The sequence below is a fragment of the Bradyrhizobium ivorense genome (genome assembly GCF_900696085.1).
In the GTDB taxonomy this organism is placed as follows: Bacteria; Pseudomonadota; Alphaproteobacteria; order Rhizobiales; family Xanthobacteraceae; genus Bradyrhizobium; species Bradyrhizobium ivorense.
The window spans coordinates 401,435-455,367 of the sequence record NZ_CAADFC020000009.1; the positions used below are offsets into that span (position 1 = coordinate 401,435).

Sequence of the window (53,933 nt, forward strand, 5' to 3'; positions counted from 1 at the left end):
CCTATGCCGACGGGCTCGGCGGCGTGAAGACCGATCCGAAGCGGGTCGATTTCGATCCGTTCCCCTGGCAGTCCTTTGCGGTGTGGATGCTGACGCAGATGAAGCGCTGGGGCCAGATCAAGGGCGACGTCGACTACAAGGCCGTCGCCGAGCAGGTGTATCTCGCCACCGACACCAGGAAGGTGATGGCCGAGATGGGGCTTACGCCGCCGGCTGCGAGCTACAAGTCGTTCGCGGTGATGGGCAAGACGTTCGATCCGGAGAAGCCCGACGATTATCTCGCCGGCTTCAAGATCAGGAAGTCGTCGTGAGGGAATTCTCGCCGTCGTCCCGGCGAAGGCCGGGACCCATAACCACGGCTGTCGGCAATTGCGCATGGCGTCTCCCCGCGTGCCCGATTGCGTGGGCGCGGCGTATGGGTCCCGGCTTTCGCCGGGACGACGCGGGGAGGGAGCTCGCGCGATGACCCTCCGCCTGCGCGCCGCGATCGTCTCGCTCGTGCTGCTCACTGCCTTCCTCGGCGTCTGGCATCTCGCAACCCGCAGCACCGGCGCGGCCGCCACCATGAGTCCCGAGTATGCCAAGCTCATGGGGTTGACTGCGACGCAGGGCAAGTCGGCGATGCCGGGGCCTTTGGATGTCGGCGCCAAACTGTGGGAGCATCTGCAGCGGCCGTTCTACGACAACGGGCCGAACGACAAGGGGCTCGGCATTCAGCTCGCTTATTCGGTCGGCCGCGTCGGGCTCGGCTACCTGATCGCGGTGATCGTCGCGATCCCGCTCGGCTTTCTGATCGGGATGTCGCCGCTGATCAGCAGGGCGCTCGATCCGTTCATCCAGGTGCTGAAGCCGATCTCGCCGCTGGCCTGGATGCCGCTTGCGCTCTACACCATCAAGGATTCCTCCATCTCGGCAATCTTCGTCATCTTCATCTGCTCGGTGTGGCCGATGCTGCTCAACACCGCGTTCGGCGTCGCCAGCGTGCGCAAGGAGTGGATCAACGTGGCGCGCACGCTCGAGGTCGGCACCGTCAGGCGCGCCTTCACCGTGATCCTGCCGGCCGCGGCGCCGACCATCCTCACCGGCATGCGGATCTCGATCGGGATCGCCTGGCTCGTGATCGTTGCCGCCGAGATGCTGGTCGGCGGCACCGGCATCGGCTACTTCGTCTGGAACGAGTGGAACAATCTCTCGATCACCAATGTGATCATCGCGATCCTCCTGATCGGTATCGTCGGCATGCTGCTCGACCAGGTGCTGGCGCGTTTCACGCGCATGGTGACGTTTCCGGAATGATGATGTTGTTCACAAATATCGCCGTATCTTCACCTCGCCCCGCTTGCGGGGAGAGGTCGATCGCGAAGCGATCGGGTGAGGGGGGTTCTCCGCGAGTTCGTCTCTCACCGTCCAAGCGGAGAAAGCCCCTCACCCCAACCCTCTCCGCGCGAAGAGCGAGGCGAGGGAGCGCAGCTCGTTCGCGGAGCTATCGCGGATGACCGACAAGTTCATCTCGATCGAAGGCATCGCGCGGCGCTATCCGGCGGCGAGCGGCGGCACCACCACGGTGTTCGAGAACCTGTGGCTCGCGATGGCGCGCGGCGAGTTCGGCTGCATCATCGGTCATTCCGGCTGCGGCAAGACCACGGTACTCAACATCCTCGCCGGCCTCGACGAGCCGAGCGAGGGTACGGTGATCGTCGACGGCGAGGCCATCGAGGGCACCAGCCTCGACCGCGCCGTGATCTTCCAGAGCCATGCACTGCTGCCGTGGCGCACCGTGCTCGGCAATGTCGCCTATGCCGTGAGCTCGAAATGGCGGCGCTGGGATCGTGCGCGGGTGAGGGCGCATGCGCAGAAGTTCATCGATCTGGTCGGCCTCACCGGCGCCGAACACAAGCATCCGTCGGAACTGTCGGGTGGCATGAAGCAGCGGGTCGGCATCGCACGCGCGCTGTCGATCACGCCGAAGATCATGCTGATGGACGAGCCGTTCTCGGCGCTGGATGCGCTCACCCGCGGCACCTTGCAGGACGAGGTCCGGCGCATTTGCCTGGAGACCGGGCAGACCACCTTCATGATCACCCATGACGTGGATGAGGCGATCTTCCTCGCCGACAGGATCTTTCTGATGACCAACGGCCCCGGCGCGGTGCTGGCCGAGATCGTCGAAAATCCGCTGCCCAAGGACCGCGGCCGCATCGATCTGCACCGCCACCCCTATTACTATGCGCTGCGCAACCATATCGTCGACTTCCTGGTCAGCCGGAGCAAGAGCTTTGCCACTGAGGTGATCCATCACGATCCGCGCCGCGTGCCGACGGTGCGGCCCGGCGTCGGCGAGCCCACCATCGTGGCGCCGCCGCGCGTCGTCGAACCCAATCCCGCGCAGAGCGCTGCGCGCTGAAGCCAAAGGAGGAACCCCATGAAACGCGAAGACCTCACCGAAAAGCTGCTCGACATCAAGCGCGAGAAGGGTTGGAGCTGGAAATACATCTGCGAAAAGATCGGCGGCTATTCGGAGGTGCTGATCACCGGCGCGATCCTCGGCCAGATGAAATTGACAAAACCGCAAGCGGCCAATGCCGGCGAGCTGTTCGGACTGTCGAAGGCGGAAATCGCGATGCTCAACGAGGTGCCGATGCGCGGCACCGGCACGCCGATGCCGCCGACCGATCCCCTGATCTACCGCTTCTACGAAATGGTGATGGTCAACGGCCCGGCCTGGAAGGCGCTGATCGAAGAGGAATTCGGCGACGGCATCATGTCGGCGATCGACTTCGACATGGGAATCGAGCGCGTCGCCAACCCGAAGGGCGATCGCGTCAAGATCACGATGTCGGGCAAGTTCCTGCCGTACAAATATTACGGCGCCAGCGGCAACGTGCCGGAATACGGGTTCAAGGAAGGCTGAGAACGCGAATGGCCAATAGTGAGGTAGCGAATAGCTTCTTTCCATTCGCTATTCGCCACTCCCTATTCGCTTTCGCGGTCCAGAGCGCGCGCCACACCCTCGCTTCCGCTCGGCCGCGCCGATTGCCGGCGCGGCCTTCCACGGCTGATGGCGCAGCGATCGGCGTTCGGATCACGCGGCCGGAAAGACCTTGTCCTGGGACACGAGATTGCCCGAGGAAATGACGAGGTGGGTCCAGGGGTAATTCAGGTAAGCACCTGAGTAATGTTTATCGCCGGCAAATTCGACGTCGCCGCGGTAGGTGCCCGCCGGGATGACTGTCCCGGTGTTCTGGTCGACCACCGACAACTCGTACATGAGGTCCCAGAGCATCCAGACGCGGGTTCCCGCCGCGGGAGGATCGACGGAGTATTCGGTGGTCGTCGATGTTTGACTGCTCACCGTGACCGACTTGCCAAAGGTGGCGCTCAATCCGGCACTGATGCCGTCCGCCTTGATCCCGACCTGCGCGGTAATCGACTGCGAATCGGTCGTCGAGATGCCGTTGGTATATTGCCAGCTCTGTCTCAGATGGCTGCCCGGGGACAGGTGCGTGAAGGTGCCCGGCACCAGTCTCCAGTAGTGGCTCAGGACGAGCCGCCGCGGCGACCTCGGCGCCTGGCCTGACCACCAATTGTTGAGGCGGGGGTTGCCCGATCCCCTCGGAACGTCCGAAACCCAATTCTGGTAGTTGGCATTGTCCGCATCTGCGTAGATGTTCAGGCTGACGTTATCGATGCGCGCGGCCTCTGTCGGCGCGGTCTGCGCCGGCGGTGCCCATGACAAACTGTCGATCGTCGGAAACGGCGGAAGCGTATCAGGCATTTTTTATCTCCCATGCATCGGGCGCAATTGATCGAACGGCGATCGTTCGACCGTACCCGGGACGGGCTTCTAGCTTGGGAATCGCTTAAGGTTGTGTGAATCCGTTCACACGCCCTAAGGGAGAATGTGCGTTTCTGCCTGGATTGCGCCGATTGAGCATTCCGGATGCGCGGATTGGGAAGTGAGGGCGAATGGCGAATGGCGAGTAGCGAATGGCGAATGGATTCATTCTATTGGCACCTCGCCATTCGCCCCTCCCTATTCGCCCTTGGCGGCAGCGAACGCTTCGCGCACCTCCTTCACCGGCGCCATGTCGCGGACGAAGCTGAACGCGCCGTTGTCCTTCATCTCGCGGGCGCAGCGCAAAAACGCCGCAAGCGCGTGGCGCTGCATCGCGCCCCCGACGCTGATGCGTTTGACGCCGGCGGCCGCGAGCTGTTCGAGTGTCAGCGTCGGATCGGCGAAGCCCATCACGAGGTTGAACGGCTTGTTCACCGACGCCACCACGGTGCGGATGGTCTCGAGGTCGTAGAGGCCGGGCGAATACAACACGTCGGCGCCGGCGGCCTCGAAGGCCTGCAGCCGCCGGATGGTGTCGTCGAGGTCCTTGCGTCCCCACAGAAAATTCTCCGCCCGCGCCGTCAGCGTGAACGGGAAGGGCAGGGCCCGCGCCGCCTCGACCGCCGCCTGCACCCGCTCCACCGCAAGCGAGAAATCGTAGATTGGTCGCTGCGGATCGCCGGTCGAGTCCTCGATCGAGCCGCCGACTGCGCCGGCCTCCGCAGCGAAGCGGATCGCCTCGGCCGCGAGCTTGGGCATGTCGGCGCCGCAGTTTTCGAGGTCGGCATTGACAGGCAGATCGGTGGCCTCGGCGATCTGCCGGCAGTTCTCGATGATGGCCGAGAGGCTGATGCGGGACTGGCCGAGCGTGTTCGCAACACCGAGACTCGTGGTCGCCAGCGCTTCAAAGCCCATCGCCGCGAGGATTTTTGCCGTGCCGGCGTCCCACGGATTCGGGATGATGAAGGCGCCGCTGCGCTGATGCAGGTCGCGAAACCGTGCCGCCTTGTCCGCCTGGGTGCGCATGTCAGCTCCTGTTGTCTTGAACATCGCGAACTGGTCTCGCGATCGACTGGCCGCAAGCTAGGGCTGTTTCGCCCATCAGCCAAATTTGTTATTTCTCTGGATCACATCAGTTTTCTGCATGAGGTTGTCGATGGACAGCGACGCGCTCAACACCTTCCTGGTCGTGCACCGCCGCGGCGGCATCTCGAACGCGGCAAAGGCACTGCATCGCTCGCAGCCGGCGATCTCGCGGCGCATCGCGCTGCTGGAGCAGGAGCTCGGCGTGCCGCTGTTCGAGCGGATCGCCGGCAAGACGAGGCTCAGCGACGCGGGGCGGGTGATGGTGCCCTATGCCGAGCGCGCGGTGGCGGCAGCGCAGGATGCCGAGAACGCGGTGCGGGCGCTGTCGCGCGACAAATCCGGCCCGGTCGCGCTTGCGGTGACCGGCACGCTGGCCGGCGAGCGGCTCTCCAGGGTCTTGAAGCGCTTTGCGAAGCGGCATCCCGAGGTCGATCTGACGCTGCGCACCGCGACCAGCGCCGAGGTCAGCGACCTGGTCCGGCGCGGCGAGGCCACGATCGGCCTGCGTTACGACCGCGATCGGTCGCGCGACCTTGATTGCGGGCAGCTGTTTTCCGAACCGCTGCAGGTTGTGTGCGCGCGGCAGCATCGGCTGGCCGGGCGGCGGGTCGCGCGACTGGCCGATCTCCGGGACGAGCGCTGGATCGCCTTTCCGGTGGTGCCGGGCCGCCGCGAGATCACGGCCGCGCACGTCTTCGCGCTGTTCCTGACCCACGGCCTCGGCGAGGTCGACTGGACCCCGGTCGACAGCCTCACGGCGCAAAAGCGCCTGGTCGAGGCCGGGCTCGGCATCGCGCTGCTGTCGCAAAGCAACGCCGCCGAGGAAATGGGCGCGTCACGGATCGCAACCATTCGCGTCGGCAACCTGACCGCGAGCCACGACGTCGTGACGGTAACGCGACGCGGCGGCTTCTTGAGCGCGGCATCGCGGCTGCTGCTGGAGATGATCCGCACCGCATATGGCGGGCCGAAATCACGGGCGCGTTGACGAGATCAAGGAAGGCTCGAGGCGTTTATCGAGCAGCGGGCGCCGCGGTATCAGCCAAGGCTGGATGGCAAACAGAGCTTGCTATCAGTTCCGTCATCCCCGCGCAAACACTCCGCGTTTGTCGCTGGAGGTGCGAGCTCTTGCGAGCCTCGAAGGATCGACGGCCACTAGCCGGGCCGATTCATCCTTCGAGGCTCGCCGAAGAGGCTCGCACCTCAGGATGACGGGGATAGTGTTTATTGCAGCTTATCGGGGCGGCTGCAGAATGCTCGGAGCTGAACCGCGCTCGCGCCGCCGGTTTCCCCAATGCGCGGCATACAAACGCAGCGCGCCGGAACGGTGTCCGGCGCGCCCGGTCGAATTCGATACAGCTGTTGCGCGGAGTTACACGTCCGCCTTCACGCTCCTGCCTTCACGCCCCGGCCTTCACCTGAGCCGCGGCCACCGCCAGCAGCTCGTCCATCTTGGCGCGGATGTCGCGCTCGGTGACGGCCTCGCCCTTGGCGGTGAGATCGGTCAGCACCTTCTTCAGCACGTCGCCGTCGCCGGCCTCCTCGAAATCGGCGGCCACCACTTCCTTGGCGTAGGCGTTGGCGGCGTCGCCGGAGATGCCGAGCTTTTCGGCGGCCCAAAGGCCGAGCAGCTTGTTGCGGCGGGCTTCGGCCTTGAACTTCTGTTCCTCATCGAGGGCGAACTTCTTCTCGAAACCTTCCTCGCGTTTATTGAATTCGCTCATAGTCGAAGTTCCCCTGGTGACATTGTGGGTCGCGGCGTCCGTTGCGGCGGCCCCGATCCCTGCCTAGATAAGCAGGAGGAAATGACAGGACAACGAGCCGTTAAGCCGCAGCCAAAACAGGCGGATTCGGCCCTTGACGATAGAGCGGTATAAGTGGGTTCGAGCGGCCGGTACTGATTGTGCTGGATGGGCCAATCGGATAGGTTGCCGTCAGGCGTGGTTCTTGTTCTGTTTCCAGTTGGAATGCCCAGGTTCCAGGCCTCCGCGGCAGCTCCGTCGTGGGTCGTAACCCCAAGCCATCGGAGCACCCAAATCAATGGATTTCAACAAAACACGGTACATCCCAATGAGCCGTCGACGCCGTATTTATGAAGGCAAGGCCAAGGTGCTTTATGAAGGCCCGGAGCCGGGAACCCTGATCCAGCACTTCAAGGACGACGCGACCGCGTTCAATGCCAAGAAACACCAGGTGATCGAGGGCAAGGGTGTCCTCAACAACCGGATTTCGGAGTACCTGTTTCAGCACCTCAACGACATCGGGGTGCCGACCCACTTCATCCGCCGCCTCAACATGCGCGAGCAGCTGATTCGCGAGGTCGAGATCGTGCCGCTCGAGGTGGTGGTGCGCAACGTCGCCGCCGGCTCGCTGTCGCAGCGGCTCGGGATCGAGGAGGGCACCCAGCTGCCGCGCTCGATCATCGAATTTTATTACAAGAACGACCAGCTCAACGACCCGATGGTGTCGGAAGAGCACATCACCGCCTTCGGCTGGGCCACGCCGCAGGAGATCGACGACATCATGGCGCTCGCCATCCGCGTCAACGACTTCCTCACCGGCCTCTTCCTCGGCATCGGCATCCGTTTGGTCGACTTCAAGATGGAGTGCGGCCGGCTGTTCGAGAACGAGATGATGCGGATCATCGTCGCCGACGAGATCTCGCCGGATAGCTGCCGCCTGTGGGACATCAAGTCGAACGAGAAGCTCGACAAGGACCGCTTCCGCCGCGATCTCGGCGGCCTGCTGGAGGCCTATACCGAGGTCGCAAAGCGGCTCGGCATTTTGATGGAAAACGAGCGGCCGGCCGGCACCGGCCCGGTGCTGGTGAAAAGCTAAGGGGCGAGGCGTGAAGGCACGTGTGACTGTGACGTTGAAGACCGGCATCCTCGATCCGCAGGGCAAGGCGATTGAGGGTGCGCTGAAATCGCTCGGCGTCGATGGCGTCGCCAGCGTCCGCCAGGGCAAGGTGTTCGACATCGAGCTCGCCGCCACCGACAAGGCCAAGGCGGAAGCCGCGCTGAAGGCCGCGGCCGACAAGCTGCTCGCCAACACCGTGATCGAGAACTATCGGGTCGAACTGCTCTAGGCCGCATCGCATGAAATCAGCCGTCCTCGTCTTCCCCGGCATCAACCGCGAGCGCGACATGGCGCGCGCGCTCAAGCTGGCGTCAGGTAACGACGCCGCGATGGTCTGGCACGCCGACACCGCGCTGCCGGCGGGCACCGACCTTGTGGTGGTGCCCGGCGGCTTTTCCTACGGCGACTATCTGCGCTGTGGCGCGATCGCGGCACGCGCCCCCGTGATGGACGCAGTGCGCGACTTCGCCGCCAAGGGCGGGCTCGTGCTCGGCGTCTGCAACGGCTTTCAGATCCTCTGCGAGTCCGGGCTGCTGCCGGGCGTGCTGATGCGCAACGCGCAGCTGAAGTTCGTCTGCCGCGACGTGCACATGAAGATCGAGCGCTCCGACACGCCGTTCACCCGCGGCTACAATGCCGGCCAGGTGATCCGCGTGCCGGTCGCCCATGGCGAGGGCAATTACGAGGCGGACGAGGAGACGCTGAAGCGGCTCGAAGGCGAGGGGCGGGTGCTGTACCGCTACTGCTCGCCGGAAGGCGTGGTCGACGAAGCCTCCAACTTCAACGGTGCCGCGAATTCGATCGCCGGCATCGTCAACGAGCGCGGCAACGTGCTCGGCATGATGCCGCATCCCGAAAACCACGTCGAAGAGATCATGGGCTGCACCGACGGCCGCGGCCTGTTCGCGGGGCTGGCCCAGCATCTCGAAAAGGCGGCGTGAGCATCATGCTGGGGCGGTGTGTTGCCGCGGTTGCGGCGCTCTTGCTTGCGACCGCTGCGCAGGCCCAGGATTTCCCGAAACGTCCCATCACCATGATCGTGCCGTTCGCGGCGGGCGGCACCTCCGACGTGATCGCGCGCGCGGTGGCCGACCAGATGGGTGTCGCGCTCGGCCAGAGCATCATCATCGAGAATGTCGCCGGCGCCGGCGGCTCGACCGCGCTGACGCGGGCGGCGCGTGCCGAGCCGGACGGTTATACGATCGCGATCGGTAATGCCGGCACCAATGCCGCGACCTACACGATCTATCCGAAGCTGGCGTTCACGCCGGACTCCTTCGCGCCGATCGCGGTGGTCGCAAAGACCTTCGGCATCGTGGCGCTGCGCAAGGATTTTCCTGCCAAGGACCTGAAAGAGTTCATCGACTACGCCAAGAAGAATCCGGGCAAGATCAATCTCGGCCATGCCGGCGTCGGCTCCTCGAATTACCTGATCTGCAAGAGTTTCGTTCATGCCGCCGGCGTCGACGTGACGCTGGTCGGCTATCGCGGCGCGGCTCCGGCGCTGACCGACGCGATCGGCGGCCAGATCGACGGCGTCTGCGATGCCGCGGCCTCGGTGTCGCAGGCGATCGACGACAAACTGGTGAAAGCGGTGGTGGTCGGCTCGACGGTGCGGCTCGCGTCGCTGCCGGAGCTGCCGACCTCGGCCGAGGCCGGACTGCCCGAGTTCGAGGCGCAGGGCTGGAACGGATTGTTCGCCCCGAAGGGCACGCCGGGCGAGATCATCGCCAAGCTGAATGCGGCGGCGCGCAGCGCGGTCGCGAGCGAGGCGGTGAAGAAGCGGTTCGCCGATCTCTCCACGGTCGCACCCGACGCCAATGAGCTCGCGCCCGAGGTGCTGCAGCAACTCGTGACCCGCGACGTCGCGAAATACCGCACGCTGCTGGCGGACGACAAGAAGTAGGCTGCGAGCCGCGCGTCAAAGCATCATTTCGGTGCGGCACATCTCCGGCGGACAGTCGACCAGTTCCTTCATGGTCGCGAGGAATTCGACCGTATGCGGGAGCGTGGCGTGCAAGTCGAACGCCGCTTCATCCGCCCATATCGAATGGATGAAGAACGTCGCTCGATCGCGGGTGCCGCGGAAGACGTGAAACGCCTTGCAGCCGGCCTCGGCGCGCGATGGGACCGCGACCTTGCGGAGTGCCGCCTCGACGGTCGCTTCGTTGCCGGGAGCGGCGTGAAACTGCGCGAAAAAGGACAGTTGCATCCGGCACCTCGCAGATTCCGCCGGCGCGAGAGCACCATCACGCGGCGGACGCGTCAACCGCCGTCACGCTCGGCTTCACCGGTTTGATCGAGCCGGTGATCGGCGTCCTCGGGCAACGTGGCAACGGCAATTCGTTCGGCGTCGATACGCGCGGAGCATGAACCTGTCGGGCCGCGTCCGAAACTAAAGCGGTATGACGGCTGCCGTCTTTACAAGGCCTACACGTTAAACCGCCTGATGCGTCAACCCGGGATTGTTTTGGCATGCCGGACACGCTATCACGGGCGCGATTTTGAGGTCTCCGGCCGTTTTGGGGAAACTCGACATGCCCTTTGCCTTGGTCGTCTTGCTGCTCGACATCACGCTGATCTGGCACGCCGCGCGCACCGGGCGTCTGCAGCCCTGGGCGTTCATCATCCTGATGGTGCCGCTGATCGGCGGGCTCGCCTACATCGTGGTCGAACTGATTCCGGAATGGTGGGGCGGGCCCGGGGCCGCGCAAGCCCGCAAGCGGGTCGCCAATCGGCTCGATCCCGAGAAGCGCTATCGCGAACTGTCCGACAAGCTGGCGACGTCAGACACGATCGCCAATCGCGCCGCGCTCGCCCAGGAGTGCCACAATGTCGGGCGCTACGAGGAGGCGGAGGGTCACTACGACCACATCATGCAGCTGCCGCAGGGCGACGATCCGGCCTATGCGCTCGCCAAGGCGCAGGCCCAGTTCGCCCGCAAGCAGCCCGCCGATGCGCTGGCGACGCTCGATGCGCTGCGCGAGCGCTGGCCCGATTTCGAATCCGCCGACGGGCACCTGCTCTATGCCCGCGCGCTCGCCGAAATCGGCCGGGTCGACGAGGCGCTGCAGGAATATCAGGACGTCACGCAATATTTCCCCGGCGCCGAAGCGCGGGTGCGCTACGGCCTGCTGCTGCAGTTGGTCGGCCGCACCGCCGAGGCGCGCATGGTGTTCAACGAGCTGTTGATCCAGATGCGCCGTGCGCCAAAATATCTGCGCGACGCCCAGGCCGAGTGGCTGTCGATCGCGGAGAAGCAGCTGTCGGCGTGAGCTGCTGTCAGCTTATCCGGCCGTCATTGCGAGGAGCGAAGCGACGACCTGTCCGCCGAAGCCTCGGCGAAGGCGGAAGCAATCCATCGCTCCGCATAAGCGGACCCATGGATTGCTTCGCTTCGCTCGCAATGACGCGGATAGTGCTGCTTTGCCGACGTAAGGAAGGCACCAGTGGAAGGGTTCCCTCCCCCCCTCGCGGGGGAGGGTTAGGGAGAGGGGTGCCACACGACGTGCTCTGTCGACGAACGCCGATCACGCGATGTCGAAGTTGCGACAGCAATCTCTTCATCAATCATCTCGCCCGTGGCTTACCCCTCTCCCCAACCCTCCCCCCGCAAGGGGGGAGGGAGCCTGAGCCGTGTGCTCACCTCACTTGCGCAGCCGCCGCAGCCCGCGCTTGAACGTCTCGCCCGGCACCGTCATCGCGGCGACGCCGGCCATCACCAGCACGAGGCCGAGCGCGAGATTCGACGGTACGGTTTCCCCGAGCAGCACGACCGAGAGCGCCACGCCGATCGGAATCCGCAGATAGCCTTGCGCGTTGGTGGTGAGAGTGCCGAGCCGGGTCAGGCACATGTAGAACAGCATCAGGCCGAACGCGCTGGAAAAGATCCCCATGATGATGGTGGCGGCCAGCGCCTGCGGCGTCGGGTGCAGCGTCCACGGCTGGTCGACGATCAGCGCGAGCGGCAACAGCACGGTGCCGCCGAACAGCAGTGAGCCGGCCGCGACCACCATCGGATCGTAGTCGGATAGCCGCAGGCCAAAGATCGTGGCGCAGGCGAACGAGACGGTGGCGAGCAGGATCGCGATCTCGGCGAAAATCTCCTTGCCGAAGCCGCCGAGCGCGTCGAGGCCGATGATCGCGACCGTCCCGGCGAGGCCGAGGACCGCGCCGATCAGCTTGAGCAGCGAGGCCGGCTCGTGCCGGGTGATCGTCCAGGTGATCAGGAAGGCAAAAATCGGCGTCGTCGAGGCCAGCACCACGGTGTTGGACGCCGGCACATAGAGCTGCGCCCAGGTGATCACCAGAAACGGGACGGTGGAGTTGATGGTCTGCTGGACCGCAAACAGCTTCCACGCTTTCAGATCGGTCGGGATGCGCATGCCGCGCAGCCGCAGCACGATCAGCAGGAAGCCGGCTGCGACCAGCGAGCGCGCCGAGATGAAGGTGATCGGCGGGATCGAGCCGAGCCCGATCTTGGTCAGCGGATAGGTCGAGCTCCAGCAGCAAGCCAGCGCCAGCAGCAGCGCATAGTCGCGCCAGCCGCGCGCGCCGGGCGCAGCGATGGACGGAGTGGACGTCGGCACGGGAGCCGTCACGCCGCCCGTACTGGCTGTTTGTTTAGGCATGATCCTTTCGGAAAACCGCTTCACACTTTTCCGGATCATGCTCTGGCTGTGCTCTTCGGCACCTTGATTGGCTCCCCCGCGCATCGGCGTGTGAGAATGAATGTAACGCGGCGGCGTGCGGGAACGCTAGGGGCGTTGCGCCGGATGCGCTCGCGCAGCGGTGCCGTGTCGCGGAATTTCCATCGTGGTGTCGCTGGCAACGCGTAGCCCGCATGAGCGCAGCGAGATGCGGGACGCAGACGCGATCACTCGATGGAGCAGCCCCGGATGTCGCTGCGCTCATCCGGGCTACGTGTGAGCGATCCGTGTCGTCATCGCTCAAGCAATGGATGGTACGCCGGCGTCCGACGTCGCTTCCCACCAGTCGCCCAGCGCATCGATCAGCGGCACCAGCCGCTCGCCGGCCGGCGTCAGCTCGTACTCGACGCGCAACGGATATCCATCGAATTCGGTGCGCGTGACGATGCCGGCGTCCTCCAGCTTGCGCAGCTCCAGTGCGAGCATCTTGTGCGAGATGGTCGGATTGTCGCGGCGCAAATCGCTGAAGCGCTTGGTGCCCTGCTTCAGATAGTAGATCAGCAGCGTCGGCCAACGGCCGCTCAGGATCTGCATGACTTCTTCGATCGGGCAGCGGGAGACGCGAGATTTCATGGATCGCTCGTGGTTACAAAAAGGTGCGTAATTTACTTCGCCGATGTGGTGACTAGGGTCCCCCTCCGCTGCGCAGCGCGATCACTGACATCACCGGAGACCACATCATGGAACCGATCCTTATCTATGGCTTCCCGCTGGGAAGCTCCATGGGGCTCGTCGCAGCCCTCGAATGGCTGCGCAAGCCATATCGCCTCTGCCGCGTCGACATGCTCGGCGAGATGCGCCTTCCGTCCTATGCGCGGATCAATCCGCGGCACGAGACGCCGGCATTCGTCACCGACAAGGGCAGGGTGCTGACCGAGAACATGGCGATCGCAGGCTGGCTCGCGGCGCGTGATGGCGAACGCCGTATCAGCTTCGATCCGCTGTCGCCGGAGGCCGATCGGATGCACCAGCTGATGGCGTTCGTGAACACCGGCTTCACCGCGGCGTTCAGCCCGCTGTGGGCGGCGCTGGAGATGCAGACGCCTGATCCGGCCATGCAGTCGGCGCTGCGGCGATGGGGGCAGGGCAACGTCGTGCAGCGGCACGACCGGCTCGAGGAACTGATCGGCGAGGGCCCGTTCCTGCTCGGCGAGCGCCCGACACTGGCGGATGCGCTGCTGATCGGCGTGGCGCGCTGGCTCGATTTTCATGCTGTGGCCGATCGCGGCCGCTGGCCGAAACTGGATGCGCTTCGCGCGCGGCTCGAGGCCGATCCGGCCGTGATCCATGCGACGGCGCTGGAGAGCGGCGAGCGCAGCGCGGGGAGCGGCGCCTGCGTAGGACACATTCCACTCGCCGAGGTCATCGAGCGCTTCGGCGCATCGCGTTGACGTCGTACCCTGCCGCTTAGCGCAGGTCGGCGCGGAGCTCGCGCACGCCGCGCCCGAGGCGTTCGCGCAACAGCGTTCGCAGCGTTGCGCCGTCGAGGTAGCCGACCTCGGCGGCGATGGCGTCGAGCGCAAGGCCGCTGCCGTGCAGCAGCGACTGTGCGCGCTCGACCCGCAGGTCCTGGAAATACGACAGCGGCGATTTGCCGAGCACTGCTTCGCAGCGGCGCTGCAAGGTGCGGGCGCTGGTCGCCAGCGCCTTGGCGGCGTCCTGCAGCGAGAACCCTTCCTTCAGATGCTCGCGCGCCCATTTCTCGAAACGCAGGATCAGCGGATCGGCCTGCGCCAGATGATTGGGAATGATGTAGGGCGCCTGCGAGGAGCGCAAATCGGCGAGCAGATAGCGCGAGACGAGGTTTGCCAGCTCCGGGCTCGCCTGGCGAATGAACCAGAGCGCGAGATCGAGATGTCCCATCGCGGCGCCGGCCGTGACGATGCGATCCGAGGTCACCAGCATGCGCGTCTCATCGAGCCGGACGTTCGGGTAGCGCTGCCGGAACAGCGGCGACAGCCACCACGTCGTCGTTGCTTGCCGTTGATCGAGCAGCCCGCTCTCGGCGAGCACGAATGTGCCGATACAGGACGCCGCGATGCCGGCGCCGGCGGCGTACCACGTCTGCAGTTGTGCGATCGCCTGATGCACATCGCGGCGTTCCAGCGCCGGTAGCAATTGCTCGGGCTGGCCGGTGCTGAGCGCCGGCACGATCACCCAATCCGGTTTCGAATCCGGCGTGATCGATTGCACCGGCATCGCAAATCCCTGGCCGGATCGGACCCGCTTGCGCACGCCGACGACCGACACGTCGAACCGCGGCGCACCGCCCAACTGCGCGGCTGCGAACTTGTTGGCGAGCGCGAGCGCGTCGAGCGTCACGACGAGCCCGGTGTCCCAAAACCCCTCAAGCGCGAGGATCGAAATGCGCATGGCGTAAATGGCCTCAAGATTGGCATTTGCGGCAATACCGATTTCGCAGCCCGCACGCTAAATCCTGCGCTGTCGGTGATCGCGGAAGCGCGAAGCCTACAATCGGAGATGTACACATAATCGATTGAAAAACAACGCGTTCGTGCAGCGATCATCGATTTTTCGGTGGCGTAAATGCTCCGAAAAATGGCGCTTACGCCGCTATTCGACTCGCACTTTCGAGCTGGATAGCACCGGCAAACATCTGACGACGAACAGGAGAACGGACATGAAAGTCATCGCTATCGGAAACATCACCAAGCCGGTCACCCCGGAGCAGCGGCAGCAGATCATGCCGAAGGAAGTCCCGGCGACGCTGCAGCTCTATCTCGACGGCAAGATCGAGCAGTTCTTCTTCCGCCAGGACAAGCCCGGCGTGATCTTTCTCATGAATGCCGAGTCGGTCGAACAGGCGCGGGCGACCGTCGAAGCCATGCCGCTCGTGACCGAAGGCTTTGCGCAATACGACGTGATCCCGGTCGGTCCGCTGGCGCCGCTGGGTCTCTTGATCCAGGGCAAGTAACCGCTGCGATCCCCGAGGCGCCAGCGGCAAGATGAAATCCATCATTTCGCCGGCGCCGAGGGGCGGTCGCCTCCGCGCAGCGCGATGCGGCAAGCGCGAGTGAAACTCGATTGAATCCGAATGAGGAGTACGAAAATGAACAACGCTCTGGCTGGCTCCATCGCTGCGCTGATCATCTGCCTGATGGGAGTGGACGGTGGCCGCGCGCAGTCCGCAACTCCGCCGACGCCGACGACGCGCATCCTGGCGGTCGGAACGCTCAATCGGGGCGTCGATCCGGCCGCGGCACGGGCGATCCTTCCGACCGAAGTGCAAGAGACCGTCAAGCTCTACCTCGATGGCAAGATCGACCAGTGGTTCTCGCTACAGGGACGTCCCGGTGTGGTGTTCATCCTGAACGTTACGGATGCCACGGCTGCCCGCGAGATGCTGGAAAAATTGCCGCTGGGCCAGGCCCATCTGATGAGTTTTGAGCTGACGCCGCTTGCTCCGCTCAATCCGCTTCGCCAACTGCTGGGCCCGAGCACCCGCTCGCCTTAGCTCCCTGAGCTTGACCCGTTTGGTCTATCCCGTGGGCCTCCTGCGGTGGCGGAGCATCGTTGTCCGGTGCTGCGGCCCATGTTACGGTTTTGTGACGTGGCCCACATGATGTTGTCGTTCGTCCTGCTAGGCTCGAGCCATGACGAAACATCTCAAGGGACTGACCATCTTCGCTGCACTGGTCGTCGCAACGCCAAGCCTGGCTGCGGAGACAAAAGGCGCGGGATCAACCTTCGTTTCGCCTGTGATGGCGAAATGGATCAGCGCCTACAAGACCAGGACCGGCAATGATGTCAGCTACCAGCCGGTCGGCTCGAGCATCGGCGTCGGCCTGATCAGGAAGGCGGCCGTCGACTTCGGGGCGAGCGACATGCCGCTTGATCCGGCCGAGCTGGACAAGCTCGGCATGATGCAATTTCCGATCGTGATCGGCGGCGTCGTGCCGGTGGTCAACATCGACGGCGTTAAGCCAGGCCAGATGCAGTTCACCGGCCAGCTGCTCGCCGACATCTATCTCGGCAAGATCAGGTCGTGGAACGACCCGGCGATCCAGGCGATCAATCCGGGCCTCAAGCTGCCGCGCGTGGCGATCACCGTCGTGCATCGTGTCGATGGATCGGGAACGACGTTCAACTGGTCGAACTATCTCGCGAAGATCAGCGCGCAGTGGAAGGCAAAGGTCGGCGAGGGCACCACGGTCGAGTGGCCGGTGGGGCTCGGCGGCAAGGGCAATGATGGCGTTGCCTCGCTGGTCAGCCTGATTCCCGGCTCGATCGGCTATCTCGAATACACCTACGCGCTGCAGCGGCTCGACAGGATCTCCTTCGGGCTGGTGCAAAACAGCGCCGGCAATTTCGTCACCCCGGACGCCGCATCCTTCCAGGCTGCCGCATCCAGCGCCGACTGGAAGGCCACGAAGGATTTCCACCTGGTGCTGACCAATGCGCCGGGGGAGGACGCCTACCCCATCACGGCCACCACATTCGTGCTGATGTACAAGCAGCCGAAATCGCCGGAACGCTCGGCCACCGCGATCGAGTTCTTCCGCTGGTCGCTGGAAAGCGGCAAGCCGCAGGCCGAATTGCTCAGCTATGTGCCGCTGCCGCCGGCGCTGATCGAGCAGATCGAGTCCTATTGGCAGCAGAATTTCGAGGCGCTCACCGCGTCGGCGCAGCCGGCAAAGCGCTGATCCAAAACGGCCCTCGGCCGGATTGGCCTCAGGCCCCGGCCTGCGCCTTGCGCTTCACCCGCTTGATGGTGCCCGAGAAGGTGAACAGCATCCGCGTCCCCGCGCGCAGCGTGCCGCGCAGGAAGATCAGCGAGCCGCCGGCGCGCGTCACCTCGCCGTCGCATTCGATCAGCTCGCCCTCGCGGGCGGCGTCGAGGAATTCGCAGGAGAAGCCCACCGTGACGCCGGGACCCTGCAGCAGCGGGCCGGCCAGCGCGAACAGGCAGTAGTCGGCGAACGTCATGAAGCAGCCGCCATGGACGTTGCCGGAGCCGTTGAGGTGCTTCTTGCCGACCCGGAATGCGCAGGCGATGCGGCCGTTCTCGTCCATCCGGTGGTAAAACGGGCCGCTATTGGTCTCGAAATTGTCGTGGCTCCAGGTTCGCCAGCCGGCGAATTCGCCCTCGGTTTCGACGTGCAGATCGGGGCGGAGGTTGAATGCGGACTTGAGTGCGGTCTCGGCTAGCTCGTTCACGAAATTGGCCTTCAATTATCGGGTTTTGATCCTTAAATCCGATCCATCCCGATTGTGCAAACGCCGTGCCGCAGCCACCGGCCGCAAAGCTTTGGACAGGCCGAAAATGCCCCCTAAAAGGCCTTTTCGCCCCCGTTCGATCTACCTATTAAAGGACCCATGACCGCGCCCAAGAATGAGCCCCAAATCACCCCCGAACTCGTCGCCGCCCACGGGCTGAAGCCGGACGAGTATGAGCGCATTTTGAAGCTGATCGGGCGGGTTCCGACCTTCACCGAGCTCGGCATCTTCTCGGCGATGTGGAATGAGCACTGCTCGTACAAGTCCTCGCGTATCCATCTGCGCGGGCTGCCGACCAAGGCGCCCTGGGTGATCCAGGGCCCGGGCGAGAATGCCGGCGTGATCGACATCGGCGACGGCCAGGCCGTGGTCTTCAAGATGGAGAGCCACAACCACCCGAGCTACATCGAGCCCTACCAGGGCGCGACCACCGGCGTCGGCGGCATTTTGCGCGACGTCTTCACGATGGGCGCGCGGCCGATTGCCTGCCTCAATGCGCTGAGCTTTGGCGCGCCGGAGCATCCAAAAACCCGGCACCTGGTGTCCGGCGTGGTGGCAGGCGTCGGCGGCTACGGCAATTCGTTCGGCGTGCCGACGGTCGGCGGCCAGGTGCGCTTCCACACCCGCTATGACGGCAACATCCTGGTCAACGCGATGGCGGTGGGGCTCGCCGACGCCGACAAGATCTTTTACGCGGCGGCGTCCGGCGTGAACATGCCGATCGTCTATCTCGGCTCGAAGACCGGCCGCGACGGCATTCATGGCGCCTCGATGGCCTCGGCCGAATTCGACGACGCCTCCGAGGAGAAGCGCCCGACCGTGCAGGTCGGCGATCCCTTCGCCGAAAAGCTGCTGCTGGAAGCTTGCCTCGAGATCATGGAGCAGGGCTGCGTGATCGCGATCCAGGACATGGGCGCTGCGGGCCTGACCTGCTCGGCGGTCGAGATGGGCGCCAAGGGCGATCTCGGCGTCGAGCTCGACCTCAACGCGGTGCCGACGCGTGAGACCGGCATGAGCGCCTACGAGATGATGCTCTCGGAGAGCCAGGAGCGCATGCTGATGGTGCTCAAGCCCGAGAAGGAACAGCAGGCCGAGGCGATCTTCCGCAAATGGGGACTCGATTTCGCCATCGTCGGCTACACCACGCCGACCAAGCGCTTCGTCGTCAAGCACGGCGGCGACGTGATGGCCGACCTGCCGATCAAGGAGCTCGGCGACGAGGCGCCGGTCTATGACCGCCCGCATGTCGCCTCCAGCGCGCAGGCTATGATCCGCGGCCAGGACGTCAAGCCGCCGCTCGCCATTTCGAACGCGCTGGTCACGCTGATTGGTACACCCGAGCTGTGCTCCAAGCGCTGGGTGTGGGAGCAGTACGACCACGTCATTCTCGGCAACACCGTGCAGCGCCCCGGCGGCGATGCCGCGGTGGTCCGCATCGAGGATGGGCCGAAGGGCTTGGCTCTCACTGTCGACGTCACGCCGCGCTATTGCGAGGCCGATCCGTTCGAGGGCGGCAAGCAGGCGGTGGCGGAAGCCTGGCGCAACATCACCGCGGTCGGCGGCCGGCCGCTCGCGATCACCGACAATCTCAATTTCGGCAACCCCGAGCGTCCCGAGATCATGGGCCAGTTCGTCGGCTGCCTGAAGGGCATCTCGGAAGCCTGCCGCACGCTGGACTTCCCGGTGGTGTCCGGCAACGTCTCGCTCTACAACGAGACCAACGGCCGCGGCATCTTGCCGACGCCCTCGATCGGCGGCGTCGGCGTGCTCGACGACTTTACGAAGTCGGCGACGCTGGCGTTCAAGGCCGCCGGTGAGGCGATCCTGCTGATCGGCGACACCCAGGGCTGGCTCGGCCAGTCGGTCTATCTGCGCGATGTCTGCGGCCGCGAGGAGGGCGCTCCGCCGCCGGTCGATCTCGCCGCCGAGAAGCGCAATGGCGACGTTGTCAGAGGCATGATCCACGCCGGCACCGCGACCGCGGTGCATGACGTCTCCGACGGCGGGCTTTTGATTGCGCTCGCCGAGATGGCGATCGCCAGCGGCATCGGCGCCCAGCTGCTCGCCGCGCCGAGCTCGATCGTGCCGCATGCCTACTGGTTCGGCGAGGACCAGGCCCGCTACATCGTCACCGTCCCGGCGGCGGACGCCGGCCTCGTGCTCGCGAAGATGAAGGGCGCGGGCGTGCCCTGTGCGCGCATCGGCACCACCGGCGGAGATGCGATCGCCGTCGCCGGCGAGGCGCCCGTTGCAATCGAGGAGCTGTCCCGCGCTTTCGAGCACTGGCTGCCGAACTACATGCGGGGCGCCGCCGCCTGATCCGGCCGGATCAGGCGTTGTCTTGCAAACGTGCCGTGAGGGCTAAGCGCGGCCCCGGATCGCGCGCCACAGGAAGATGATGATGCAGGCGCCGATGAAGCCGGCCACGAGGTAGGCGATCCAGCCGCCGCCCAGCGACACGCCGAGCAGCGCGAGCAGCCAGTTCGCCAGCGCCGCGCCGACGATGCCGAGGATGATATTCATGACGATGCCGGTGCCGGACTTCATGAACATTTCGGCCAGCCAGCCCGCCAGTCCCCCGACGATGATTGCGGCGATCCATCCGATTTGCGGGTCTTGCATCTGAGACTCCTTTGGGTCGATCAGTGCCGCCAGCATACCTGAGAATCATCGACAGCCATGTGATCAATGGCAGGTTGCGCGCAGATTCGTGCGCGCCACTGATTCGCAGTTAGCCCCTAATCCTCCCGCGAGCGGGAGAAAGACGCAGTATCGATGTGGCTTAGTTTCGTCCAAGCTACAGCACGTGCTTGGCGCCGGGGATCTTGCGCAGCACGGCGGTGACGGCCCAGCTCAGCGCCACGGTGGCGAAGAATGCGATCGCCGCCTTGGCGATCGCCGGCAGGTCGAAATCGAACAGCCAGTATTGCAGCCACAGCACGATCGGATAGTGCACCAGGAACATGCCGTAGGCATCGCCCTGCATGCGGTCGAGCAAAGTCGGCCCTGACGCCTTCGATTGCAGGAAGTAGGCCAGGATCGCGAACAGGATCGAGGCGCTGAACAGCACGTAAAACGTGCCGTAGATCGCAAGATACCAGCCCGGCAGCGGATCGGGATTCCCGATCACCTCGCGCTTGATATAGATCATGGTCCACATCAGGGCATAGGGGATCAGCGTGATGCCGGTCCAGAACCAGCGCCGCTGGGTCAGCCGTCCGTGCGCGCTGAGCAGGCCGCCCTCGAGGTTGGCGGCGCCGATGCCGGCACCGATGAAGAAATAAGCTGCATAGAGCAGCACGCGGCTGGCCTGTACCGAGAACGGTCCGAACTCGAACCAGTAATTCTGGCCGTAGCTCACCAGCATCGGGAGATAGACGGCCGCGCTGACCAGGACGAGCAGCAGCCAGAATTTTGACGGACGAACGAATCCTTTCTCCGACAGCCGGTTGATCGGATCGAGCAGCCGCGGCGACACCCGGTAGAGCAGGCTCGCGGTCACGTCAAAAACCATCAGCACCCAGACGAACCAGATCGGTCCACTCGGCCATGGTCCGATCGTCATGGTCTTCCGCCAGAATTCGGCGAAAGAGATCCCCGGCGTGTGGCGCAGCTCGATCGCCCAATAGGCGAGCGGGATCACGGTTACGGCGCAGACCACGAACGGCAGGCCGAGCCGCAGCAGCCGGGTGGTCAGGAAGCCAAGCAGCGACTTGTTGCCGAGCCCCGGCCAGACGAACAGCCCCGACAGGAAGAAGAACATCGCCATGAAGAAGCTGTCGGTGGCGAGCACCACGCAGTCGAAGCCGATCCACGACGTCGGATCGGTGTGGCCGAAATGGGTGTAGGGGATCACCGCGTGATGCAGCAGCACGACCAACGTGAGGAAGGTGCGGGCGCGGTCCAGTGCCACGTTGCGGGCATGGGCCTTCGGAGCTGCCTGGACGTCGACGGCCGGAGCCGCGTGCGCAATCGATTTCATGGTGCCCCCAGCCGGGTCTTTCGCCGGATGTTGCAGTTGGGAACTGGAATCGGCAAGGCCCAATCGCGTTGATTCGCTGGCCTCTAGGTCTATCATTTTCGGTCTTTTTCTTTTTGGAACTGCGGTCGTCGGCGCTGGTTATCGCAGCGCCGTTTGGATGCGCGTGCCGCGCGGTTTCAGGAGCAAGTATGACAATTCTGAAGTGGGCGCTGATCTTTCTCGTCGTGTCGATTATTGCGGGCTTGCTCGGCTTCACCGGCATCTCGGCGGCCTCGGCCGACATCGCTCGCTTCCTGTTTTATGTTTTCGTGGTGATCTTCTTGGTGCTGCTGATCCTCGGGCTCACCATCTTCAGGGTGTAGCGCTGGTCGCCATCGGACCGGCCTCGGCGACCGGAGGATTGGCGAGCGGCCTGACGCGTGCCACCAGCTCGTCCAGAAACTGGTCGGGACGATCGAACGGAATGAAGTGATCTCCGCCGCGGATCGGCACAAACTCCTTGTGCGGGGCGGTGATCTGCTTGAGGTATTGTTCGGCAGGCCCGCTCGGCGTGATGTCGTCGGCGTCGCCCTCGATGAGGATCACGGGGACCGGAAATTCAAGTCCCAACGCGGCGAGGTCGCGCTGAAACATCGGGCTCACTTTGCCGCGCAGATATTTTGCCGAGAAGGCGGTGCCGCTTCGCCGGTTGTACCAATCAAGCAGCGAGAAGTCCGGCATGAAGAGCGGCGGGACCGGACCCGCCGGCCGGAAAGCATCCGGCGGCAGCGCCAACGCCTTGCTCCATTTGTCCGCGACGAGCCGATTGTCGGGATTGGCGACGGGGTTCGCAGCGATTGGCGCGAGCTCCGCCAGGGCCTCGCGGTTGTTGGCGGACTGCGCCAGCGCCTGCAGGCGCGCGATGGTGTTCTCGAACGCCTTCTCGAAGGTCGCCCGGCCGACGACCTGCCCGGTGCCGACATAGGCATAGAACAGGTCCGGCCGCTGCTTGACGATGTGAACGCCGAGGAACGAGCCCCAGGAGTGCCCGACCAGGATGATCTTGTCCTTGCGCAGGTGCCTTCGCAGATAATCGGCGAGTTCGACGCCGTCCTGGGTCATCCGCTCCAGCGTCATGGTCGGCGCGACCGTATCGCCGGTCATGCCGTAGGTTCGGCCGGCGCCGCGCTGGTCCCACTGCACGACGGTGAAGTACTTCTCCCAGGGACGCCAGCCCGACGAGATCGGCAAAGTGGAGCTGCCGGGGCCGCCGTGAACGAACAGCAGCACCGGGTTGCCGCGATCCTCGCCGCGGATTTGTATCCATTGCTGGATGCCACCAAGGACGACATAGCGTCCCTCCTGCACGCCGTTCGGTGAGCGGATCGCCAGGATCTCCGCAGCAGCTTGCTGGCGCCAGGCGCGGTAACCTAACCCGGCGGCGGCGGCCGCAATGAGAACGGCGGCGATGCCCAGGATCGAGAGCCCGACCAGTTTTGCAGCCTTGCGCGGCATCGGTGCTGTTTTCGCTTCTCGATCCGTCACCCCGCGCAACGGCCAGGCCGTTGTCGCAGGAGGAGGCCGGTCCGCTTGACGGCTAAGCCACTTCCTCGATCTTCACCTTGTCCGGATAGAACGCCAGGTGATTGGTGATCTCGGCCATCGCCGGGAAAGGCGTCTCGTAGGTCCAGATCGCGTTGTCCAGGGTCCTGCCGTTGGCCTTGATGCTGAAATAGTTCGCATCGCCCTTGTACGGGCAGTGCGTGGTCCGCTCGGTGCGGGCCAGCAGCTCCATATTGGCATCCTGGCGCGGGACATATTGCACGGCGGGATAGCTCGCTTCCTTCAGGGTCAGCGCATGGGTCGTTTCGGCGATGACGACACCGTCGGCGGTGACGCGGACGCGCTTCGGATTGGGCGTGATCGTGATCGGATGGTCGGGGCCGGGAAGCTTCATGGTTCTGCGCCTTTTCTGGTCATTTCGGCGTGATGGCTTGTGACCGATTGATGCAGGTTTCAATCGCGGGGAATGGGAATATAGTGTCGCCCCAGATGACCTAGAAGACGACTGTCGCTAGGTTTTGCATTCACGGCCGCGTGAGCCGGCCTGATTCGAACGATCTGAAGGAGGTTGACTGGGATGCCGATGGACGCCCGTGATATCGAATCGATGATCAAGGCAGCGATCCCGGATGCCGATGTAACGATCCGCGACCTGGCCGGCGACGGCGACCACTACGCCGCCACCGTCATTTCAGAATCCTTCCGCGGCAAGTCCCGCGTCCAGCAGCACCAGATCGTCTACCAGTCGCTGAAGGGCCAGATGGGCGGCGTGTTGCACGCCCTGGCGCTGCAAACCGGGGTGCCTGAAGGCTAGCCCCCGGCAGGCTTGGGGGCGGAGCGATGGTGGATAATCCGCGCGGCGCGATGTTTCGCGTCATCGTGCCGAACCAGCACAGCCGGGTCACCAATGCCGAGCTGTTCTTCGACCTCGTCTTCGTCTTCGCCGTCACGCAGCTGTCGCACACGCTGCTGCACCATTTCACTCCGCTCGGCGCTGTCCAGGTCACGCTGCTGTTCCTCGCGGTGTGGTGGGTGTGGGTCTACACCACCTGGGTCACCAACTGGCTCAATCCTGACCTGACCCCGGTCCGCCTGCTGCTGTTCGTCCTGATGCTGGGCGGGCTGTTGCTGTCGACCTCGATCCCATCCGCATTCGAGGGGCGCGGGCTGTGGTTCGCCGCCACCTATGCGGCGATGCAGACCGGCCGCACCCTGTTCTGGCTGCTGGCGACGCCGCGGCGCCGGACCGCGGTCCGCCACAACGCGATCCGCATCCTGGCTGGCTGAGCTGCTCGGCCGTGCTCTGGATTCTGGGCGGCTTCGCCGAGCACGAGACGCGGTTGTGGCTGTGGATGGCGGCGCTGACCATCGAATACATCGCGCCGGCCGCGCGGTTCTGGACGCCGCGGCTCGGACCGTCCTCGATCGAGGCCTGGTCGGTCGAGGGCGGCCACATGGCCGAACGCTGCGCCGGCTTCATCATCATCGCGCTCGGCGAGGCCATCGTCGTCGACGGCGCGACCTTCGCCGAGCTGACCTGGACGCCGGAGAACATGGCCGCGTTCGTCTCCGCTTTGGTCGGCAGCATCGCGATGTGGTGGATCTATTTCCACAAGGGCGCCGAGGCCGGCTCGGACATGATCTCGAAATCGGAAGAGTCCGGCCGGGTGGCGCGGATCGCCTACACCTATCTGCACATGCCGATCGTCGGCGGCATCATCCTCACCGCGGTCGCCGACGAACTTGTGTTGAAGCATCCCGGCGGCCATTCCGATCTCAAGACCATCGTGAGCTCGGTCGGCGGACCCATGCTGTTCCTGGTCGGGACCATCCTGTTCAAATACGTGATCCGCAATTTCCTGCAGCTTTCGCACGGCGTCGGCATCGTCGCGCTGGCGGTGACCGCCTATTTTGCCGGCGCGATGTCGCCGCTTGTGCTCTCGCTCGTGACGACGGCGATCATGATCGTGGTCGCGACGTGGGAATCGCTGTCGCTGCAGTCGACGGCGGACGAGGAATAGCGCGCGCTCTCTATCCACGTCAATGCGAGCGAAGCGAAGCAATCCATCGTTCCGAATGCGCGGACAGATGGATTGCTTCGTCGCTTCGCTCCTCGCAATGACGGGGGCGAAGGGGTGGCCTCACTCCGCCGTCAGCGCGTGCACCGAGAACATCCTGGCCGCATCGGTCCAGCTTTCCCGCACCGTCCAACCGGCGCTGCGGGCCAGCGCGGTGAAGCGCTCCAGCGAATATTTGTAGCTGTTCTCGGTGTGAATGGTCTCGCCGGGGCGGAAGGCGAAGGTGTTGCCGAGGATGCGCACGGTCTGCGCCTTGCGGCTGATCAGGTGCATCTCGATGCGATGGCGGTCGCGGTTGTAGATCGAGCGGTGCATGAAGCTCGATAGATCGAAATTGCCGCCGAGCTCGCGGTTGATGCGCACCAGCACATTGAGATTGAAGCGCGCGGTGACGCCGGCCGCATCGTTGTAGGCGTCGTACAGGGTGCGCTCGTCCTTCTCGAGGTCGACGCCGATGATCATCTGCGCGCCGTGGCCGAGGATTTTTCGGGCGCTGCGCAGGAAGCTGGCCGCCTCCTGCGGTTCGAAATTGCCGAGCGTCGAGCCCGGGAAGAAGCCGACTTTCGGCAGGTCGGCCACCGCCTCGGGCAGCGCGAACGGCGTGGTGAAATCGGCCGCGACCGGGTAGATGCCGAGGTCGGGGAAATCCTTGCGCAAACCGTCGGCCTGCGCCTTCAGGAAGTCGCCCGAGATATCGACCGGCACATAGGCGCCGAACTCGCAATGCTCGAGCAGCAGCCGCACCTTGGTGGTGGCGCCGGCGCCGAACTCGACCAGCGCCGCGCCTTGCGGGATGATCGCGGCGATCTCGTCGCCGCGGTCGCGCAGGATGCCGAGCTCGGTGCGCGTCGGATAATATTCCGGCAGCACCGTGATCTGCTCGAACAGCTCGGAGCCGGCGGCGTCGTAAAAATATTTCGGCGACAGCCGTTTCGGATGACGGGCGAGGTCGCCGATCACGTCGCCGGCAAACGCCGAGGTCGCTTCGTCGAATGGATAGGCTTTGGCCAAAGCAGCGGCATGCACATTCATGATACTCTCCTGAACGCGCTTACCGGCGCGCACTTGATGTCGACGGGAATCAATCAGGCGTAGTCGGCGAGGCGTAACCCCGTGAATTGCCAGCGATGGTGCGGATAGAAGAAATTGCGATAGGTGACGCGGCTGTGACCTGGCGGCGTCGCCAGCGACGAGCCGCGCAGCACCAGCTGATTCACCATGAACTTTCCGTTGTATTCGCCGAGCGCACCCTCGATCGCGCGGTAGCCCGGATAGGGCGAGTATGAGCTGCGGGTCCACTGCCAGACGATGCCGTAGGCGTCATTGAGCAGGCCGGCGCGGGCGGCGACCTCCCATTCCATCTCGGTCGGCAGATGCTTGCCGGCCCAGCGCGCAAACGCGTCGGCCTCGTAATAACTGACGTGACAAACCGGGGCTGACGGATCGATCGGCTGCAGGCCGCCGAGCGTCATGATCTTCCACTCGCCGCCAGTCTCGCGCCAATGGCCGGGGGCCTGCCAGCCCTCGTTGCTCACGGTCGCAAAACCGTCCATCAGCCACAGCGTCGCGGTCGCATAGCCGCCGTCCTTCATGAAGGCGAGCCATTCGGCATTGGTGACGAGGTTTTTGGCGAGCTTCACGGGGCCGACCAGCGCGCGATGCGCGGGCTTCTCATTGTCGAAATGGAAGCTGTCGTCGGCATGGCCCACGGTGTGAATGCCTTCGTTCAGCGTCACCCATTGCTCGGTGCTGCCATTGGAGGCCGGGAAGCGCCAGGCTGGATCGTAGGCCGGCGGAATCGGGTTCTGGGCGAAGGCATGCAGGATGTCGGTGTACATCAGCTCCTGATGCTGCTGCTCGTGATTGAGGCCGACCTCGACCAGCGGCACCAGCGCCTGCAGCTTCTCTTCGCCCGCGCTCTGGAAGAACTTCACCACCTCGGCGTCGACATGGCGACGATAGGCGGTGACTTCGTCGGCGCTCGGACGGGTCAGATGGCCGCGCTGATGGCGGGCGTGCCGCGGGCCGGCGCTGACGTAATAGGAATTGAACAGATAGGCGTAGTCGGGGTGAAACGGCGTGTAGCCGGCGACGTGTTCACCGAGCAGAAACTGCTCGAAGAACCAGGTGGTGTGGGCGCGATGCCATTTGGCGGGGCTCGCGTCCGGCATCGACTGGATCAGCTGGTCTTCCGGCGACAGCGGCGCGGCCCGGCGCTCGGTCTCGTCGCGGACCGCGCGGTAAGCGTCCACCAGCCGCTGGGCGAGCAGAGCGGAATCGGAGGACGGTGACGGGGTGGCGGTGGCAAGGGCGGCCGCAGCAGAGGCTGGTTTCGTCACGATGGTCTCCGGTTCAGGAGGAGAACGTTGCTTTGGCGAACTGGTTCCCGACGGGCAGTTCGTCCTAGATGGGGGCTCCGTTACGGAAAAAAAGCCTTACACGGATGATATTAGTCCCATCAGATGATCCACAGGCGGCGGGGCCCGGCGCCGGCCGCATGCCAGATTTCTGCCATTTTGCTTTGGATGCACAATGGTTTGAGCTACATATATAGCCAGTCACGGGTTAGAAGGGCGGGCCGGCCCGAAACGGCTTGAGAGCGCCGCCCACAAGGAAGCGAAAATGAGCATCGAGCAATTCATCGACAATGAAGTGAAGTCGAACGACGTCGTGCTGTTCATGAAGGGTACGCCGCAATTCCCGCAGTGCGGCTTTTCCGGCCAGGTCGTGCAGATCCTCGACCACATCGGCGTCGGCTACAAGGGCCTCAACGTTCTCGAATCGGCCGAGCTGCGCAACGGCATCAAGGTCTATTCGAACTGGCCGACGATTCCGCAGCTCTATGTGAAGGGCGAGTTCGTCGGCGGTTGCGACATCATCCGCGAGATGTTCCAGGCCGGTGAATTGCAGCAGCTGTTTGCCGACAAGGGCATCCCGGTCGACGTTGCCGCCTGATTTGGCGGCCCGATCTTGACGGCGCGCCAGCTCGGCAACGCGCGGCTCGAAGTCATCGTTGCCGACATCACGACGTTGCGCGTTGACGCCATCGTCAACGCGGCGAATTCATCGCTCCTCGGCGGTGGCGGTGTCGACGGCGCGATCCATCGCGCCGCCGGGCCGGAGCTGCTCGCCGAGTGCCGCACGCTCCACGGCTGCAAGACCGGTGATGCCAAGATCACCAGGGGCTACCGGCTTCCTGCCAGCCATGTGATCCACGCCGTCGGCCCGATCTGGCATGGCGGCACCCAGAACGAGGATGCGCTGCTCGCATCCTGCTATCGCCGCGGCATCGAGCTGTGCCAGGCCAACGGGCTCGGCTCGGTGGCATTTCCGGCGATTTCCACCGGCGTCTATCATTTCCCGCCGGACCGCGCGGCCGGCATCGCGGTCAAGGCCGTGGCCGACGCCTTGAGCGCCGCTCCCAATGTGACGCATGTCATCTTCTGCTGCTTCTCCGCCGCAAGCGGCCAGCTGCATGAGGCCGCATTGTCCGCCTTTGGCAGCCCTTGTGCTGATTGATGCGGCCGCTACACTTCCCCGTGATATCCGGGGAGGGATTTGCATGAGTTCATTTCGATTGCTGTGTGCCGCGGCGGCTGGCGCAATGCTGCTCGTGGCGCCGGCGGCGCGCGCCGAAGGCACCTATGAGATTCCGGCGGGGGCGCATTTCAACAAGGACAAGCTCGCCAAGATCAGCGAGTTCTTCAAGAACGAGGTCGCGACCGGCAAGATTCCCGGCGCGATCGTGCTGATCCAGCAGCACGGCAAGCCGGTCTACCACGAATCCTTCGGCGTGCAGGACGTGGTCAGCAAGGCGCCGATCACCGACCAGACCATCTTCCGGCTGGCTTCGATGACCAAGGCGATCACCGCCGTGGTCTCGATGCAGCTGCTGGAGGAGGGCAAATACAAGCTCGACGATCCGGTCTCGAAATACATTCCCTCGTTCGCCAATATGAAGGTCGGCGTCGAGAAGGGCGAAGGCGAAAACAAGACGCTCGAACTGGTGCCGCTGAAGCGGCCGATCACGATCCTCGATCTGATGACGCACACGTCGGGCGTCACCTACGGCTTCTATGGCAACAGCCTGGTCCGCAAGGCCTACAAGGAAGCCAATATTTACGGCGGCGATTTCGACCTCGGCGAGTTCGCCGAGCGGATCGCCAAACTGCCGCTGCACAATCAGCCCGGCGAGCTCTGGCAGTACGGCCATTCCACCGACATTCTGGCCCGCGTGATGGAAGTCGCCACCGGCAAGTCGCTGCTGACGATCGAGCGCGAGAAGCTGCTCGATCCGCTCGGCATGAACGACACTCGCTTCTTCGTCACCGATCCCGAGAAGCAGAAGCTGATGGCCGAGCCGCTGCCGACCGACAGCGATTTCCGGGTCGGCCGGGTCAACGATCCGACCAAGGTCAAGAAATGGGAATCCGCCTCCGGCGGCATGGTCTCGACCATGCACGACTATTCGCGCTTCGCGCAGATGCTGCTCAATGGCGGCACCTTCGACGGCAAGACCTATCTGAAGCCCGAGACCTTCAAGGAACTGACCACCGACCGGGTCGGCCCGGGCTCCGGCGTCGAGCGCGATTTTTTCTACTTCCCCGGCGACGGTTTTGGGTTCGGGCTCGGCATCGGGGTGCGCACCGATCCGGGCAACGCGAAGCCGCCGCCGCCCGGTGATCTCGGCGAGCTGAAATGGGATGGCGCCAGCGGCTGCTATTTCGTGATTGACCGCAAGCAGGACATGTTCTTCGTCCTCTTGGAGCAGACGCCGACCGAGCGGCAGCGCGTCCAGCGGACGCTGAAGCTGCTGGTCTATGAAGCCATGGAAAACTAGGGCGTTTTCGAGCGAAGTGGATACCGGTTCGCGTGCAGAAAACGCGCCCAAATGAAGGATTCGACATGCGTGGGTGCCGCGCGGTCGTCGCGGCACTCCTGCTCGCGTTCGGCGCATCGGGTGTGAAGGCCGGCTCCGAGGGCCGGCCGCACAGCTTCTCGCCGGAGGGACTGGCAAAGGTCTCCGACTACATCAGGAACGAGATCGTGACCGGGAAGATTCCCGGCGCGATCCTGCTGCTTCAGCAGCACGGCAAGCCGGTCTATTACGAGAAATTCGGGGTGCGCGACGCCGCCACCGAGTTCTCGATGAGCAGCGATACGATCTTCCGCCTCTACTCGATGTCGAAGCCGATCACGACCGTCACCGCGATGATGCTGGTCGAGGAGGGCAAGCTCGCGCTGAGCGATCCGGTCTCGAAGTACATCCCGGCCTTCGCCGACATGAAGGTCGCGGTGGAGAAGCGTGGTGAGGACGGCAAGCTGGCGATGACGACGGAGCCGCTGAAGCGTCCGGTGACGATCGAGGACCTGATGCGCCACACCGCCGGATTGCCCTACGGCTACTATGGCGGCGGCCTCGTCAACAAGGCCTATGCCGATGCCGGCCTGTTCGACAACGATCCCTCCAATGCCGACCTGGTGGCGCGGCTGACCAAGCTGCCGCTCGCCGAGCAGCCCGGCACGGTCTGGGACTACGGCCACTCCACCGACGTGCTCGGCCGCATCATCGAGGTGATCACGGGAAAGACGCTGTTCGCCTTCGAGAAGGAGCGGCTGCTCGGCCCGCTCGGCATGAACGACACCGAATTCTATGTCGCCGACAAGGCGAAATGGCCGCTGATCGCCGAGCCGATGCCGAAGGATCGCGTGATCAGCCCGGTCGCCGAGATGCGGGATATCAAGCAGCCGCTGCGCTGGGAATCCGGCGGCGGCGGCATGGTCGGCACCATCGGCGACTACGCGCGGTTTTCGCAGATGCTGCTGAACGGCGGCAGCTATGGCGGCCGCCGCTATCTGAAACCGGAAACCATCGCGCTGATGGCGTCGGACCATATCGGCCCCGAGACCGGGGTGATCCGCGACCAGAACTTTTACCCGGGGCCGAACTCGGGCTTCGGGCTCGGCTTTGCGGTGCGCACCTCGGTGCCGCCGAACACCAATTGGCCGCTCGGCGAATATCGCTGGGACGGCGTCGGCGGCACGTTCTTCTTCATCGATCCCGCGGACGATCTGTTCGGCATCCTGATGATGCAGACGCCGACGCAGCGGGGCCGGATCCAGCAGGAGCTCAAGACGTTGATCTATCGGGCGATGGGGCGGTAGCTGAGCGGGGTGACCTAATCTTTCATTGCCAGGCGATGCTGCTAAGCCCCAGTCTCGGCGGATGAAATCGATCTGGGTCGCGATGGCATTGGCCGAATATTAACAAAGGTTGTGGAGCGGACTTACTCGCTAACAGATTGAAAACGGTATTCGTCCGATGATGGCCCGATCCCCATTCGGAGGTGTCATATGGACGCCAGGCTCATTTCTACGCTGGGCGCTTTAGGTCTGGCCGGCGGCTATGTCGTCTACGACACGTCGAACTCCGATCCCACGGTTTATCCCTATTCCAGGCAGCAGGCCCAGACCATGCTGGTGGCTGCGAAGACCACGCTTCCAAGGCGCGACAAGAGCGGGCAGATCGAGATCTGGAGCACCGGTCGCTCGAGCAAGGGCGTCATGCTCAACATGAAATATGCAAGCAAGGCGCCGCTCATCACATGCGACGTTGCGATCACGGACGTCGGGCCCGACAAGGTCCGTGTCGTTCCGGATTGCGGCGCCGATCCGAAGCAGGAGTCCGCGATCAATCGGACGTCTGAGGAACTGCGCGTCCCCATGTTCGCGGAGCATGTCGAGGCGACGCTCAACAAGCGAGAATTCAGCCGCGAGCGGGTTAGTCGGAAGGAAGTTGCGATTACGTTCAAGAACCTGAACGAAATGCAGAACGAAGCGCTGCAAACATACGCGGATGAGCAGCGGTTGCTGCACGACACGTATTCCACGAAGCGGTAAGGATGGCCGTTCCGCCAGTTTCGTAGCCCGGATTTCGCTGCGCTCCATCCGGGCCACGGAGCTACGCCGCGCGCACGATGTCCCTGACGTGGCCGATCGCCTCGTCGATCATTGCAGCAGTCACGTCGAGATGGGTGCAGGCCCTGATCCTTCCGTCCATCATCGCCAGCATCACGCCGCGCTTGCGTAGCTCAGCGACCATCCTGTCGCCGGCGACACCGGCCCCGTCAGGCTTGAAGAACACCAGGTTGGTCTCGGGCGCCTGCACCTCGACGCCGTTGATCTGCGACAGTCCGCGCGCCAGCGCCCGCGCATTGGCGTGGTCGTCGGCAAGGCGCTCGACGTGATGAGCGAGGGCGTGGATGCAGGCGGCGGCCGCGACGCCGGATTGCCGCATCGAGCCGCCGAGCCGCTGCTTCCAGCGCCAGACGTCGTCGATGAAGGCGCGGCTGCCGGCGATCGCGCCGCCGATCGGCGCGCCGAGCCCCTTGGAGAAATCGATCCAGGCCGAATCCCAGCCGGCCGTCATGTCGCGCGGCGAGATGCCCGAGGCGACGGTGGCGTTCAAGAGCCGCGCGCCGTCCATGTGGGTGGCGAGGCCATGAGCTTTCGCGATGCGCACGATCTCGTCGAGCGCCGCCTTCTTCCAGATCGTGCCGCCGCCGATATTGGCGGTCTGCTCGACGCTGACCAGCACCTGCAGCGGCTGATAACGGGTGCGCGGATGCAGCGCGGCGCGGAACGTCTCCGGCGCGAACTGGCCGTCATCGCCCGGCAGCGGCGTGATCTGGAAGCCGCCGAGCGCGGCATGGGCGCCGCCCTCGCGTGCGATAATATGCGCGGTCGCATGCGCCAAAATCTCGTCGCCGGGGCGGCAATAGGCCAGCGTCGCCGCGACGTTGCACATCGTGCCCGACGGCATGAACACCGCCGCTTCCTTGCCGAGCAGGTCGGCAACGCGGGCGTTGAGCTCGTTGGTGGTCGGATCGTCGCCGACCTGCTCGTCGCCGACCTCGGCCTTCGCCATCGCCTCGCGCATCGCCGGTGTGGGCTTGGTTTGCGTATCCGACAGCAGATTGATGCGGACGGGCGGAGCCTTGGGATCGGGCGGGGCAGGGGTGTAGTGCATGATGTTTCTCTCGATCGATGTGCCGCGACTTTAGCCAAACAAAAAGGCCCCGGCAAAACCGGGGCCTTTCGTATTTCGCATCGCTGAGCTGATCAGCGCGAATAGAATTCGACGATCAGATGCGGCTCCATCTGCACCGGGAACGGCACGTCGGAGAGGCCGGGGATGCGCGCGAACTTCGCGGTCATCTTGGAGTGATCGACCTCGATGAAGTCCGGCACGTCGCGCTCGGGCAGCTGGGTCGCTTCCAGCACCGGGGTGAGCTGCTTGGAGGATTCCTTGACCTCGATGGTGTCGCCGACCTTCAGCATGTAGCTGCCGATGTTGACCTTGCGGCCGTTCACCTTGACGTGGCCGTGATTGATGAACTGGCGTGCGGCGAACATCGTCGAGACGAACTTCGAGCGATACACCACGGTGTCGAGACGGCGCTCCAGGAGGCCGATCAGGTTCTCGCCGGTGTCGCCCTTGAGGCGGCTGGCCTCGACATAGATGCCGTGGAACTGGCGCTCGGAAATGTTGGCGTAGTAGCCCTTGAGCTTCTGCTTGGCGCGCAGCTGCACGCCGAAGTCGGAGAGCTTGCCCTTGCGGCGCTGGCCGTGCTGGCCGGGGCCGTATTCCCTGCGGTTCACGGGGCTCTTCGGGCGGCCCCAGATATTCTGGCCCATGCGGCGATCGATCTTGTACTTCGCCTCACTGCGCTTTGTCATCGCGGTCCTCTTTGCATAGCCGCAGCCATCGAGCTCCGGCCTTTTTTGGTTTCAGGTTTGAGGAGACGCGCCCTCCTGTGTACCGGCCCAAGGGCCCGTACCGACAGATCCGCCTCGAAAGCTCGAGGACGAACCACGGGTCGCGAAACGCTTCGCGGGCCGAAACCGGCCCGCGAGCAGGGGTGGTCTTAAGGAGAAACCGCCGTCCTGTCAAACAAAAGACAGGGTATTTGGGGCCGATTTGGCACCAAAATGGTCGTTTTTTGCCCTTCGAAGGCCGGGAGCCGTCGCTTGCGGCCGGCCAAGCGTCAGCTCGTGGCCGGATCGCACGGCAATCGGGCAAAAAACCGGCGCTCACCGCCCGCATTGGCAAGTGGCCGGCTGTCCATCGCAGGCACGGTCTAGCTCGTACCGCTCAGCGTTTGCGACGGATACTCGCCGAACATCGCGCGGTAATACTGCGCGAAACGCCCGAGCTCGATAAAGCCCTGCTCGAGCGCCACCTCGGAAACCGTGGTCTGTTTGGGTCTGCTTTGGCGCAGGATGGAATGAATCGCGCAAAGCCGCTTGTGGCGGAGGAACGTAACCGGCCCGATGCCGAACACCTCATGGAATGCGCGATGCAGACTCCGCCGTGAGACACCGAAGGCGGAGCAGATTTCCGAGACATGGACCGGGCGCGACCCCGCCGCCTCCAGATATTCCTCGATGTTGCGCACCAGCTTCATGGCAGACGGCAGATAGCCGGAATCGTCGCGGGGCAGCGAAGCTGCGACCGGCGCGGTCATGCAGTCGACGATCGCGCGCTTCCAGAATTCGGCTGATGCCTCCGACAGCGCGCCGGGCTGCCGCGCAAGATGCGGAACGATCTGCTGCAGCCTTTGCGCGCCTGCCATGCCGACGCCGTCGTCCGCGCGATAGTGGCGCTTCTCCAGCCAGGCTTCCGGATCGGCAAGCCGGGGCTCGCCACCGAACACGCTGGGGAGGTCGGCCAGATCGAGACGGATCGCCGCATAGGACGAGCCGCTGTGAAAAACCCCGTCATGCTCGACGGAGGGTGGAATGACGAGAACGTCCGCCGGCTGCATGTCGAAGGCCCAATGCGTGACGCGGTCCTTGGCGCTGAGCAGCATGCCAACGATCAGCTTTTCCTCGGTCGAGATGCGCTGGGTACGGACGCCGACATTGAAGGCGCCGATGCTGAGCGAGAAATCGCCGATGCCGACATGCGACAGGGTGCCGCGCAGCCGTCCGCGCTCGAGCTGCATGACGTCGACATGCGAGCCCTTGACGGCCTGATGAAGTCCCTCAAAGCCTTCAAGTCTGCTGGTGCTGACCGACAGATGTTCGCCCATCATCTGCATGCCCTGCTACGGAAACGCGATTATTCTATTGGTCCCACGGCAGAAATCTGCCCCATCTTATTCCCTGCGGCAACCTGTCGTCATTGTGCTGATTCGGATGGCGGATGTTCGTTACGGCTACCTCGCCGATTTTCGCTTGTTTTTCAGAGAAAGCGATGCCGGCCGGGATTGGCACAAACTGCATATTGGCGGCTCACCGCCTGATCCCGGCAAACGCCGCGGCAATCCCGCGCTGGAACAGCGACCAGTCGAAGCCGAGCGCCAGCGCCGCGTAGCCGCGCTCGATCATCGCATTGGCCTGCTCGGCGGTGCGCGCGACGCCGCCGATCGGCACACCGCTTCGCATGATGCCTTGCTCGGCGCGCTGCATCAGTGCGACCACCTCGGGATCGTCGGGCAGGCCGCGCTTGTTGATCGAGGTGGCGAGGTCGCCGGGACCGATCACCGCAAGGTCGATGCCTGGCACAGCCATGATCTCGTCGATACGCTCGACCGCCTCGACGTGCTCGATCGTGATCATGCAGATCATGTCGTCATCGGCGGTCGCCATGTAATCGTTCATCGAGACGCCCCAGCGGAACGGGGCATGGAACGGGCCCCACAGCCGCTCGCCGTTCGGCGGATAGCGCACGCTGCGCACCGCCTTCGCGGCGTCGGCGGCATTGCAGATCATCGGAAAGTTGATGCCGAGCGCGCCGATGTCCATCGGCGCCTTGGCCAGATGCGGCTCGTTGGCGGCGATCCGCACCATCGGCACGCACGGCGTGCCTGAGGTCGCCACGATCATCGCGTGCGCGGTGCCAAGATCGATCGGGCCGTGCTCGAGGTCGACGACGATCCAGTCCAGCGACTGCGCCATGATCTGCACGGTCTGGATGCTCGGAATGGTCGCGATCGCGCCGAAGGTCGGGCGCTTCTCGCGCCAGGCTTGTCGCAAGCGGTTGAGCGGCGTCAGCGGTGCGGATGTCAAGCGGTCCTCCCTCGATGGGCGAAAGCAAGCTGCGGCGCGTATTCATAGACGTTCGCTTTGCAGTGGCAAAGCAGACAGTTGTCTGTTCGCCGTGATCGACGGTCCTTGCGTAAACTGTGTCGGTCACCCTGGCGTTTTCAAGTGACGACTTCGACGACGCCCATCATCCCCTTGTCTTCGTGATCGACCGCGTGACAATGGTAGACGAACCGACCGACGATTGTGGGATCAACCGGCGCATTGCATCCCTCACCACACGAGAGGCTACGGCACACGATATTGAATTTCTATGGCGTTAATTTGCATCCTGCCATCAAGCCGACGTGGAGCACTTTTTCTGCGGCAGCGACAGACTTGTAATTCCACGACAAGAACCGGAGTTTGGCCGATTTGAATCAGACGTAAACGCTCTGCCGGGTCGCTGGCGACGCCGGCGATCTTGACGAGTCTGATCAAGGAGCCATCCGAATGAGCAAGCAAGACGATAACAAGGCGGTGGTCGGCCGCTGGTTCACCGAGTTTTGGGGCAAGTCCGTCAACCTCGGTGTTATCGACGAGATCGCCGCGCCCGACATGCTGTTGAAATATTCGCTGCACGAACCCCGCCGCGGACGCGACGACATCAGGGCGTTCATGACCGATTTCCGGGCTGCGTTCCCCGATCTCAATTTCTGGGGAACGGCCGATCTGATTGCCGAGGGCGACTATGTCGTCGGTCAGTGGGAAGGCGGCGGCACCCACACCGGGCCCGCTTTCAGGGACTTCCTGATCGGCAGCCTGCCGGCCGCGACCGGACGCAAGATGCACTTCACCGGCACCACCGTGCTGAAGGTCGTGGGCGGCAAGATCGTCGAGGAAGTCGGTCTCGACGATGGTGTCACCGCGCTGACGCAGCTCGGGCTGCTGAAGGCCGCGTAATCGGTCCATAGCGAGATCAAGCGAGGTCCGCATCGATATGCGGGCCTCGCCGTGCCGTTCGGAAATCGGGTGGCAGCGTCGGCCATCCTGTGGCGCTATGCAACCGATGAACGTGAACCTCAAATGGCCTGAGACAACGACACCGCTCTCCGTCGCGGCCGATCCGCGCTGGGCGCGGATTGCCGCCCGCGACAGGACGGCGGATGGCGCGTTCTGGTACTCGGTGGCGACGACCGGCGTCTACTGCCGGCCGTCATGTCCTTCGCGCACCGCGAACCCTAAGAATGTTCAGCTGCACGACACGCTGGCAAGCGCCAAGGCGACCGGCTTTCGGCCATGCCGGCGCTGCAATCCGAACGGACCATCGATCGAGGCCGAGAACGCCGCCCTGGTCGTCAAGGCCTGCCGTCTCGTCGAACAGTGCGAGGAAGAGCCTTCGCTCGAAGAGCTGGCTGACGCGGTCTGCCTGAGCCCAAGCTACTTCCACCGCATGTTCAAGGCGGCGACCGGGCTGACGCCCAAGGGATATGCCGCGGCCTGCCGCGCCAGCAAGGTGCGCGAAAGCCTCGCCTCGGGACACAGTGTCACCGCGGCGATCTATGACGCCGGGTTCAATTCAAGCGGCCGCTTCTACGAAAAATCCACCGGCATGCTCGGCATGACGCCGTCGCACTACCGCGCAGGTGGCGCCAATGAGGAGATCAAATTCGCGATCGGCCAGACTTATCTCGGCGCCATTCTGGTCGCGTCGAGCACGAAGGGCGTCGCCGCGATCCTGTTGGGCGATGATGCCGAGGCGCTGCTGCGCGAGCTGCAGGACCGCTTCCCGAACGCCCGCCTGATTGGTGCCGACCGGGAATACGAGGCCATCGTCGCGCGCGTTGTCGGCTTCGTGGAAGCACCTCGGCTCGGCCTCGATCTGCCGCTCGATGTCCGCGGCACCGCGTTCCAGCAGCGCGTCTGGCAGGCGCTCCGGGACATTCCGGTCGGGGCGACCGTCACCTATGCCGAACTCGCGCAACGCATCGGCTCCTGCAAGTCGGTGCGCGCGGTCGCCGGCGCCTGCGCCGTAAACAAGCTCGCCGTCGCGATTCCCTGCCACCGCGTGATCCGCACCGATGGTTCGGTCTCGGGCTACGCGTGGGGCGTCGAGCGAAAGCGTGCGCTGCTCGACCGGGAGGCCTCGCAGAAAGTCTGAGTGTTCGCCCGTCGAAGCAATGTCCGGGTCTCGCCGGTCAAAGGAATTTCCCTGACGATGGATCCTCGCATCGCACCGAAGAAACGGCTCGAGAAACGCGTGCGTGTCGAGACGACGTTCGATGCGGTTGCGGCCCGGATGGAGTCCGATCCGGCCAAGGCCGAAGTGATGGCCCATTTCGCCAATCTCGTCGCGGACGGGTTTGCCGAATGGCAAGTGCTGGACAACGGGACCATACGCCTGCGGCTGACCACGGGCGCGACCTATCTCCTCGAACAGACCACGGTCACGCGCATCGCGTGATCGGTGGGACGATGCTCTGGTTCGCTTCGCCAGGCGCCACTGCGCCTGGCTTTTTTGTCTCGTCAGCGGCTCGAAAGCATTCTCGATTTGACAGCAAGCATCGGAGTTTGGCGTGGCGCACTTCCACCTACGTTCGGTCGTGAGATCAGATCAAGGAGACGATCCATGAAGCTCGTGACACACGCGAAGGCGAGGGAGGCTGTGGCCGCCTCGCGAGAAAGCAGGGCGTCATGAGGCTCGCCAGGATCACGGATGGGACCATCGGGCTCGTCGTGGGGCTGCCCAATGGACCGCACATCGTCGACATCGCCAAGAGCGTCGGCGTCTTTGCGCCGCACGATCCGCTGTCGAACGGTCTGTTGAACGGCGCGTTCAGGGATGGCGGCGACTGGCCGTCGATTCTCACGCACTGGGCGCATCTGCAGCGGCCATTGAAGCAGCTTGCCCACATCGCGCAAACCTGCCCGGACCACCCGGGCCTGGTTTTTCAATCGCTTGCCGATCAGAATTTGAAAGGCGCGTCCGCCAGTCCGATTGTCGCCATCGACATCACGGACATGCCGCCGCTCGAGCAACGGGATCCGACTGGCCGGCGTGCCATGGAACGGCAGTTCGTGACACCGGCTCGGGATGCGATTGAAACTGATACGGCTGCCGCACCGGAGACGGCGCAAGTCATCGGCTTCGTGCGTCCCAACAAGGACGAATCCGCGGAGCGCTGAGCGCTCTCTGACAGCGCAGCGCCGGCTCAGGCCGGAACGCGGCCGCCGAAGAATGGCGTCAGCGCCGCGCTCAGCGTGTGCGGACGCTTCGAGGTGAAGATCATCTCGGCGCCGGCGGTGTCGCTCTCGATGCCGGGCGGGCCGAGCAGGTCGGCGACGCGGCGGGCGATCGCGGGCGCCGGATCGATCCAGTCGACCGGCCAGGGCGCGAGCCCGGTCAGGCGGTCGAGCAGCAGCGGATAATGCGTGCAGGCAAGCACGACGGTGTCGGTACGGGCGGGATCGTCGGCGCCGTTGCCGACGAAGCAGGGCGCGAGCTCGGCGGCGATGTCCGCGTCGCGCACGCTCTGCCCGCTGAGCGCTGCTTCCGCCAGCGAGGCGAGCTCGCCGGAGCCGACCAGCGTCACCTCGCAACCCTGCGCGAAATCCGAGATCAGCTTGCGGGTGTATTCCCGCTTCACGGTGCCGCGGGTGCCGAGCACCGAGACGCGCCGCGTCTTCGAGGAGGCGCAGGCCGGCTTGATCGCCGGCACGGTGCCGACGAAGGGCAGGCGGTAGGCGTCGCGGAGATGCGACATCACGATGGTCGATGCGGTGTTGCAGGCGATCACGACGAGGTCGGGCGCATGGGCCTCGATCAGCTCGCCGACCAGCGGCACCACCCGGGCGACGATCTCGTCCTCGCCATGATGGCCGTAGGGAAAGAACGCGTCATCGGCGACATAGACATAATGCGCGTCGGGCCTGACGCCGACGATTTCGCGCAGCACCGTGAGGCCGCCGAGGCCGGAATCGAACACGAGGATGGTTGGGGGAGCTGCCACGCGCAAAACTTTATCCGATCCAGGGTTACCATTCAGTTGTTTTTGGCTTCCCGGTGTCCCGGGCCACACAAGGCGGTGAACGCGGGGAATTTCATATGGGCTTGGGCGATAGCTGTCACTATCAGGGCAAGCCATTGCCGTGACATGTGAAATTCAGGCAGGCCGCAGGGGCAGACCGGACATGATGCGAAACAACTCGACCGCCTGGGGGTGGCTCGCGCGCGCCTTCCACTGGGGGCTGGGCGCCGTGATCATCGGCATGATCGCGTATGGCTGGTGGATGAACCACTTCGCGGCGCGGCCGGATCGCTTCTTCCACCGTTCGATCCATGCCGACATCGGCTATCTGGTGCTGCTCTTCACCGTGCTGCGGCTGATCTGGCGCGCGATCAATCCGACGCCGGCGCTGCCGGCGGACACGCCGCACTGGCAGCGGATCGCCGCCCGCGTCAGCCATGGCGCGCTCTACGCCGTCACTATCCTGGTGGCTGTGCTGGGCTGGGCGCATTCCGGCGCCCACACGCCTGACTATGCCAGCTTCTTCGGCCTGTTCCACGTGCCGCAGATCACATCGCCCGACAAGGCGGCGGCGCAGGCCTATGAGGACCGCCACATCCTCTTTGCCTATGTGCTGCTGGCGCTGATCGCGCTGCATCTTGCCGCGGTCGCGTTCCACCACTTCGTCAGACGCGACCGCGTCGCCGCGCGGATGATCGGCGCGCGCCAGGCCAACGGCGCGACGTAGCTCGGCGTTCCGTGAGCAGGAACGCGCGACCATTCTGACTGTTCGTGCCGCCGGCAAGCGGTCGGCACGAACAAGCACGCTCAAAGCCGGAGTCGACGAAGCCTAGCCCGCCGGCATCTGCTTCTCGACCAGGCGCACCCAGTAGGAGGCGCCGTGGCCGAGGATGTTGTCGTTGAAGACGTAGGCGGGGTGGTGGCACATCGGGCCGTCGCCCGTGCCGAGGAACACGAAGGCGCCGGGGCGTGCTTCCAGCATGAAGGCGAAATCCTCGCCGCCCATCACCGGGATCGCCTTTTCGTCGACCCGGTCGGCGCCGACCACGTCGCGGGCCACCTCGGCGGCGATGCCGGCCTCGCGCGGATGGTTGATGGTGGCCGGATAGAGCCGGATGTAGTTGGTCTCGGCCGAGCCGCCATAGGCCCGCGCGATGCTGTCGGCGACCTCGCCGATGCGGCGCTCGACCAGATCGCGGATCTCGGGATGCAGCGTGCGCACGGTGCCGCCGAGCTTGACCGTTTCGGGGATGATGTTGAAGGCGGTGCCGGCCTGGAACATGGTGATCGAGATCACCGCCGACTGCAGCGGATCGACGTTGCGCGCCACGATCGACTGCAGCGCGTTGATCACCTGGGCGCCGATCAGCACGCTGTCGACCGCCCGGTGCGGGGCGGCGCCGGCATGGCCGCCCTTACCATGGATGGTGATCTCGACGCTGTCGGATGCGGCCAGCATCGGGCCGGGGGTGGTGGCGAAATGGCCCTCGGGCAGGCCCGGCATGTTGTGCAGGCCGTAGACCTCCTGAATGCCCCAGCGGGTCATCAGCCCGTCGTCGACCATCGCCTTGCCGCCGGCGCCGCCTTCCTCGGCGGGCTGGAAGATCACGATCGCGGTGCCGTCGAAATTGCGAGTCTCGGCGAGATATTTGGCGGCGCCCATCAGCATCGCGGTGTGGCCGTCATGGCCGCAGGCATGCATCTTGCCGGGGATTTTTGAGGCATAGGGCACATCGGCGGCCTCTTCGATCGGCAGCGCGTCCATGTCGGCGCGCAGCCCGATGGTCCTGCCGGAGCTGTTCTTGCGGCCGCGGATCACGCCGACCACGCCGGTGCGCCCGATCCCCGTCACCACCTCGTCGCAGCCGAACTCGCGCAGCTTGTCGGCGACGATGCCGGCGGTGCGGTGCACCTCGTAAAGCAGTTCAGGATTCTCATGGAAGTCATGGCGCCAGGCGGCCATTTCGTCCGAGAGAGCGGCGACGCGGTTGACGATGGGCATGGGAGTTAGATCCGTTTCTTGTGAGTTCGTAAGGCGGCTGAGCGTAGCGTAACCGGCCGGGATGTCACGAGAAAGCAACCGTCATTCCGGGGCGCCCGAAGCGCGAACCCGGAATCTCGCGCAACAATCTCGGGATTCCGGGTTCACGCGCGGTGCGCGTGCCCCGGAATGACGGGGAGGGCGTCAGCTCTCCCCGAACACCCGCTTGAAGATCGTGTCGACGTGCTTGAAGTGATAGCCGAGGTCGAACTGCTCCTCGAGCTCGGCGTCGCTCATGAATTTCCTGACGTCGGCGTCCTTCTTCAACAGCGTCAGGAAGTCGCCTTCGCCGCGCCAGACCGGCATCGCGTTGCGTTGCACGAATTTGTAGGCGTCCTCCCGGCTGGCGCCCTTTTGGGTCAGCGCGATCAGCACGCGCTGCGAATGCACCAGGCCGCCGAGGCGGTCGAGGTTCTTCTGCATGTTGGCGGGATAGACCAATAGCTTCTCGATCAGCCCGGCGAGGCGGACCAGCGCGAAGTCGAGGGTGACGGTGGCATCTGGCCCCATCATGCGCTCGGCGGAGGAGTGCGAGATGTCGCGCTCATGCCAGAGCGCGACATTCTCCAGCGCCGGCGTCACGTAGGCGCGCACCATGCGCGACAGGCCGGAGAGGTTTTCCGACAGCACCGGGTTGCGCTTGTGCGGCATCGCCGAGGAGCCCTTCTGACCCTCGGAGAAGAACTCTTCGGCCTCCAGCACCTCGGTGCGTTGCAGATGGCGGATTTCCACCGCCAGCCGCTCGACCGAAGCGGCGATCACCCCGAGCGTGGCAAAATACATCGCGTGGCGGTCGCGCGGGATCACTTGGGTCGAAACCGGCTCAGGCCGCAGCCCCATCGCCTTGGCGACGTGCGCTTCGACCCGCGGATCGATCTGGGCGAAGGTGCCGACCGCGCCGGAGATAGCGCAGGTCGAGATCTCGTCACGCGCCGCGACCAGGCGGGCGCGGGCGCGGTCGAACTCGGCATAGGCATAGGCGAGCTTGAGGCCGAAGGTGACCGGCTCGGCATGGATGCCGTGGGAGCGGCCGATCGTCGGCGTCATCTTGTGCTCGAAGGCGCGGGTCTTCAGCGCCGCCAGCACCCGCTCGAGATCGGCGAGCAAAAGGTCGGCGGCGCGCTTGAGCTGGACGTTGAGGGTGGTGTCGAGCACGTCGGAGGAGGTCATGCCCTGGTGCACGAAGCGCGCCTCGGGGCCGACGATTTCGGCAAGGTGGGTCAGGAACGCGATGACGTCGTGCTTGGTCTCGCGCTCGATCTCGTCGATCCGCGCCACATCGAAGGTGGCGTCCTTGGCCTTGGCCCAGATCGTCTTCGCCGCTTCCTTCGGGATCACCCCCAGCTCGGCCTGCGCGTCGGCGGCATGCGCCTCGATCTCGAACCAGATCTTGAAACGCGTTTGCGGCTCCCAGATGGAGGCCATTTCCGGGCGGGTATAGCGGGGGATCATCGATAACTCCGAGGCGGGCAGGGGAGCGCGAAAGCGGCTCCCGGCCGAATTGTTTTTTACGCCGTGCTTTAGCAAATCGAGGCCGGAGAGGCCACCAAAACGGCGCTCCGGGAAGGGGAAAACCGGGGCAATCGAGGGGAAAATCCGATCGGGCGGCGTACTCCGTTCCGGCCTCTCCCCGCTTGCGGGGAGAGGCCGGAACGCATCGCAGATGCGTTCCGGGTGAGGGGGAGCTTCCGCGAGTCCAACTCCTGCCGTGTGCGCGGAGACGGCCCCTCACCCCAACCCTCTCCCGCGAAGAGCGGGGAGAGGGAGCGGATATAGACGGGCGAAGGAGCGGGCTACGAAGCTTGCTGCAGGGGCCCTGCCAAAACATGGAAAACAACCCCATGCAAAGTAGCCGGCGTTCGACGCAACTTGGCACGTCGGGCAAATCAGTGGTATTATTCTACTATTCCGAATGCAGGCGCATAGCCCGGATGAGCGAAGCGACATCCGGGGTGTTCTGGGATGGTCCCCGGGTGTCGCTACGCTCACCCGGGCTACGAAGCTTGCCTCGCTTCGCCTCGCCCAGCTTGCGGGGAGAGGCCGGAACGCATCGCCAGATGCGTTCCGGGTGAGGGGGAGCCTCCGCGAGTCCGATTGCCACCATCATGCGCGGAAGCAGCCCCTCACCCCGACCCTCTCCCCGCGAAGAGCGGGGAGAGGGAGCGGATGGAGCCGGGTGAGCGGCTACAAATTCGCCAATCCGCACTCCACGGCGAGCCGCACCAGCTGGGCGTCGGTGCGCATCCCGGTCTTGGCCTTGATCAAATAGTGGTAGTTCTGCACGGTCTTGGTGCTGAGGTTGAGGTTTTCCGCGATCTGCTCCTTGGTGCTGCCGGCGGCGAGCTGGCGCAAAATCTCGATCTCGCGCTCGCCGAGCTGGTCGAGCGCCGATTTGGTCGGCGCCAGGCTCTGCAGCGCCAACACCCGGGCGACGTCGCCGCTCATGGCGTGCTCGCCGCGCGCCACGCTGCGGATCGCCTGGATCAGCTCGGCGGGTTCGCTGCCCTTGGTGACGAAGCCGCTGGCGCCGGCGCCGAACGCGGCCTTCACCTGTGCCGCCTCGCTGTGCATGCTGAACACCAGGATGCGGGCGTCGGCGTCGCGGGCGCGGATGTTTCTGATCGCCTCCAGCCCGCTGGCGCCCGGCATCGAGATGTCCATCACCACCACGTTCGGCGCATGTGCCTTGAACGCGCGATAGGCCTCGGCCGCGTTGTCGGCCTCAGCGACGACACGAAAATCGTCCTGATGCTCGAGCACCCGGCGGTAGCCCTGGCGGACGACGGGATGGTCGTCCACCAAGAGGATCGAGATGCCCCGGGTCTTTGCGGTCGTCATCTCAGGCGGCGAGTGGAATGGTGGCGGCGACACTGAGCCCGCGACGGGCCGGCGCGATCGACAGCGAGCCGCCGAGCGCGGCGACCCGCTCGCTGACCCCGGTGAGGCCGAAGCCAGCCGACTGCGCCACCTTGGCGGCATCGCCGCCGCCGTCATCCTCGACCCGCACCAGGAGCGCATTCTCCGCGCCGCTGCGCCGTTCGATCCGCAGCACGATCTCGCGCGCGGCGCCGTGGCGCAGCGCATTGGTCAGGCATTCCTGCGCGACGCGGTACGCGGTGGCGGCAACGGTGCCGCTGATGTCGGCGAGGTCGCCCTGCAGATCGAGCTGGATCAGCGGCTGGGTTGCGGCCTGCGATCGCCAGCTGTCGACGAGGTCGACCAGGCTCGCCTCGAGCCCGAGCTCCTCGGCCGGCGGATGGCGCAGCCGATTCAGCGTGTCGCGCAGGCAGGCCATGATACGGCGCGTCGCCTGCGAGATCATCCGCGCGTCCTGCGCGGTCTCAACCTTGCCAACGGTGGCTTCGATCGAATTGGCAAAGGCGAGGATTGCGGTGAGATTCTGGCCGAACTCGTCGTGCAACTCGCGGGCGAGCGCGCGGCGCTCGTCGCTGCGGATCTCGAGCAGGCGCCGGGTCAGCACGGCGCGCTCCTCCTGGGCTTGCGCCAGGCGGTCGCCGAGCTCGCTGACGGCCTGGCCGATCATGGCGAGTTCCATGGAACGAAAGCGCGGCAGCGGCGTCCGGTACTGGCCGTCGGCCATGCGGCGCAGCGCGGTCACGATCGAGCGCGCCGGCGCCAGCGTGTGCGCGATCGCGAGCGAGGCGAGCAGCGCGATCGCCAGTGCCATCAGCAGCGCGACATGGATGTTGTCCAGGATGTGCTGCCAGGCCAGCGCGATCGCGGCGTCCGGATCAGCCGTGGCGCGGACGGTTCCCGCGGTGGCGGCGCGGGCGCTGATCGGCCGCTCCACGGTGGCGTGATCGCCGAGCGTGATGTGCACGGCGGCGGCGAACCAGCGCGGCGGCGTCTTGCCGATGCCCTTGCTCTGACCGCACAGCGGCTGCTCGAACGCCCGCGCCGGCTCGAACTCGACGCAGATCCCCGGTGCGATCCGGCCCATGGTCTCGATGGTGCGCCAATCCGGCGCCGGCAGCAATTGTTCGCGCATGCGGCTGCTGCGCAGCAGCAATTCGCGCCAGTACAGCGCCTCGAGGGCTTGCGAGACGCGATCGGCGGAGGCTTCCGTGGCGCGATCGACGCTGCGATAGGCGTCGATCGTGGCCCAGATGGTGGCCGCGCCAAGGCACAGCGCGACGATCACGAGCAGGCGGGCGACCAGTTGAAGCACGAGGCGCATGCGATCCACTCCGGGGCCAGTCCATCGAGCGTAACAGCAAGGAGGTTCCGGGCCAATTGCATGCAGGGCCACGCCATGCAGATCGGGAAATTTGCCCGAGGGAATTTGGGCAGATGTCTTTGGACGGCGCCGGCCGGCTCTGGTGTAACATCGGGGGAGCACCAACCGTCACAGGGAGCTAGCGCAGCATGGATGCCAAGGTCGGCGCCGCCGCCGCAACGGTCGGCACGGACGCGGCGGAACGCCGGGTCCTGTTGCTCTGGATGATCTTCACCGGCCTTTCGGTCTTCGCCGCGTTCCTGCTCTGGCGCTACGGGCTGATCCGCCTGATGGTCAGTTCCGACCGCACCTACATCTCCAGCGTCATCGCGGTGCTCTACATCGTCACGTGCGTGCATTGCTTCTGGCGCACGCGGGCGATCGCGCGGGAAGGCGAGGCGGCGCGCGGTTGCCGCGCCATCCTCGCCGCGCCCGACGGCGCCAGCGCACTTGCCGGCGATGCACGCAACCTGCCAGGCGGCCTCGTCACCGAACACATCAAGAGCCTGGTGCAGAAGGCCAGGGCCCAAGCAAAAGGCCCGATCGACCAGACGCTGCTGCTGCGAACGCTGGCGGACCGGCTGCGCGGCTCCAACGGTTTTGGCGCCTTCGTCTCCGACACGCTGATGAAGCTCGGCCTGCTCGGCACCATCATCGGCTTCATCATCATGCTGGCACCGATCGCAACGCTGGATGCCGCCGACAAGGTCGCGATGAAATCGTCGATGGGGCTGATGAGCGACGGCATGGCCGTCGCGATGTACACGACGCTGGCCGGGCTGATCGGATCCATCCTGGTCCGCATCCAGTACTACATGCTCGATGCCGCGACCCAGCGGGTGTTTTCCGATGCCGTGGTGCTGACCGAGACCCACGTCACTCCGGCCCTGGAGCGGCGGCTTGGAACGCCGCTCGGATCGCCGCCATGATGGATGATTTCGGCCTCTATCCGCGCGAGGAGCCGTTCGATCCGCTCGGCGTCATGCTGTTCAAGGCGCTGCAGGTGATCGCCTTCCTGTTCTTCCTGGCGCTGCTCGCGGTGTCGCCCGACTCCAAGGAGGGCAAGATCGAATCCAAGGCGGAGTTCATCATCACGATGGACTGGCCGGACAACCATCCCGACGATCTCGACCTGTTCGTGCAGGACCCTGCCGGCAACATCGCCTGGTACCGGCATCGCGAGGCCGGCTTCCTCACCCTCGACCGCGACGACCGCGGTGGCGCCAACGACTTCATCGTGGTCAACGGCAAGAAGATCGCCTCGCCGATCCGCGAGGAGATCGTCACCGTGCGCGGCATCGTCGCCGGCGAATACACCGTCAACATCTCGCATTTCGCGGCGACGACCGGCCAGCCGGTCGAGGCCAAGATCAAGGTGCAGAAGCTCAATCCGACGGCGCAGGTGATCTTCGACAACAAGCTCACTCTCGACCACACCGGCGATGAGAAGACCGCGGTGCGGTTTCGTCTCGACGCCGCGGGCAAGGTGATCAATGTCGACCAGCGGCCGAAGTCGCTGCTGGAGACGTTCCGCAGCAGTTGGCGCAACGGCGCCGACGTCGATCCGAAGACCGGGGTGAGGGTGCTGCGCCGTGAATAGCTTTCAGTCGGTGATCTTCACGCTCGCGGTCGCCTATGCGGTGGTCGGCGCGTTGCTCCTGGTCGTGCTGGTCTATGCGCGCCTGCACTGGTCGTTCAAGGCGATCGCGATCGTCGTGACCAGCGCCTTCTATGTCGTCAGCTTCGGCGGCATGCGCGGACTGCTCGGCTGGGCCTCGACCGAGCGGCTGCCGGCCAACTTCAAGTTGCTGCACTCGAGGATCGTCGAGCCGCATTCGCTGGAGGGCGATCCAGGTGCGATCTATCTCTGGGTCGAGGAGGTCGACGAGGACAACCGGCCGAGCGCGATCCCACGCGCCTTCCGGATTCCCTACAGCGACGCGCTGGCCGAGCAGACCCACACCGCGGAGAACGAGATCAAGGCCGGCCATCCGCAGGGCGGGCGGGCCGCGGATTTCGGCGGCGGCGACGGCACCATCATGGACCTGGTCCGCGAGTACATCACGCCGAAGACCATCCTGGAGACGTCGGGCGGGGATTCCACCACCGGCGTGTTCGCGCCGCCGCCAGCGGGCTCGGCGTCGGTGTTCCAGCCGCTGCCGCCGCCCCGGATGCCGCCCAAGGACGACCTGCAATAGAAGGATGGGCAGCGGCGACAGGGCGCTGTGCGGCAAGGGTAAGTGGCAGGAAAATAGGGATTCGGAATAATCAGTCAGCCGGATGGACAGTAGTCATCCGGAATTCCTCAATCCCCTGAAGCGTGTAGTCTTGGTGCCAACCGGGGCTAGATTTCATCCCCAAGCCATTTTCCCGGCAAAGGGGCCGCTGCGTGAGGCGGCCCCTTTCGATTCCAGCCCTCCATTCGGGATCTCCGTTAGCAGGGATGGGCCGGATTCGAACTCTGGAACCCGTATCTCCCCGGATAGACCGTTTGCCCCTATCCCATCTCGGTTTGGGCGCTAAAGTACCCCTACTTCAATACTGATCTCGGATCGAATCATCGTCAGGGGGAGTGTTATGAAGTCAATTTTCAAAGTCGCTTTGGCGTTCGCTGTCTTCGTTGGTTCCGCCTCGGCCTACGCGCAAGCTCCAACGGCCACTTCAAAGGCTGCGAGCACTCAGAAAGCAGGGGCCAAGACAGCGAAACGTGGGCCGATGCATGATGGCTGCCACGGCAGGGCCGCTCAGATGTCGGGCAAGCCTTGCCACTAAGGTCGATTTAGCACTGGAACCAGAACGGGCCGCCTTAATTGGCGGCCTTTTCATATTCTCCTAGGCGTTTTGCTCGGTCGGTCAGTTCACAATATATTGTCTGACAGATATTGAAATCTGTCAGCGAGATGGTGTATATACATCCTGCGCAAGGGAGGAGGCGCCAACTGGCCGATCCGGCACGTCGCCGGCGAAGCCGCCCTGAATTTGATTACCTCGAAGGACTACCTCCATGACGATAGAAATCTTTCAATTGACCGCCCAGATTCAACAGTGGCTCAACCTTCGCGTCGCCCGCCATTTGGCCGCTCAGGCCGCCAAATTCAGCCGCGGGTAAGGACAGCGAGACCCAGACGACGGTGAACGCATGAACGAGACGGTGGTTTTGACACCCGAGCGGATTCTCGAAGCAACCGAGGATGTTTTGCGGCGCTACGGGCTCGCCAAGGCCACTGTTGTCGACGTTGCCCGTGCGCTGGATGTCAGCCACGGCAGCGTTTACCGCCATTTCCCCAGCAAAGCCTCGCTGCGCGACGCCGTCGCCAAGCGCTGGCTGGATCGCGCCAACGAGCCGCTCTGCAAGCTGGCCGCCTCAGACGGCCCGGCGCCGGAGCGGCTGGAGAAGTGGCTGCGCACCATGTTCGAGATCAAGCAGAAGAAGGTCTGCGACGATCCGGAAATGTTCGCGACCTATCTCGCGCTGGCCCAGGAGGCGCGCGAGGTGGTGGAAGCCTACAAGAACAAGCAGTGCGATCTGGTCGCCAAAATCCTGTCCGACGGCATCGCCCAGGGCGTGTTCGAGATCGATGACGTCAAGGCGACGGCCCGCGCCGTGTTCGACGCCACCGTCCGCTACCATCACCCGGCGCATGCCGAGGAATGGGCCAAGCCGGAATGCCCGTCGCGCATCGACGCGCTGATCAGCCTGCTGCTGAAGGGCCTGCGGGTCTGCAAGTAGGCAGACGCGGCCTGCGATTCTCTCAGACAGCTGAGCAAGCGGTACCCCTCTCCCTAACCCTCCCCCGCAAGGGGGGAGGGAACTCTCTCGCCGGTACCTCCCTTACGTTCGTTGCCGAGTGCTCTAACCAAGCTGCGGCGTTGCTTGTCAGTGAGGTGAGCACATCGGGAGGGCTCCCTCCCCCCTTGCGGGGGAGGGTTGGGGAGAGGGGTAAGCCGCAAACTCCGACCTCTGACGTGATGCGATCTCGCGTCTGACCAGGCCCGCTCCGATTGCGAGCCGCGTGCCGCGTGTGCTTGATATCGACCGGGATCAACCACGCGGACCACGATGCGGCTTGCGCTCTTTTCGGACATTCATGCCAACCGGCAGGCTTTTGCGGCCTGCCTCGAGGCCGCGCGGGCGCGTGGCGCGGAGCGGCTGATCTGTCTTGGCGACATCGTAGGTTACGGCGCCGACCCGGAATGGGCCGTCGACACCATGATGGACCTCGTCGCCAAAGGCGCGGTCGCGCTGCGCGGCAACCATGACAATGCGATCGGCATCCCCAGCGACAGCATGAACGACGACGCGCAGGCCGCGATCGACTGGACCCGCACCCGGCTCAGCACGGAGCAGAAGGCGTTCCTCGCCGGCCTGCCGTTGCTGCGCGAGGAGGACAACCGTCTCTACGTGCATTCCGAGGCGTCGGACCCGGCGAAATGGCGCTACATCCGCGACACCGCCGATGCCGCGCGCAGCATGATGGCGACCGGGCTGCAGATCACCTTCTGCGGCCACATCCATCGGCCCGGCCTCTACTCGATGTCGGCTGCGGCCAAGATGACGAGTTTCGTGCCGACCACGGGTATCGCCGTGCAACTCTTGACCGGACGCCGCTGGCTCGCCGTGCTCGGCTCCGTCGGCCAGCCGCGCGACGGCGATCCCGCCGCCTCGTTTGCGATGTTCGACACGGCGAGCCGCGAGATCACCTATCTGCGCGTGCCCTATGATGCCGAGACCGCGGCGGCGCGGATCCGGGCGAACGGCCTGCCGCTCTGGCTGGCCGATCGCCTGTTGATCGGTCGGTAGTGCAGATGGCTGCGCTGACGATGCAGCCCGGCGCCGAGATCGACGGCTTCACCATTGGCGAGCGGCTGCACCGCGGCGGCATGGCTGTTCTGTGGAGCGTCACCCATCCCGGCATCACGGTGCCGTTGCTGATGAAGGTTCCGCTGGTCGCCGAAGGCGAGGATCCGGCGGCGATCGTCAGCTTCGAGATGGAGCAGATGATCCTGCCGCGGCTGTCGGGGCCGCACGTGCCGGCGTGCTTCGGCACCGGCGATTTCGAGCGCCAGGCCTATGTCGTGATGGAGCGCATCCCCGGGCAAACGCTCTACAAGCGGATCGACGATCTGCCGATGAGTTACGAGGAGGCGAGGGGCATCGCCGGCAAAATCGCCTCCGCGCTCACCAGCCTGCACCGCCAGAACGTCATCCATCACGACATCAAGCCGAGCAGCATCATGTTCCGCGAGCGCGGCGAGGCGGTGCTGATCGATTTCGGCCTCTCGCATCACCAGCATCTGCCCGATCTGCTGCAGGAGGAGTTCCGCCTGCCGTTCGGCACTGCGCCCTACATGGCGCCTGAGCGTCTGCTCGGCGTGCGCGACGATCCGCGCAGCGATCTGTTCTCGCTCGGCGTGCTGCTCTACTTCTTTACCACGGGCGTGCGGCCGTTCGGCGAGAGCGAAACCCTGCGCGGCATGCGCCGCCGGCTGTGGCGCGATCCCGTGCCGCCGCGCAAGCTCCGCACCGACTATCCGCCCTGGCTGCAGGAGATCGTGCTGCGCTGTCTGGAGATCGACCCCGCCGCGCGCTATCCGACCGCGGCGCAGCTCGCCTTCGATCTCGGCCACCCCGAGCAGGTCAAGCTGACGGCGCGATCAAAACGTCTCGCGCGCGATTCCCTCGGCACGGTCTGGCGCCGCCGCTTCAATCTCGGCGCGGGGCCGCCGCAGCCGAAATCCGATGTCGCCGCGCAACTCGCCGCGAGCCCGATCGTGGTCGCCGCGCTCGACATCGCCGATGGTTCCGAGCAGCTGAACGAGGCGATTCGCGTCACCGCCGAGCAGGTGCTGTCGACCTCGCCATCGGCGCGGCTCGCTTGCGTCAATGTGCTCAAGCTCAATCGGCTGGCGATCGACCGCACCCTCGACGAGCAGGGCCAGAACAAGCACATCGACCGCATGGTGGCGCTCCAGCACTGGGCGCGGCCGTTCCGCCTCGCGGAGGACCGGCTGACGGTGCATGTGCTGGAGGCGGTCGATCCCGCCGCCGCAATTTTGGAGTTCGCCGCGGTCAATCTGGTCGATCACATCATCATCGGCGCGCGGCAGAACTCTATGATGCGCGCGCTGCTCGGCAGCGTCTCCGCCAAGATCGCGTCCGAGGCGCCGTGCACGGTGACCGTGGTGCGTCCTTCGCGCCTGGCATCACAGCCGGACGCCGGGCCGAGCGATGACGCGGCGGTCCCGCCTGGAATGTTCTGATCGCGCGTTCCCTCGCGCTCCGGTTCGCCCTCAGGCCCGGCGCGAATGGATGTAGATGAACTGTGCGCTTACCGTCCGATCGGGCCACGTCACGTAGATACGGCGCGCGGCGAAGGCAATGTTCGAGCCGACCCACAAAGCGACGCTTGCCCAAACAAGGGTCATCGTCATGATGGCGCCTCCCTAGATTTCTTATGCGCCATTTGTGCATCGGATTGGCGGAGTCTGTGAAGTCCGGATGACACCGGTCTCCCGCAAAAACATTGTGCATGTTGCAAAAGCGCAGCAGCGTGTTGTGCGCCGCATTTGCATGTGCCGGCGCACAACAGAGCGTTTTCCAGCGAAGTGGTTACCGGTTCGCGTTAAGAAAACGCATCGAAACGAGAATCTAGAGCTCCGTTCCGATTTTATCGGAACGGAAATAGCTCCAGTGCTATCGGAAGTTGGTCAGATGGCTTCGCCGCGCGCCTGGGCTGCGGCGTTGCGGATCGCACCAATGTTGGCCTTGTAGGCCTCCATCGTGCCGCCCTTGAACACCGCCGAGCCGGCAACGAAGGCGTTGGCGCCGGCGGCGGCGAGCTCGCCCGCGACATCTGGTGCAACGCCGCCGTCGACCTCGATGTCGATCGGGCGGCCCGCGGTCATCGCCCTGATGTCGCTGATCTTGCCGAGCGCCGAGCGGATGAAGGCCTGGCCGCCGAAGCCCGGATTGACCGACATGACGAGCACGAGGTCGATCAGGTCGAGCACATATTCGATCGCGCTTGCCGGTGTTGCCGGATTGATCGAGACGCCGGCCTTCTTGCCGAGCGCGCGGATCGCCTGCAGCGAGCGGTGCAGATGCGGCCCGGCCTCGGCATGAACCGTGATGTGGTCGCAGCCCGCCTTGGCGAAGGCTTCCAGATAGGGATCGCACGGCGAGATCATCAGATGGGCGTCGAAGATCTTCTTGGTGTGCGGCCGCATCGCCTTGATGACGTCGGGGCCATAGGAGATGTTGGGGACGAAG

At 64.8% G+C, this 53,933-nt stretch carries 60 protein-coding genes and 1 pseudogene (2 of these 61 running past the window's edge); 34 read left to right on the top strand and 27 right to left on the bottom strand.

Annotated elements, in window-relative coordinates; translation table 11 throughout:
* The 4 genes from CI41S_RS14290 to cynS all read left to right on the top strand — a co-directional run.
* Window positions 1-311, top strand: partial view of a CmpA/NrtA family ABC transporter substrate-binding protein gene (locus CI41S_RS14290; protein WP_139859772.1) — the end only. The gene continues 1,078 nt to the left of window position 1, outside the view; only the last 311 of its 1,389 coding nucleotides appear in the window; its start codon lies beyond the left edge, outside the window; its stop codon occupies window positions 309-311.
* 151 nt (window positions 312-462) lie between these two features.
* Window positions 463-1,296, top strand: coding sequence for a nitrate ABC transporter permease (gene ntrB / locus CI41S_RS14295; protein WP_139859774.1), 834 nt, complete (start codon window positions 463-465; stop codon window positions 1,294-1,296).
* 196 nt (window positions 1,297-1,492) lie between these two features.
* Window positions 1,493-2,404: an ABC transporter ATP-binding protein gene (locus CI41S_RS14300; protein ID WP_139859776.1), complete on the top strand. Its 912-nt coding sequence runs from the start codon at window positions 1,493-1,495 to the stop codon at window positions 2,402-2,404.
* 18 nt (window positions 2,405-2,422) lie between these two features.
* On the top strand, window positions 2,423-2,911 hold the full coding sequence (gene cynS / locus CI41S_RS14305) for a cyanase (RefSeq protein ID WP_139859778.1): 489 nt from the start codon (window positions 2,423-2,425) through the stop codon (window positions 2,909-2,911).
* A 171-nt stretch (window positions 2,912-3,082) separates the two neighbouring features.
* Here cynS and CI41S_RS14310 read toward each other — a convergent pair whose 3' ends face one another.
* Together CI41S_RS14310 and CI41S_RS14315 are read right to left on the bottom strand one after the other, a co-directional pair.
* Complete coding sequence (locus CI41S_RS14310; protein WP_139859780.1) at window positions 3,083-3,775, bottom strand: hypothetical protein; 693 nt, start codon at window positions 3,773-3,775, stop codon at window positions 3,083-3,085.
* Window positions 3,776-4,033: 258 nt separating this feature from the next.
* A complete protein-coding gene (locus CI41S_RS14315; RefSeq protein WP_139859782.1) occupies window positions 4,034-4,861 on the bottom strand; it encodes an isocitrate lyase/PEP mutase family protein in 828 nt (275 codons plus the stop codon).
* A gap of 130 nt (window positions 4,862-4,991) precedes the next feature.
* Between CI41S_RS14315 and CI41S_RS14320 the strand changes: the two genes are divergently transcribed.
* Entirely contained in the window at window positions 4,992-5,909 is a 918-nt protein-coding gene (locus tag CI41S_RS14320; RefSeq protein ID WP_139484620.1) for a LysR family transcriptional regulator, read from the top strand.
* 412 nt (window positions 5,910-6,321) lie between these two features.
* Here the strand turns inward: CI41S_RS14320 and CI41S_RS14325 are convergent, their stop codons facing one another.
* Complete coding sequence (locus CI41S_RS14325; protein ID WP_139484621.1) at window positions 6,322-6,645, bottom strand: DUF1476 domain-containing protein; 324 nt, start codon at window positions 6,643-6,645, stop codon at window positions 6,322-6,324.
* A 346-nt stretch (window positions 6,646-6,991) separates the two neighbouring features.
* Between CI41S_RS14325 and purC the strand changes: the two genes are divergently transcribed.
* From purC to CI41S_RS14345, 4 genes are read left to right on the top strand one after another with little or no spacing between them, the layout of a single operon-like run.
* Window positions 6,992-7,759 carry a phosphoribosylaminoimidazolesuccinocarboxamide synthase gene (purC, locus tag CI41S_RS14330; RefSeq protein ID WP_171708996.1) on the top strand — a complete coding sequence of 256 codons (768 nt, stop codon included), beginning with the start codon at window positions 6,992-6,994 and terminating at the stop codon, window positions 7,757-7,759.
* Window positions 7,760-7,769: 10 nt separating this feature from the next.
* Window positions 7,770-8,009, top strand: a complete 240-nt coding sequence (purS, locus tag CI41S_RS14335) for a phosphoribosylformylglycinamidine synthase subunit PurS (RefSeq protein WP_139484622.1) — start codon at window positions 7,770-7,772, stop codon at window positions 8,007-8,009.
* Window positions 8,010-8,019: 10 nt separating this feature from the next.
* Window positions 8,020-8,721 carry a phosphoribosylformylglycinamidine synthase subunit PurQ gene (gene purQ, locus CI41S_RS14340; protein WP_139484623.1) on the top strand — a complete coding sequence of 234 codons (702 nt, stop codon included), beginning with the start codon at window positions 8,020-8,022 and terminating at the stop codon, window positions 8,719-8,721.
* 5 nt (window positions 8,722-8,726) lie between these two features.
* Entirely contained in the window at window positions 8,727-9,686 is a 960-nt protein-coding gene (locus CI41S_RS14345; RefSeq protein WP_139859938.1) for a tripartite tricarboxylate transporter substrate-binding protein, read from the top strand.
* A gap of 15 nt (window positions 9,687-9,701) precedes the next feature.
* On the opposite strand, the gene CI41S_RS14350 is transcribed toward CI41S_RS14345, so the two are convergent.
* Complete coding sequence (locus CI41S_RS14350; RefSeq protein WP_139859784.1) at window positions 9,702-9,992, bottom strand: putative quinol monooxygenase; 291 nt, start codon at window positions 9,990-9,992, stop codon at window positions 9,702-9,704.
* Window positions 9,993-10,317: 325 nt separating this feature from the next.
* Between CI41S_RS14350 and CI41S_RS14355 the strand changes: the two genes are divergently transcribed.
* Window positions 10,318-11,055 carry a tetratricopeptide repeat protein gene (locus CI41S_RS14355; protein WP_139859787.1) on the top strand — a complete coding sequence of 246 codons (738 nt, stop codon included), beginning with the start codon at window positions 10,318-10,320 and terminating at the stop codon, window positions 11,053-11,055.
* Window positions 11,056-11,427: 372 nt separating this feature from the next.
* On the opposite strand, the gene CI41S_RS14360 is transcribed toward CI41S_RS14355, so the two are convergent.
* Both CI41S_RS14360 and CI41S_RS14365 read right to left on the bottom strand, forming a co-directional pair.
* The gene (locus CI41S_RS14360) at window positions 11,428-12,411 is read right to left on the bottom strand and encodes a DMT family transporter (protein ID WP_139859789.1); all 984 of its coding nucleotides are present in this window, start codon (window positions 12,409-12,411) and stop codon (window positions 11,428-11,430) included.
* A gap of 318 nt (window positions 12,412-12,729) precedes the next feature.
* Window positions 12,730-13,062 (bottom strand): winged helix-turn-helix transcriptional regulator, encoded by a 333-nt coding sequence (locus CI41S_RS14365; protein WP_139484628.1) that lies wholly within the window; start codon window positions 13,060-13,062, stop codon window positions 12,730-12,732.
* Between the two features lie 107 nt (window positions 13,063-13,169).
* Between CI41S_RS14365 and CI41S_RS14370 the strand changes: the two genes are divergently transcribed.
* Window positions 13,170-13,880, top strand: coding sequence for a glutathione S-transferase family protein (locus tag CI41S_RS14370; RefSeq protein WP_139859792.1), 711 nt, complete (start codon window positions 13,170-13,172; stop codon window positions 13,878-13,880).
* A 16-nt stretch (window positions 13,881-13,896) separates the two neighbouring features.
* On the opposite strand, the gene CI41S_RS14375 is transcribed toward CI41S_RS14370, so the two are convergent.
* The gene (locus tag CI41S_RS14375) at window positions 13,897-14,862 is read right to left on the bottom strand and encodes a GlxA family transcriptional regulator (RefSeq protein WP_139859794.1); all 966 of its coding nucleotides are present in this window, start codon (window positions 14,860-14,862) and stop codon (window positions 13,897-13,899) included.
* 268 nt (window positions 14,863-15,130) lie between these two features.
* Between CI41S_RS14375 and CI41S_RS14380 the strand changes: the two genes are divergently transcribed.
* From CI41S_RS14380 to pstS, 3 genes are all read left to right on the top strand, one after another.
* A complete protein-coding gene (locus CI41S_RS14380; protein ID WP_139484631.1) occupies window positions 15,131-15,424 on the top strand; it encodes a hypothetical protein in 294 nt (97 codons plus the stop codon).
* Between the two features lie 135 nt (window positions 15,425-15,559).
* A complete protein-coding gene (locus CI41S_RS14385) occupies window positions 15,560-15,964 on the top strand; it encodes a muconolactone Delta-isomerase family protein (protein ID WP_139859796.1) in 405 nt (134 codons plus the stop codon).
* A 139-nt stretch (window positions 15,965-16,103) separates the two neighbouring features.
* Window positions 16,104-17,153 carry a phosphate ABC transporter substrate-binding protein PstS gene (gene pstS, locus CI41S_RS14390; RefSeq protein ID WP_139859798.1) on the top strand — a complete coding sequence of 350 codons (1,050 nt, stop codon included), beginning with the start codon at window positions 16,104-16,106 and terminating at the stop codon, window positions 17,151-17,153.
* Between the two features lie 28 nt (window positions 17,154-17,181).
* Here the strand turns inward: pstS and CI41S_RS14395 are convergent, their stop codons facing one another.
* Window positions 17,182-17,667 carry a PaaI family thioesterase gene (locus tag CI41S_RS14395; RefSeq protein WP_139859800.1) on the bottom strand — a complete coding sequence of 162 codons (486 nt, stop codon included), beginning with the start codon at window positions 17,665-17,667 and terminating at the stop codon, window positions 17,182-17,184.
* Between the two features lie 159 nt (window positions 17,668-17,826).
* Here CI41S_RS14395 and purL point away from each other — a divergent pair, with 159 nt between their 5' ends.
* Entirely contained in the window at window positions 17,827-20,046 is a 2,220-nt protein-coding gene (gene purL, locus CI41S_RS14400; RefSeq protein ID WP_139859802.1) for a phosphoribosylformylglycinamidine synthase subunit PurL, read from the top strand.
* 42 nt (window positions 20,047-20,088) lie between these two features.
* Here the strand turns inward: purL and CI41S_RS14405 are convergent, their stop codons facing one another.
* Together CI41S_RS14405 and CI41S_RS14410 are read right to left on the bottom strand one after the other, a co-directional pair.
* Window positions 20,089-20,349, bottom strand: coding sequence for a GlsB/YeaQ/YmgE family stress response membrane protein (locus tag CI41S_RS14405; RefSeq protein ID WP_139484636.1), 261 nt, complete (start codon window positions 20,347-20,349; stop codon window positions 20,089-20,091).
* A gap of 175 nt (window positions 20,350-20,524) precedes the next feature.
* On the bottom strand, window positions 20,525-21,709 hold the full coding sequence (locus CI41S_RS14410) for an acyltransferase family protein (protein ID WP_139859804.1): 1,185 nt from the start codon (window positions 21,707-21,709) through the stop codon (window positions 20,525-20,527).
* 188 nt (window positions 21,710-21,897) lie between these two features.
* Between CI41S_RS14410 and CI41S_RS14415 the strand changes: the two genes are divergently transcribed.
* Window positions 21,898-22,071, top strand: coding sequence for a DUF1328 domain-containing protein (locus CI41S_RS14415; protein ID WP_024582607.1), 174 nt, complete (start codon window positions 21,898-21,900; stop codon window positions 22,069-22,071).
* Here the strand turns inward: CI41S_RS14415 and CI41S_RS14420 are convergent.
* Window positions 22,061-23,203: an alpha/beta fold hydrolase gene (locus CI41S_RS14420; RefSeq protein WP_139859806.1), complete on the bottom strand. Its 1,143-nt coding sequence runs from the start codon at window positions 23,201-23,203 to the stop codon at window positions 22,061-22,063. The genes CI41S_RS14415 and CI41S_RS14420 overlap by 11 nt on opposite strands.
* An 82-nt stretch (window positions 23,204-23,285) precedes the next feature.
* Window positions 23,286-23,645: a DUF427 domain-containing protein gene (locus tag CI41S_RS14425; protein WP_139859808.1), complete on the bottom strand. Its 360-nt coding sequence runs from the start codon at window positions 23,643-23,645 to the stop codon at window positions 23,286-23,288.
* 183 nt (window positions 23,646-23,828) lie between these two features.
* Between CI41S_RS14425 and CI41S_RS14430 the strand changes: the two genes are divergently transcribed.
* Window positions 23,829-24,065 carry a BolA family protein gene (locus CI41S_RS14430; protein ID WP_139484640.1) on the top strand — a complete coding sequence of 79 codons (237 nt, stop codon included), beginning with the start codon at window positions 23,829-23,831 and terminating at the stop codon, window positions 24,063-24,065.
* A 26-nt stretch (window positions 24,066-24,091) separates the two neighbouring features.
* Window positions 24,092-25,272, top strand: a pseudogene (locus CI41S_RS14435) (low temperature requirement protein A).
* A 120-nt stretch (window positions 25,273-25,392) separates the two neighbouring features.
* On the opposite strand, the gene egtD reads toward CI41S_RS14435, so the two are convergent.
* Together egtD and egtB are read right to left on the bottom strand one after the other, a co-directional pair.
* Window positions 25,393-26,361: an L-histidine N(alpha)-methyltransferase gene (egtD, locus tag CI41S_RS14440; RefSeq protein WP_172628036.1), complete on the bottom strand. Its 969-nt coding sequence runs from the start codon at window positions 26,359-26,361 to the stop codon at window positions 25,393-25,395.
* A gap of 53 nt (window positions 26,362-26,414) precedes the next feature.
* Entirely contained in the window at window positions 26,415-27,668 is a 1,254-nt protein-coding gene (egtB, locus tag CI41S_RS14445) for an ergothioneine biosynthesis protein EgtB (RefSeq protein ID WP_139859813.1), read from the bottom strand.
* Between the two features lie 283 nt (window positions 27,669-27,951).
* Between egtB and grxD the strand changes: the two genes are divergently transcribed.
* The 5 genes from grxD to CI41S_RS14470 all read left to right on the top strand — a co-directional run bounded on the left by grxD (window position 27,952) and on the right by CI41S_RS14470 (window position 32,229).
* Window positions 27,952-28,284 (top strand): Grx4 family monothiol glutaredoxin, encoded by a 333-nt coding sequence (gene grxD, locus CI41S_RS14450; protein WP_016843475.1) that lies wholly within the window; start codon window positions 27,952-27,954, stop codon window positions 28,282-28,284.
* A gap of 15 nt (window positions 28,285-28,299) precedes the next feature.
* The gene (locus CI41S_RS14455) at window positions 28,300-28,848 is read left to right on the top strand and encodes an O-acetyl-ADP-ribose deacetylase (RefSeq protein ID WP_139859815.1); all 549 of its coding nucleotides are present in this window, start codon (window positions 28,300-28,302) and stop codon (window positions 28,846-28,848) included.
* Between the two features lie 43 nt (window positions 28,849-28,891).
* Window positions 28,892-30,169 (top strand): serine hydrolase domain-containing protein, encoded by a 1,278-nt coding sequence (locus CI41S_RS14460; protein ID WP_172628037.1) that lies wholly within the window; start codon window positions 28,892-28,894, stop codon window positions 30,167-30,169.
* 65 nt (window positions 30,170-30,234) lie between these two features.
* Complete coding sequence (locus tag CI41S_RS14465) at window positions 30,235-31,494, top strand: serine hydrolase domain-containing protein (protein ID WP_139859819.1); 1,260 nt, start codon at window positions 30,235-30,237, stop codon at window positions 31,492-31,494.
* 189 nt (window positions 31,495-31,683) lie between these two features.
* Window positions 31,684-32,229, top strand: coding sequence for a hypothetical protein (locus CI41S_RS14470; protein ID WP_139484648.1), 546 nt, complete (start codon window positions 31,684-31,686; stop codon window positions 32,227-32,229).
* Between the two features lie 61 nt (window positions 32,230-32,290).
* Here the strand turns inward: CI41S_RS14470 and CI41S_RS14475 are convergent, their stop codons facing one another.
* The 6 genes from CI41S_RS14475 to CI41S_RS14500 form a co-directional block, all read right to left on the bottom strand.
* Complete coding sequence (locus CI41S_RS14475; RefSeq protein WP_139859821.1) at window positions 32,291-33,358, bottom strand: threonine aldolase family protein; 1,068 nt, start codon at window positions 33,356-33,358, stop codon at window positions 32,291-32,293.
* A 92-nt stretch (window positions 33,359-33,450) separates the two neighbouring features.
* Entirely contained in the window at window positions 33,451-34,068 is a 618-nt protein-coding gene (gene rpsD, locus CI41S_RS14480) for a 30S ribosomal protein S4 (RefSeq protein ID WP_139484650.1), read from the bottom strand.
* Window positions 34,069-34,469: 401 nt separating this feature from the next.
* On the bottom strand, window positions 34,470-35,423 hold the full coding sequence (locus tag CI41S_RS14485; protein ID WP_139484726.1) for a helix-turn-helix domain-containing protein: 954 nt from the start codon (window positions 35,421-35,423) through the stop codon (window positions 34,470-34,472).
* 202 nt (window positions 35,424-35,625) lie between these two features.
* A complete protein-coding gene (locus tag CI41S_RS14490) occupies window positions 35,626-36,402 on the bottom strand; it encodes an HpcH/HpaI aldolase family protein (protein WP_139859824.1) in 777 nt (258 codons plus the stop codon).
* Window positions 36,403-36,539: 137 nt separating this feature from the next.
* Entirely contained in the window at window positions 36,540-36,677 is a 138-nt protein-coding gene (locus CI41S_RS44970; protein ID WP_283813117.1) for a multicopper oxidase domain-containing protein, read from the bottom strand.
* Complete coding sequence (locus tag CI41S_RS14500) at window positions 36,667-36,858, bottom strand: hypothetical protein (protein ID WP_139859826.1); 192 nt, start codon at window positions 36,856-36,858, stop codon at window positions 36,667-36,669. Before CI41S_RS14500 ends, CI41S_RS44970 begins: the two co-directional genes overlap by 11 nt.
* Window positions 36,859-36,870: 12 nt before the next feature.
* Between CI41S_RS14500 and CI41S_RS14505 the strand changes: the two genes are divergently transcribed.
* The 4 genes from CI41S_RS14505 to CI41S_RS14520 all read left to right on the top strand — a co-directional run bounded on the left by CI41S_RS14505 (window position 36,871) and on the right by CI41S_RS14520 (window position 39,543).
* Window positions 36,871-37,320: an ester cyclase gene (locus tag CI41S_RS14505; RefSeq protein ID WP_139859828.1), complete on the top strand. Its 450-nt coding sequence runs from the start codon at window positions 36,871-36,873 to the stop codon at window positions 37,318-37,320.
* Between the two features lie 106 nt (window positions 37,321-37,426).
* Window positions 37,427-38,518 (top strand): bifunctional DNA-binding transcriptional regulator/O6-methylguanine-DNA methyltransferase Ada, encoded by a 1,092-nt coding sequence (ada, locus tag CI41S_RS14510; RefSeq protein WP_172628038.1) that lies wholly within the window; start codon window positions 37,427-37,429, stop codon window positions 38,516-38,518.
* A gap of 57 nt (window positions 38,519-38,575) precedes the next feature.
* Window positions 38,576-38,821 carry a hypothetical protein gene (locus CI41S_RS14515; protein WP_139859832.1) on the top strand — a complete coding sequence of 82 codons (246 nt, stop codon included), beginning with the start codon at window positions 38,576-38,578 and terminating at the stop codon, window positions 38,819-38,821.
* A gap of 230 nt (window positions 38,822-39,051) precedes the next feature.
* Complete coding sequence (locus CI41S_RS14520; protein ID WP_139859834.1) at window positions 39,052-39,543, top strand: hypothetical protein; 492 nt, start codon at window positions 39,052-39,054, stop codon at window positions 39,541-39,543.
* 26 nt (window positions 39,544-39,569) lie between these two features.
* On the opposite strand, the gene murI is transcribed toward CI41S_RS14520, so the two are convergent.
* Entirely contained in the window at window positions 39,570-40,367 is a 798-nt protein-coding gene (gene murI, locus CI41S_RS14525; protein WP_139484658.1) for a glutamate racemase, read from the bottom strand.
* Between the two features lie 181 nt (window positions 40,368-40,548).
* On the opposite strand from murI, the gene CI41S_RS14530 reads away from it, so the two are divergent.
* Window positions 40,549-41,112 carry a cytochrome b gene (locus CI41S_RS14530; RefSeq protein WP_139859836.1) on the top strand — a complete coding sequence of 188 codons (564 nt, stop codon included), beginning with the start codon at window positions 40,549-40,551 and terminating at the stop codon, window positions 41,110-41,112.
* A gap of 102 nt (window positions 41,113-41,214) precedes the next feature.
* Here the strand turns inward: CI41S_RS14530 and CI41S_RS14535 are convergent, their stop codons facing one another.
* The 4 genes from CI41S_RS14535 to CI41S_RS14550 form a co-directional block, all read right to left on the bottom strand.
* Window positions 41,215-42,387 (bottom strand): M20 aminoacylase family protein, encoded by a 1,173-nt coding sequence (locus CI41S_RS14535; RefSeq protein ID WP_139859839.1) that lies wholly within the window; start codon window positions 42,385-42,387, stop codon window positions 41,215-41,217.
* Window positions 42,388-42,570: 183 nt separating this feature from the next.
* Entirely contained in the window at window positions 42,571-43,878 is a 1,308-nt protein-coding gene (gene purB, locus CI41S_RS14540) for an adenylosuccinate lyase (protein WP_139859841.1), read from the bottom strand.
* Between the two features lie 732 nt (window positions 43,879-44,610).
* Window positions 44,611-45,264, bottom strand: coding sequence for a response regulator (locus CI41S_RS14545; RefSeq protein WP_139859843.1), 654 nt, complete (start codon window positions 45,262-45,264; stop codon window positions 44,611-44,613).
* Window position 45,265: 1 nt separating this feature from the next.
* Window positions 45,266-46,624, bottom strand: a complete 1,359-nt coding sequence (locus tag CI41S_RS14550) for a histidine kinase (RefSeq protein ID WP_139859845.1) — start codon at window positions 46,622-46,624, stop codon at window positions 45,266-45,268.
* 188 nt (window positions 46,625-46,812) lie between these two features.
* Here CI41S_RS14550 and CI41S_RS14555 point away from each other — a divergent pair, with 188 nt between their 5' ends.
* The 6 genes from CI41S_RS14555 (at window position 46,813) to CI41S_RS14585 (ending at window position 52,924) form a co-directional block, all read left to right on the top strand.
* Window positions 46,813-47,592, top strand: coding sequence for a MotA/TolQ/ExbB proton channel family protein (locus tag CI41S_RS14555; RefSeq protein WP_139859847.1), 780 nt, complete (start codon window positions 46,813-46,815; stop codon window positions 47,590-47,592).
* Window positions 47,589-48,263: a hypothetical protein gene (locus CI41S_RS14560; protein ID WP_139484665.1), complete on the top strand. Its 675-nt coding sequence runs from the start codon at window positions 47,589-47,591 to the stop codon at window positions 48,261-48,263. The genes CI41S_RS14555 and CI41S_RS14560 overlap by 4 nt, the downstream gene beginning before the upstream one ends.
* Complete coding sequence (locus tag CI41S_RS14565; protein WP_139859849.1) at window positions 48,256-48,861, top strand: hypothetical protein; 606 nt, start codon at window positions 48,256-48,258, stop codon at window positions 48,859-48,861. The genes CI41S_RS14560 and CI41S_RS14565 overlap by 8 nt, the downstream gene beginning before the upstream one ends.
* Before the next feature lie 941 nt (window positions 48,862-49,802).
* The gene (locus CI41S_RS14570) at window positions 49,803-50,393 is read left to right on the top strand and encodes a TetR family transcriptional regulator (RefSeq protein WP_139859851.1); all 591 of its coding nucleotides are present in this window, start codon (window positions 49,803-49,805) and stop codon (window positions 50,391-50,393) included.
* A 330-nt stretch (window positions 50,394-50,723) separates the two neighbouring features.
* On the top strand, window positions 50,724-51,464 hold the full coding sequence (locus tag CI41S_RS14580; protein WP_139859853.1) for a metallophosphoesterase family protein: 741 nt from the start codon (window positions 50,724-50,726) through the stop codon (window positions 51,462-51,464).
* A gap of 5 nt (window positions 51,465-51,469) precedes the next feature.
* Window positions 51,470-52,924, top strand: a complete 1,455-nt coding sequence (locus tag CI41S_RS14585; RefSeq protein WP_139859855.1) for a serine/threonine protein kinase — start codon at window positions 51,470-51,472, stop codon at window positions 52,922-52,924.
* A gap of 30 nt (window positions 52,925-52,954) precedes the next feature.
* On the opposite strand, the gene CI41S_RS43465 is transcribed toward CI41S_RS14585, so the two are convergent.
* Together CI41S_RS43465 and rpe are read right to left on the bottom strand one after the other, a co-directional pair.
* Window positions 52,955-53,095 carry a hypothetical protein gene (locus CI41S_RS43465; RefSeq protein ID WP_172626996.1) on the bottom strand — a complete coding sequence of 47 codons (141 nt, stop codon included), beginning with the start codon at window positions 53,093-53,095 and terminating at the stop codon, window positions 52,955-52,957.
* A gap of 276 nt (window positions 53,096-53,371) precedes the next feature.
* Window positions 53,372-53,933, bottom strand: the 3' portion of a protein-coding gene (gene rpe, locus CI41S_RS14590; RefSeq protein ID WP_139484670.1) for a ribulose-phosphate 3-epimerase. The gene runs 140 nt beyond the window's last position; 562 of the gene's 702 nt are visible here — the last part of the coding sequence; its start codon lies beyond the right edge, outside the window — the gene reads right to left on this strand; its stop codon occupies window positions 53,372-53,374.

What these genes read in the sequence shown, in the direction of transcription:
- purC (WP_171708996.1), top strand. Translation starts at nt 6,992, where the DNA reads ATGAGCCGTCGACGCCGTATTTATGAAGGCAAGGCCAAGGTGCTTTAT.
- CI41S_RS14580 (WP_139859853.1), top strand. Translation starts at nt 50,724, where the DNA reads ATGCGGCTTGCGCTCTTTTCGGACATTCATGCCAACCGGCAGGCTTTT.
- purB (WP_139859841.1), bottom strand. Translation starts at nt 43,878, where the DNA reads ATGATCCCCCGCTATACCCGCCCGGAAATGGCCTCCATCTGGGAGCCG.
- CI41S_RS14320 (WP_139484620.1), top strand. Translation starts at nt 4,992, where the DNA reads ATGGACAGCGACGCGCTCAACACCTTCCTGGTCGTGCACCGCCGCGGC.
- CI41S_RS43465 (WP_172626996.1), bottom strand. Translation starts at nt 53,095, where the DNA reads ATGACGATGACCCTTGTTTGGGCAAGCGTCGCTTTGTGGGTCGGCTCG.
- CI41S_RS14570 (WP_139859851.1), top strand. Translation starts at nt 49,803, where the DNA reads ATGAACGAGACGGTGGTTTTGACACCCGAGCGGATTCTCGAAGCAACC.
- CI41S_RS14300 (WP_139859776.1), top strand. Translation starts at nt 1,493, where the DNA reads ATGACCGACAAGTTCATCTCGATCGAAGGCATCGCGCGGCGCTATCCG.
- CI41S_RS14555 (WP_139859847.1), top strand. Translation starts at nt 46,813, where the DNA reads ATGGATGCCAAGGTCGGCGCCGCCGCCGCAACGGTCGGCACGGACGCG.
- CI41S_RS14385 (WP_139859796.1), top strand. Translation starts at nt 15,560, where the DNA reads ATGAACAACGCTCTGGCTGGCTCCATCGCTGCGCTGATCATCTGCCTG.
- CI41S_RS14345 (WP_139859938.1), top strand. Translation starts at nt 8,727, where the DNA reads ATGCTGGGGCGGTGTGTTGCCGCGGTTGCGGCGCTCTTGCTTGCGACC.
- CI41S_RS14415 (WP_024582607.1), top strand. Translation starts at nt 21,898, where the DNA reads ATGACAATTCTGAAGTGGGCGCTGATCTTTCTCGTCGTGTCGATTATT.
- CI41S_RS14520 (WP_139859834.1), top strand. Translation starts at nt 39,052, where the DNA reads ATGAGGCTCGCCAGGATCACGGATGGGACCATCGGGCTCGTCGTGGGG.
- ada (WP_172628038.1), top strand. Translation starts at nt 37,427, where the DNA reads ATGAACGTGAACCTCAAATGGCCTGAGACAACGACACCGCTCTCCGTC.
- CI41S_RS14585 (WP_139859855.1), top strand. Translation starts at nt 51,470, where the DNA reads ATGGCTGCGCTGACGATGCAGCCCGGCGCCGAGATCGACGGCTTCACC.
- rpsD (WP_139484650.1), bottom strand. Translation starts at nt 34,068, where the DNA reads ATGACAAAGCGCAGTGAGGCGAAGTACAAGATCGATCGCCGCATGGGC.
- CI41S_RS14425 (WP_139859808.1), bottom strand. Translation starts at nt 23,645, where the DNA reads ATGAAGCTTCCCGGCCCCGACCATCCGATCACGATCACGCCCAATCCG.
- CI41S_RS14310 (WP_139859780.1), bottom strand. Translation starts at nt 3,775, where the DNA reads ATGCCTGATACGCTTCCGCCGTTTCCGACGATCGACAGTTTGTCATGG.
- grxD (WP_016843475.1), top strand. Translation starts at nt 27,952, where the DNA reads ATGAGCATCGAGCAATTCATCGACAATGAAGTGAAGTCGAACGACGTC.
- CI41S_RS14560 (WP_139484665.1), top strand. Translation starts at nt 47,589, where the DNA reads ATGATGGATGATTTCGGCCTCTATCCGCGCGAGGAGCCGTTCGATCCG.
- CI41S_RS14410 (WP_139859804.1), bottom strand. Translation starts at nt 21,709, where the DNA reads ATGAAATCGATTGCGCACGCGGCTCCGGCCGTCGACGTCCAGGCAGCT.
- CI41S_RS14505 (WP_139859828.1), top strand. Translation starts at nt 36,871, where the DNA reads ATGAGCAAGCAAGACGATAACAAGGCGGTGGTCGGCCGCTGGTTCACC.
- CI41S_RS14315 (WP_139859782.1), bottom strand. Translation starts at nt 4,861, where the DNA reads ATGCGCACCCAGGCGGACAAGGCGGCACGGTTTCGCGACCTGCATCAG.
- CI41S_RS14365 (WP_139484628.1), bottom strand. Translation starts at nt 13,062, where the DNA reads ATGAAATCTCGCGTCTCCCGCTGCCCGATCGAAGAAGTCATGCAGATC.
- CI41S_RS14550 (WP_139859845.1), bottom strand. Translation starts at nt 46,624, where the DNA reads ATGCGCCTCGTGCTTCAACTGGTCGCCCGCCTGCTCGTGATCGTCGCG.
- CI41S_RS14430 (WP_139484640.1), top strand. Translation starts at nt 23,829, where the DNA reads ATGCCGATGGACGCCCGTGATATCGAATCGATGATCAAGGCAGCGATC.
- CI41S_RS14360 (WP_139859789.1), bottom strand. Translation starts at nt 12,411, where the DNA reads ATGCCTAAACAAACAGCCAGTACGGGCGGCGTGACGGCTCCCGTGCCG.
- CI41S_RS14355 (WP_139859787.1), top strand. Translation starts at nt 10,318, where the DNA reads ATGCCCTTTGCCTTGGTCGTCTTGCTGCTCGACATCACGCTGATCTGG.
- CI41S_RS14350 (WP_139859784.1), bottom strand. Translation starts at nt 9,992, where the DNA reads ATGCAACTGTCCTTTTTCGCGCAGTTTCACGCCGCTCCCGGCAACGAA.
- CI41S_RS14405 (WP_139484636.1), bottom strand. Translation starts at nt 20,349, where the DNA reads ATGCAAGACCCGCAAATCGGATGGATCGCCGCAATCATCGTCGGGGGA.
- CI41S_RS14530 (WP_139859836.1), top strand. Translation starts at nt 40,549, where the DNA reads ATGATGCGAAACAACTCGACCGCCTGGGGGTGGCTCGCGCGCGCCTTC.
- ntrB (WP_139859774.1), top strand. Translation starts at nt 463, where the DNA reads ATGACCCTCCGCCTGCGCGCCGCGATCGTCTCGCTCGTGCTGCTCACT.
- CI41S_RS14470 (WP_139484648.1), top strand. Translation starts at nt 31,684, where the DNA reads ATGGACGCCAGGCTCATTTCTACGCTGGGCGCTTTAGGTCTGGCCGGC.
- CI41S_RS14380 (WP_139484631.1), top strand. Translation starts at nt 15,131, where the DNA reads ATGAAAGTCATCGCTATCGGAAACATCACCAAGCCGGTCACCCCGGAG.
- purQ (WP_139484623.1), top strand. Translation starts at nt 8,020, where the DNA reads ATGAAATCAGCCGTCCTCGTCTTCCCCGGCATCAACCGCGAGCGCGAC.
- CI41S_RS14515 (WP_139859832.1), top strand. Translation starts at nt 38,576, where the DNA reads ATGGATCCTCGCATCGCACCGAAGAAACGGCTCGAGAAACGCGTGCGT.
- CI41S_RS14420 (WP_139859806.1), bottom strand. Translation starts at nt 23,203, where the DNA reads ATGCCGCGCAAGGCTGCAAAACTGGTCGGGCTCTCGATCCTGGGCATC.
- purL (WP_139859802.1), top strand. Translation starts at nt 17,827, where the DNA reads ATGACCGCGCCCAAGAATGAGCCCCAAATCACCCCCGAACTCGTCGCC.
- CI41S_RS14375 (WP_139859794.1), bottom strand. Translation starts at nt 14,862, where the DNA reads ATGCGCATTTCGATCCTCGCGCTTGAGGGGTTTTGGGACACCGGGCTC.
- CI41S_RS14370 (WP_139859792.1), top strand. Translation starts at nt 13,170, where the DNA reads ATGGAACCGATCCTTATCTATGGCTTCCCGCTGGGAAGCTCCATGGGG.
- CI41S_RS14460 (WP_172628037.1), top strand. Translation starts at nt 28,892, where the DNA reads ATGAGTTCATTTCGATTGCTGTGTGCCGCGGCGGCTGGCGCAATGCTG.
- CI41S_RS14535 (WP_139859839.1), bottom strand. Translation starts at nt 42,387, where the DNA reads ATGCCCATCGTCAACCGCGTCGCCGCTCTCTCGGACGAAATGGCCGCC.
- CI41S_RS14545 (WP_139859843.1), bottom strand. Translation starts at nt 45,264, where the DNA reads ATGACGACCGCAAAGACCCGGGGCATCTCGATCCTCTTGGTGGACGAC.
- CI41S_RS14465 (WP_139859819.1), top strand. Translation starts at nt 30,235, where the DNA reads ATGCGTGGGTGCCGCGCGGTCGTCGCGGCACTCCTGCTCGCGTTCGGC.
- CI41S_RS14325 (WP_139484621.1), bottom strand. Translation starts at nt 6,645, where the DNA reads ATGAGCGAATTCAATAAACGCGAGGAAGGTTTCGAGAAGAAGTTCGCC.
- egtD (WP_172628036.1), bottom strand. Translation starts at nt 26,361, where the DNA reads ATGAATGTGCATGCCGCTGCTTTGGCCAAAGCCTATCCATTCGACGAA.
- CI41S_RS14485 (WP_139484726.1), bottom strand. Translation starts at nt 35,423, where the DNA reads ATGGGCGAACATCTGTCGGTCAGCACCAGCAGACTTGAAGGCTTTGAG.
- CI41S_RS14475 (WP_139859821.1), bottom strand. Translation starts at nt 33,358, where the DNA reads ATGCACTACACCCCTGCCCCGCCCGATCCCAAGGCTCCGCCCGTCCGC.
- cynS (WP_139859778.1), top strand. Translation starts at nt 2,423, where the DNA reads ATGAAACGCGAAGACCTCACCGAAAAGCTGCTCGACATCAAGCGCGAG.
- pstS (WP_139859798.1), top strand. Translation starts at nt 16,104, where the DNA reads ATGACGAAACATCTCAAGGGACTGACCATCTTCGCTGCACTGGTCGTC.